The following is a 56,707-nucleotide window of genomic DNA, read 5'->3' as shown; positions in this document are numbered from 1 at the left end:
GTAATTAACAGCAGCAAGGCATTACCAATATACAGCCCCCACACATCGGTGATGGTCATGTTTGAGTGGAAATATGCCTTGGTGTTGGTGTTTGCTGAATTGCTGGTTTTTAGTATCACATTGCTATAAACGTAATTGCGTAACCGCACTCGCGCATAAGCTTGTAAATACGAGCCGGTGATCATGAGCAGCGTATAAAGCGTAATGCTGGTGAACCCAATCAACCAAAAAATATCAAGATTATTCGGAGGCATTGCGTTATTCATCGCGAATAAGCCTCCGATAATCATAGTGCCAAGCATAAAGATCAATAACGCAATGATCCCCACCAATACACTAATGACCAACACTTTCAAGTAAATCACGTAGACGTCACCGGCGGCGAGAAATGATTGAAATGTCGCTTGACCATAACGGTGTTGGTCTAATCGGTAACGGTTATACAACGTCTGCCAATAGGGAAAGAACAGTGTGGTACTCAAGTATGCACTGCTGGTCAGTAGCAATAACCTCACTAACATCTCTTGTAATGCGTTTAACTGTGTTATTTCAGGTGTGACTAGAAACGCCGAGTCGCTGTTCCAATCCGGCATACTGCCAGTCAACATAACGTTTAACACCGTAACGCCCAACACCGCTAAAGCGGGTAACAGCAACAGCAGCCAATACGCTCCGCCGAGATCGCCGTCAAACTTAAAGCGTATATTGCGGTAGCTGCTGACACCGGCATTAAATTGCAAACTGCGCCACATTGCCCACGGTAATACCACCACGCCTATTATCAGTATGATGTACATGCCTGCTGGAAAAAACTGCGCTGACAGTAAATAAATACCCAGCATCAGGAGAACGAGGATGCGCCCCGGCAAAATTTGCAGTGGGGTGGCGTGATACTCGAAGTTTGCCCCATCCAGCCAAGTGTTTCCGTAAAAATAGCGTTTGGTGCGTACCGTGGCCCACGCCGAGTAAATCCCTAGCGTGAGAATGGTGAGGAGCGTATTAACGATCCAAATTTTGAAATATTCACCGCTAGAGCCGGTAAACGTAAAGCTGAGTTTGTTTTCCATCGTGGACATTCGCGCTGCACTCCTGAACATTAATGACGTTTCTGATGCCAAGAGGTACGTCGATAGCGCGGCAAGCGGGTTAAGCCGATGGATAAATTTGATGATACTTTAGTGAAATAAGCCACATTGAAGGGCATCGAATATAAACTAGGGCGTATTAGACACAAACCTTACAAGTTGGAGTATTGGCATGGCAACACTTAAGGATAGGCTGTTTCTTCCCCTGCAAGGCGGTGGGGTATCCATTTTAGGAATGTTGACGGCCTATCTGCACTGGGAGTGGTTTCTCTATAACCCAGTGGATGCTGCGTTAGGCATCGGTGTGCTGTTGGTGACCACAGGGTTGTTTTGGTTGTATGCCCATTCACGTGAGGAAGAAGATCCCGTCAAGCGTGCCAAGTTACGGCACTGGTTGGCATTGGCGGGGCTGGTGTTGGGAATGGCATGGTTGTTTTATTTGTTGTTGATGCCCACGCGTTTCCCCAATGCATTTGAGCCACGCACCACGGTTAGACTGGTGGGGTCGTCGACTTTGGGGGAATATTTGATCCCGCAATATTTACAAGCGTTATTGGCGCGGAATAATCCGGTGCGCGTTACCACTTCGGTGACGGCTATTGGTACGTCTGGCGGGGAAAGTATCCAGATTGATGCTGATTTTACCGGCGTACCCTTGGAAAATCGCCCTGACCCAGTATTCAAAGAATTGGATGCGGTGCGCTTTATTGTGGATGCGGTCGGTTCCGGCAAAGGCCGTGAGGCATGGGAAACCGGGTATGCCGATATTGCGATGATTTCCGGTAGCCATGAATTACAGGGGCTGAACGGGCAACTCAAGCCGCCGCGTGTGGTTAAAATCGGGCGAGATGCGCTGACGATCATCGTGAACCGCAGCAATCCGCTGAGTGCTTTGCCCTACAACGATTTGCAGAATATTTTCAACGGGCAGGCAGCGGCGCAATGGCATGTATTTACCCGCGAAAAATCGGGGACTACCCAAGATTTAAGCAGCTATTTGCAATTGTCGAAGGGTATTCAAGGCAGCAAAGTGGCATCCAATGTGGAAATGATTAATGCCGTTGCCCGCGATCCACAAGCGATTGGGTATGCGAGTGTTTCCTTTTTAAGTCGCAACCCCAATGTGAAAGCGATTGGAATTGAGCGTGCGGGGCAGGCTTATGCTGCGCCTTCACGTGACAGTATTTTGCAAGGATTAACCGACCCGGAAACTGTGCGTTCTGTTTACTTGTACGGTTCGAGCACGGTGGGGGCTGATGCCTCTTTGAATAACCGGATTGCGAATTTCTTATTGGACAGCATTGAAGCCAGCGAATGGCAAGATTTTGTGACCGCAACGGGCTTCTTGGCTACGTCGGATAATTGCCCGGTTAATCAGGTTTGCGGGCGAGTGATTGCGAAAAATTTTCAAGGGATTGCGCCCACTTATCAGCAGTATCAGAGCAAGACACCAGCGTATAATATTCCGTTTGCTTCAGGGGGCGACGCGCCTGATGACGTTCAGTTAGCGGCATTGGATGCATGGGTGCAGCGGTTGTCAGCGGAAGAGCGCGGCAAAGGGCTAATCGTATTTGGGCACAGTGATCGTTCTGGTAATGCCTTGTATAACCGAGGCTTGTCCATTGCGCGGGCAGAATGGGTGCAGCGCTTGCTGGAAGATAAATACCAGATGAAAGTTCAGTATATCGCAGGCTTAGGGTCTGAATACCCGCAGCCACAGGGCGAAAGTCGGCGGGTAGAGGTCTTTTTGCAGCCTTGAGACGTGAGAAAATGTTTTTCATTTTATCACGTCAAGCTTTGAGCGATGCCATGTCAATCACGAAGCGGTATTTCACCTCGCTCTTCAACATGCGCTCGTAAGCTGCATTGATTTCTTGAATCTGAATGACTTCGATGTCGGACGTAATGCCGTGTTCGCCGCAGAAATCCAGCATTTCCTGCGTTTCGGCAATGCCACCGATGAGTGAACCCGCCACGGATTTACGCCCCAATACCAGCGGCGCCGAATTCAGGAAAGGTTCTAGCGGCCCCAGATAGCCGACCAAAACCAAGGTGCCGCTGATCGCCAGCGTCGGCACATACGGGTTAATGTCGTGGATATACGGCACAGTGTCGATGATCAAATCAAAACGTCCGGTGACCGCTGCCATCTGGCTGTCATCCGTGGAAAGCACGATGTTATCCGCTCCCAAACGGCGGGCGTCTTGCTCCTTGTCCGCTGAACGGGTGAACAACGTGACTTCAGCCCCTAATGCTTTGGCGAGTTTTAAGCCCATGTGACCCAGACCGCCCAAGCCGATAACCGCTACTTTGCTGCCTTTACCAACGTTCCAGTGGCGCAGTGGCGAGTAAGTGGTAATGCCCGCACACAGTAACGGTGCCGCACCTGCCAAATCCAAACCATCCGGCACTTTGAGCACGAACTTGTCGGAAACGACGATCTTTTCCGAATAGCCGCCGTAAGTGGGCGTGTGATCGTGCCGGTCAATACTGTTATAGGTCAGCGTTGGGAATTCCGCGCAATACTGTTCCAGCCCGTGATGGCAAGGTTCGCAATGCTGACAGGAATCGACCATGCAACCGACCCCCACCGAGTCGCCCGCTTGGAAGCGGGTGACAGATGAGCCGACACTGAGGACGCGCCCAATGATTTCGTGACCAGGCACCACGGGGTAAACGCTGTTCGCCCAGTCATTACGGGCTTGATGCAAATCGGAGTGACAGACCCCGCAAAACAGGATTTCGATCACCACATCGTCAGCACGCGGTTCGCGCCGTTCCAACTGATACGGGGCTAAGTTGTCGTGAGCGGACTGGGCGGCGTAAGCAAGAATAGGTGTGTTCATTTATTAATTCCTAATTTAGGTTCAATGCGTTTTGTACTGGAGTTGGGCTAATTGCTGGCGGCTGGCTGGTAATAAATGACCGTCGCATCCGAATAATTCGGCACATCGTCGTAAGTGAATACCGCATAATACTTAGCCACATCTTTGCTACCAAACGTATCGAAGGTGTAATTATCTGCCCCGCCATACAGTTTATCGCCATCGTGCGGCGAACGCGGTTCACGGAATACGTTGCGAATAATCCGCACCCCGCGAAAATCATCGTGCAAGGGGTTATCCCAGAGCAATTTCAATTGCCCATTTTCCTCCACAACGCGCAAGTTGGTAACTTTGGGGACAGGCTGGCGGCGTTTCTGCAAATATTGAATCACCAATTGCGGTGCTTTGCTTTTGTCTTTGGTGTGCCATTCGACCAAGTTTTCCTGTTTGAGCGGGCGTGAGGTGGTGGGGCGTATCCAGAAATACACTTTCTCACGGCGTTTGCGGGCTTCGTTGAGGTGCAACAAGCTGAAGGTGGCAAACTTGAGCAGGCAGGTTTGTTCCGCCGCTAAGGTACGGGTGCTAATGTCGTAATCAATGCGTTCCAATTCGGTGAATTGGCAGCGGTCAGTCGCATCAGTGGGAAGCCCTGCGGCGGGTGGTTGAATCAGTTCAATGTGCAGGCGCACATTCTCGCTGGCGTTGGCTTCTTGCACCGTGAGTTCTAACCAAGCATGGGTAATGACGGTGTGGTCGTAATTCGGCAATGACGATAAGTTGAGTTCAAAATACCCCAGTAGGGCTTGTTCACCCGCGCGGTAGCCGCACAGTAAACGGTTTTCTAAGTGTTCGGTGGTATGCGTGGGGGCGCTGGTGAAAATGTTTTCAGGGTAAATGCGGACTTGTTGCGGCTCCAGCGTGTAGGTGATTTCCATTTTGGGGCGGTATTGGATGCCAGAACCGAACTGCCCGTAGCCGATGTCCCATTGCATCATTTGTGAACGTCGCCCAATGCGCAGGTCAGTCGGCCCTTCCATGCGCAGCAATAATTGCCCTTCGCGGATTTGGCTGGTCAAGACTTTGCATTCGTATTCGCTTAAATACCAGTCGATCCAAATGCCTTGCGTCAAGTGTTCCGCGTCCACGGGTCGCCCCACGTAAGTGAGAATGTCCAAATCGCGCACGCTGGCGTAGTCGTAAAGGGTATCCACTTCTTCGGGCATACAGGCGATGCCGACGTTCCATTGTCCGTAACGTTCAATGGTGGTGGATACGCGATCCATCGGGTAGATCGACAGTTTGACCGCTGTAATAATGGCATTGCTGGGCAAGGTATCCAGCGCAAACGTGATGACGGAATAGCAAATGCCTTTGGTTTCATCAATGCCGCTAAACAACGAGTTCACGCCAAAATGGGCGCGGTTTTTATCCGAATGTTCGGCAACGTAACCCGTGGTATTTTTCAGGCAAAAATACGTGCGTTGGAACTCGTGATCACTCAACAACGTTTGCAATTGAATACGCGGTGGAAACGGCGAGCGCAATTTGCTTGCCCGATCCACGGCTCTGACGTTGTAGTAGTAATCGGTGGCACTGCGCACGGTATTGTCCACATAGCTGGTGGTGTGGGTGCGCCCGATCAGGGTATTGTCGTTGCAATGCTGTTTGTCTTTGAAAGCACGGTAGACTTCAAAATACGTGCCTTCACTGGTGGCATAATCCCACGTCAAGCTGACCGAGGCCGCAGACACTTGCGCAATTTGGAAGTTGCGGATGCGTTCGTGCAGCGGGTTGCTGGGAGCGTAATTGGGTGCGGTTTGCATGGCGCGTAGCAATGCCGGAAACTGTTCGCGCAAATGTTCCTGCATATCATCCAAATAATCGGAGATATTGCGTGACCCGACCTCGACCACCGCCGACAAAATCCCGCGCGAATAACAGTATTCACGCGCACTGCCACCGACCAATTTGGCGGGCGGTTTGCCTTGATGGATGCCGTAGGAGCGATTGCTCACTTTGTGGATTTCATACGCCATATTCGCGCACAGATTGTTGAGATCGGTGGTTTCCCAACTGTCTTCGTGCAAGAAATTGTGCGCCGGAAAAAACACATTGCCCTGCGAGTGGTAATCCAAATACAGGGTAATATTGGTATGGGAATCAATGAACGCTTTGAGGATACGGGTTTCTGGCTCACTGAGTGGTTCAGGCCCGGAATACACATTGGAGGTGCAATCCTCTACCTTCCTGAAGCCATGCGGAAAATTACGGTTGAGATCCACCCCAAAACTGCCGTCGTCATTCACACGTTTGTTTTTGCGCCAAAACGAAAAGTGGTTGCGCGAAAATTCCAAGCCATCGGGGTTCATGCAGGGAATCATGTACAGCGTGGCGCGTTGCAGCGCGTATTGGATCGTGGGGTCGTAGTCCACATTATCGAGGATGTGTTGCAAAAAACCGATTGCCAATTCATGCCCAACCCATTCACGGGCGTGCATACTGCCGGTGTAGAGCAGTGCTGGGCGTTGGTCGGCGGCGGCTAGATTGTCGCTGATGGTCAGGGCGATCAAGTCGCGCCCCTCCCAGGTCTTACCGAGCGTCTCCAGCTTGACTAACTGCGGATGAGCGCTGGCACACGCCGCAAAAAAATCCAGAGAACACTGGTAAGAATGGTAAAGGTTTTTCACAAGCTCTCATGCAGTCATTTAGGTTTTGAGATAAGGGGACAATTTATTCAGCAATTTTTGCCCGATTCCGGGGACACGCAACAGGTCATCGCAGGAAGAGAATAGTCCATGCACTTGACGGTCTGCAATGATTTTACGCGCACGTTTCTCGCCTAAATTGTCGATGGTTTGCAATTCTTCCAGCGTGGCTAGGTTGATATTGACTGCGGAGTCATCGCTGGGGGGGATTTCTGGCTGCTCAGGGACTTGATCGAGGACTTCATCAGGCACTTCTTCCAGTGCTGGCTCAGATATTTCTTCTGGCATTTCTTCGGGTATTTCATCAAGCACTGCTGCCGATGGCGCAGCAAGAGGGATAACGACGGTGATTTCCTCGAACACGGGCGCAGCGGGAGCGTTTTCCAGTGGGGGCAGAGTGCGGGGAAGTGGTGTTACGGTGCTAACGGGGCGGGGGGTATAAATACCCTCTTCCGCACTGCATTCACCCATACCAGTATCCAAATAGCTCTCACCCAAAAAGGCTGGGATTGAAGTTGCAACTTCCGCAACAACAGCGGCGTTAGCACGGGATAATTCCACCACTGCAACGCTGCTAGGGAGGTCGTTGGTTGTTGTCAAGCGTAGCGGTTGCTGGCTATAAGTGGCATTGGGTACGGTTTGTAGCGTACCCGTGCGCTCCATCGGGAGCGCGTATTGCTCATAGCCTTCGCGTTCCCACATCTCACCGTCCGCTGATGGGTTGTCGCTATCACCGAATTCCAGATGGCGCAACCGCCGTAAAATACGCGCATCCACTTTGCCCAATGCTTCCCAGTGATACAGCGGGATGACGGGTTGCGCAAAGCGTTCTGGGCAGAAATCCCACATCAGGTATTGTCCAATCCAATCGCGAATGTAAGGGAACGCTGCAAACGCGGTGGCGCATTCGAGAATGAAATACTCACCATTACTTTCCGCGATGTCACATGCCCAGTATTCCGCTTCGGCGGCACGGCTGGCGGCGACCGCTAAATCCAAGGCAACCTGCGGCACACCGCTGTAACTCATGTGACCGCCTTGACTGGTATTGGTAATCCATTGCCCTTCACCTGCCACGCGCCAAAACGCACAAACCGGCTGATGTCCAATCAACATCACCCGAATATCCGCCGTCAGCGGGATACAATCCTGAATATACATCGGCAAGTAACGCTTGCTACGAAACAACGCGATAGCTTCCGCTGCACTATCCACTTTGTGGACAAAGTAACCCCCGTAATTGGATGCCCCGTAACTGCGCTTGATAATTTTGGGGTAAACACAATCCGCTAAATACGCATAACCCTGCGCTTCATCGTAAAAAATCTCGGTATGCGGCACAGGCAAGTCATGCTGATGGCAAAACAAGGTCACATTTTCTTTGGATTTATTCGCAAATTGTGACTTGAGGGATGGCACAAAACGCACCTCCGGCAACGCCGCCTCAATCGCGCAAAACGTCTCGTAAGCGGTCGCCGGAATATTGCCAATCAGCACGTCAATGCCCTGCGCCCGCACTTGCTGAATGAAATCTTCCTTGGGGCTGTCCCAGTGATAGGTGACTATATCAATCGGTTCAGGCCAGCCTTTAAAATTGGATTGATCGAAGAAGCGCCAAACGTGTTGTAAGTAAATTAAGCCCAGCTTAGGCAGTTTGGTCATGCAAGCAGCTCTCCATCCAGTTTTTGGTCGATCAAAGCGACGATTAAATCCAGCTTCCGCTCATTGAAATCCAGCCCCATTTGCTCTTGTTCTGGTGTGGCAAAGGCGGGAATTCCATTAATTTCCAACACCACGTATTGTTCGTGTTCACGGTCGTAAATCAGGTCAACACCCGCAATATCCAGCCCCGCGACACGCGCAGCATAGCAAGCAAGGTCTATCACCGTATCGTTGGCTTCGCGCATAAACACCGTGCCGCCATTGGTCACATTGGTGCGCCATTCGCCAGCCGGAGCACGCCGCCCGTAGCAGCCGACAAATTGCCCATCCACCACATCAATGCGAAAATCGGTACCGTCATAGTCCACAAAGCGTTCCACGTAAATCGCTGGGTATTTGGCATCGCCACGTAACTGGCTAATCAGCGTATCCAAGGCTTCAGGGGTTTCCACCTTGACCAGACCACGCCCGCCCCAGCCATCCACGGGTTTATACACCAGCTTACCGCCCCAAAGGTGCAATACTTCGTGTAAAACCTCAGCATTTTCCAGTGGTGTCACGTAGAAATCGGTCACAGGCACGCTGCAATCATTCAACAATGCCTGCGTCATGAATTTGTCTTCGCTGAGCGTAAACGCCGCATAGTTATTGATAATCGGCAAGTAACCATCGAGTACGCTGTACATATACACTTGCTGCGCACTTTGCTGACCCGCGTTGTAGGTGAAAAATAGCGCGAGTTCCTGCATATTGGTGCCGTTGCAAAAAATGCCGTCGCGGTTAGCCGTGGCATGGCGCAAGTCCAACCCGGTCACGGTCTGGTAATCGTGTTGGCGCAATTTAGTGACCAATTTTTCCTGTAATGCAGCGCCGCCGCCATTCTGGTACATCCAGATGCCGACCATCCTGTTGTCCATGGTTATCTCCCTGTTTGCTTGGTGTTTAGTAAAGCCGTCCGTGCTGTTGGTGATAAGCCAAGGCACGGGCGCACAATTCAATGCGTTCATCGAAGCTGGTTTTGAGGGCGCGTTCGTCGAGAGTGTGGTCGCCGTCACCGAAAGGGCCGAAACCATCCAGTGTGGCGACACCTGCGGCGGCAACGAGGTTGGCGTCACTGACCCCACCGCGTGACTCGCTGGGTAAGGGTTTGCCGTGTAAGCGTTGCAGGGTTGCCAACAACTGTTGCTGGGTGTCATTCGGTGCCATCACATCACGCTGGAGACCGCCGCTGAGCATGGCTTCGGTGCCGTCTACCGTGGCGTGCTGCACAATAGCGTCAAGTTCCATCAGCAAGCGGTCGCGTTCATCCGGCGTGCGGTAGCGCATTTCAATCAGCAGCGACGCTTCTGGGGAAATGGTATTCGCCCCGATACCGCCGCTGATTTTGCCCACATTGACGGTGGTGCCGAGGCTGATATTGGTCAATGCGGTCAGTGCAATCAGCTTGTGAGCGGCTTCGAGGTTGGCATTGACACCCTCGCTGTAACGCAGCCCCGCATGAGCAGCCTTGCCTTTAATATCAATGCGGAATGTGCCGATGCCTTTACGCCCAACCACCACTTCCATGTTCGCGCCCGCCGCTTCAAACACCAGGCAAGCATGGTAGCGGGAGGCCAGTTCGGTGGTGAGGGCGCGCGAATCATCGCTGCCGGTTTCTTCGTCGGATACCAGCAGGAAATCGACATCGCGTAACGCGCCTTGGGCACTGATACGGCGTAAGGCTTCTAACGCAACCACCAAGCCGCCTTTCATGTCGCAAACGCCGGGGCCGTAGACCCAGGTGTCATCGGCGTGAAAGGTTTCAAAGCGACCCGGTGCGAAGACGGTATCGGCATGACCCAGTAGCAACAGTTTTTGACCGCCACCATCGGGAGTACAGTAATGGACGTGATCACCGATTTGTTGGCGCGGGTAGTGTTCGGCTTCAAAGCCCAGTGCCTCCAGCCATTCGGTGAAAAGGTCGCTGACTTGATCAACCCCGGTTTTGTTAAACGTATGGGAATTGATGCTGACCAGTTGCTGGAGAGGGTGCATCCAAGTGGTCGTTTGTGCGGCTTGATAACTCATGAAATGCCAACCTTTGTGCGTGAAGGGGGATAACAATGAGGTATAAGCTTAGGGACTTGATTAAATGATTGTATGAATTGTTGATGACGGTGTTTTCACGCTACCGAAGCAGAGGCATTGCTTCGGTAGCGCGAGGCGAACTACGGTTTTGCGACCCCTTTACTGCGGTCAGAGTAGGGCGAAAAGCTGGCACTGTTAAAGGCACGGATTTGATAACGGTATTCCGTTCCTGCCTGCAAGCCCGTGTCCGTAAAGGTCAGCACATTGGCACCCACCGAGGCGATTTCTGCAAAGCTGATACAACTAGTCCCGGTACACCGTTCGATCTTGAAGCCGGTTTCGGTCGTGTTGGTGTCTTTCCAATTCAACCGGATTTGCTTGCCTGCTAAAACGGTTGTGCTCAAGCCAGTGGGTTTGGTCAGGGCTTTCGCGGTTGTTTGCGCGTTCACAATGGCGGTGTAATTGGAGTACAGCGTACCGCTGAATGCCCGTACCCGATAACGGTAAACCGTACCGGCAGTCAGCCCCGTGTTGTTGAATGCCACCACGTTAGCGCCAGTGGATTTGATCATGGCGAAATTGGTACACGTTGCACCGGCACAGCGTTCGATCTTGAATCCCGCTTCGTTGCTGCTGTTGTCTTGCCACTTCAAATTGATTTGGGTGCCGGAAATCACCGTGGTCGTCAAATTACTCGGTGCCGTCAGTGCATTCGATGGCGGCGGCGGTGGGGGAGGTGGCGGTGTACTGTCGCAGGTACCCGCAACGCGGACAGGCTGAAACGCTTCGCGGAAACGGTAAAACTTCAAACCCTTGCCGTGAGCGTAGCGGATGATTTCTAACAAATCGGCTTTGGGAATACCCAATAAACCTTTGCCGAGGTCGGCGCCCGTTAAGATGCGATGCCCGTACAACGTAATGACTTCATCATTATTACTGGCACGATCCAAGGCGGCTTTAATTTCCGCCACGCTGTTGTCATAGCCGAAGTCGATGCCATCGCCAATCAAGTGCGGGCGGCTCGCGCCTAGTTTGTGGTAAATAGCGTCGGTGCTTTGCAGGGGTTTTGAGCGATCTTCCAGTGTGCCGCGTAAATACAGCAGGCTGTTCTTATCCTTGATGGTGTTGTCATACACGTTCAAGCCACTGCCATAAGGGTAAGAATAACTGGTGGGTGTGAATGAAACGTCTGAATTATTATCAAATGCTGAATTTGTCGTGGGATCGCCTCCCGCCATATTGCTTAGCGTTGGCTCTACTTCATCCGCGTAATATTGTGCGGCTTTGTCACAAGCCAAGGCGTAAGGTGCTTGTCCAGCATCGAGGTGATTAACACTGTGTGAAGCAATTTCATGGCCTGCATTTTCAAGTTGTTTGAGTTTGACATAATGGCTGTCGCTCCCCATTTTCCCTTGGTTGAAACCTTTGATGTTGCTGCCCCAATGGGCGACGAAAAAGGTGGCGTGTAAATCAATCCCATTGAGTTCGGGTGGTCGAGTGGCTGGGTTCACAAAAAAATCATGCCATTGGTCAACAAACCAATCGTCAAAGGTAAGTACCACCCCGCCTGCGAATAATTGAGCAGGCATAAGGGTCAACAACACTAACAAACCCGCAAGTCTGTTTAAAAAACGCCGCATATCATGTCTCCGTCTTGCAACAGCCCTTGTGTATCCCCAGAGATTTAAACGAAGTCACGATAATCATTAGGCATATTTTTAATAAAAGGCACGTGACTGCTGATAAATTAAATCAACCTCATGAACGTAGTTCAGCTTGTTGATAAATTCAAGGCGATGGCTAAAAGTTGATTACCTTGGCGCGTGTTCCGCTTCACATTAACCTAGCTGTAATTGTTATTCTGGAAACGGCGTGTCAACATCTTTGGCTATCCAAACCAACTGTTAGCGGTGAATACCATGGGCATGACTTACTGGCTGAATGTGCGCGACGGCGACATGATCGAAAGCGAAGAAAACGACTTGTCGATTACTTGTAAACTGACGGATACGCTGGACAAAGTTTGTCTGGAGCTTGGCGTGCAAGCCGTCAGCGAATTTGTTGACGGCACCGAAATGAATCTGGAATACGAAGATGAATTTGACGTGCCTGACGATGATGACGAACTTTATGCAGAAGGCACGCGCCCTTACCCGCTGGACGAAATGCGCTGGTGCACGGCTAACAGCGGGCTTGAAACCTTTCGCGCTTTGCAAACCCGCTTGAGCGAAGCGTCTGCAAGCTTTGAGCTTGATTCCGACGATGGCGATATGTTGGCGGCGGAATTGGATGAAATCATTGAGTTACTGGAAGAAGCCGCCGCTCAAGGCCGCAGCTTCCATCTGGAAATGTTGGGATAAGACAGCGTGGCTATTGGCTGCGCTTTGCGAATGTTGCATCCCATTGGCTGACTTCTTTGGAGCGGTCTTTGTGGATGCTGTATTGCTCCAGAATGTCAGCATGTTCACTCGCCGCGAGTTGGCGGTCAATCGCGACTTCATAACCGGCGTAATCTTCCAAAATCACAAACGGGTCGGTGGTGGCGCGTAAGCGTTGATAGAATTCTTCAAAAGTATTGAAACGTTCACCGTTGAGTTTTTCGACACCCAGTGATGGCAGGTCATGAAAACCTAAATTGCCGGACGCTGCCAGCACTTGGGTGACGCTGACATCATCGACTTTCTGTTTGTCCTTGCGCTCGTCGTAGTCTTCACGGGTTTGGCAGGCGTCATAAGTTTCCGTGGCGACAAACACAAAGCCGCCGTAAATCACGTAGCGTGGTTCTTTGTCGTAGGTGTAAGTGCTTTTGTCAGCTTTATCCAGCAGCACTTGAACCTGTTGCGGTTTGCCTTCGCGCACAATGTCAAGGTCAAGCGTGTCGCCGATTTGGTGCAAATCGAGGTAATGCCGGAAATTGATGGTTTTACGCGCGGTCAATGCCGCCATGCCGTCATCGTCGATCTTTTTGCCGTCAATGTGGGTAATGACATCGTTTTCTTTCAAGACTTTTTCGGCAGCAGTGTTGGCGCACACTTTGCTGATTAAGACGCCACTTTGATCGTCTTTGAGTTGGTATTTTTGCTTCAGGCTGGGGCTGAGCAGGTTTTGTGTTTCCACTGAAAACGCGGGGAAACCGTCGTATTTGCCGTCAGCGATGTCAGCTAAAAAGCGGTTGATCATCACGGTGGGAATAATGTAGCCGATGTTCTCCGCGCTTTCATCAGACTTTTGCATCACCATGCCCGCCACTTTGTCGTTAATAATCGCCGGGCCGCCGCTGTTACCGGGGTTAATGGCGGCGTCAATTTGAATGGTTTGGTAAGCGAGGCCGCTGTGTACATACGGCATGTATTCGATGCGTGACACAATGCCGCGTGTGGTGCTGAGTGTGTCACCGCCAATCGGGAAGCCATGCACCATGATTTCTTGGTGAATGTCGGGCAGTTCGCCCAAGGCGAGCGGCTTGCTTTTGGCAAAAAAGCTTTCGTCTTTGACTTTGAGCACGGCAATGTCCATTTCGTGTGACACGAATTCGACGGTGGCTTGGTAGCGTTTGGGGGTGCCATCGCGTTGGATTTCAACGAAAATGTGATCAGCCACCACGTGCGCATTGGTCAGAATGCGGTTATCGGCAATGATAAAACCAGAGCCGCTAGACGCTAGGCTGTCGGCATTCCAAGGTGAGTAGCTGGTTTGCGATTTGCTGGTCACGTAAATTTTAAGGATGGAATTTTCCAGCGTGTCCTTAGCAACGGCTTCATCCGCCAACGTAGGCAGGGGAAGCAGCAGCAATAAGCAGGTTAGCCAGTAAAAACGGGTCAGGCGGAGGGTGCGAAACAATGTTGGCATAGGTGTGGCTCAAGCAGGCAAATAAACATTATACAATTGTAGTGTAAAATCGACATCAATGGCGATTTTACATGCCAAAATAAACGATTTTGGGGCTTGCTATCAGACTTCGCACGGGTCATTCTTGATTTATTACCCCTGTTAGGACAAAACAATGACTCCACACGCTATGAACGAAGCCGAAGCGCTGTTAGTAAAAGCCTTAGCGGGCGAATTGGAGGGCGATACTTTTATTCAGCAATTGCTGGAAGTCACGCTCTTTATGCCGATTTACGAAAAGCACCAGATTGGCGGTTTGCAGCCGACGAGCGGCGATCAAGCCGTGCCGTTGACCTTGGATGATGATGCGGGCAATAAAGTATTGATTCTATTCACTAGCCCAGAGCGTGCTAAAACGTTTGTACGCGATTTTCCCGGTTACGGCGGCGGTTTGCTGGCAGAATTCAAGTGGATTATTGAAAAAGTCGGGGTGGGTTACGGCATTGCGATCAACCCCGACCATGAGGAACTGGGGATTGATCTGGAAGTAGGGATGTTGCAAAACCTACACTAAATATTGCGACCAGTCGTGATAGTCCGTGCCGAATACGAAGAAATGCGGGTTCAGCAGGGATTCTTTGGTGTTGTAACGCATGGGCTGCATGTCGGTGCGGGTGAAATGCCCACCGGCTTCTTCCACAATAATTTGTGCAGCGGCGGTGTCCCATTCTGAGGTTAAGCCGAGGCGCGGGTAAATATCGGCTGTGCCTTCGGCAACCAAACACGCTTTGAGGATGCTGCCCAGCACGGCGTAGTCGTGTTCGCCAATGCGTGCGAGGAATTGCGGCATGATTGGGTCACGGTGCGATTTGCTGCCCATGACTTTGAGCGGCTTGCCAGTGGCGCGGGTGCTGATCGGGAAAGTTTCCCCGTTGACTTGCTTGAATGCGCCGCCGCCTTGGTGGGCAAACCACGTTTCGTTCAGCGCGGGGGCGTGAACGACGCCGAGGATCGGCTGGTTGTTGTGTACCAGTGCAATCAGGGTACTGAATTCACCGTTGCGTTTGACGAATTCGCGCGTGCCATCTAGCGGGTCAACCAGCCAGTAGGTTTGCCATTGGCTACGTTCGCTGAAGGGCAGGCTGGCAGATTCTTCGGAAAGTACCGGGTATTGCGGGGTGAGTGCAGTCAAGGCATCGACAATGTGATGGTGTGAGGCCATATCTGCCGCCGTCAGTGGGGAATCGTCGGCTTTGTGTTCCACCGCGAAGTCTGGCGAATTATAGACCGCCATGATTTTGTCGCCTGCTTCTTGAGCAATGCGCACGGTGGCGTGGAGGAGGTTAGGCAAGTCCATGAGAATCTCTGTTGATGTGTTTTGCGTTCCGAGGCTATCATGTTCAGACAGTTTTAAGCAAAAGTTGTCATGTTAAAAGTTGCGTCATTTTTCGCGGGCATCGGTGGTTTTGATCTTGGCATGGAACGCGCCGGAATGCAGGTGGTGGTTCAGTGCGAAGTGAATACCTTTTGCCAGCAAGTGTTAAAAAAGCATTGGCCGGATGTGCCACTATTCAGCGATATTAATCAGATGACGGCTGACGATATTCCGGCAGATACCGAAGTATGGTGCGGCGGTTTCCCTTGTCAGGATTTATCGCTGGCCAATCAAGGCAAACGTAAAGGATTAGAAGGTGAACGCAGTGGATTATTCTTTCAATATGCAGCACTCATTGCCGCTCGCAAACCCCGTTGGGTCATTATCGAAAACGTCCCCGGTCTGCTTAACAGCCATGAAGGCAAAGATTTCCGGGTTCTCCTCGAAAAGCTGGATGAACTCGGGTACGGCGTTTCGTGGCGAGTATTCGATGCAAAATATTTTGGAACACCCCAACGCCGTCGCCGTGTCTACCTTGTCGCAAGTCTTGGCAACCTCCGCTCCGCTGAAGTACTTTTTGAACGAGGGCCACTTGCAATCGCTGCTCGTGCGGGCATCGGTCAGAAAGAAACCGTTGCCGGAGAATTTGGAAACAGCGATCAGGAAACAGATTGCTACGCTATCCAGCACGCGGGTATTGGCAGAAAACCCAGCGCAGGCCCCCAAGCCAAAGGCTACCGCAACGATGGCGAATCCTACACCCTCGATAGCCGGGGAAGTGCCGATGCTGTCTGTCAGGCGCTTGATGCCTTCGGAGTGCGAGACACTTCAGGGATTTCCAGCGGGGTGGACAGCAATAGATACCGTGCCGTAGGCAACGCGGTGTGTGTGCATGTGGTTGAATGGATCGGACGGCGCTTGCTGGCGGTGGATGCCGACTGGCAAGCCTCACTCCAAGGTGATGTAGGGTTCAGCAAACAGGCTATTGCAGGGTGAGCCTTGGTTGGTGATGGCTTGCACAAACGAGCTGTAGTTGGTGAAAAGTGAGCGTTCCACGTCAATTTTTAAAGCTAAAGAATGTGGGGCGCAGTCGAGGCGTTGGGTTTCGCTGGGGTCTTCGATGAAGGTCAGTAATGCGAGTGTCCAATTGCTTTGGCGCAAATCCCTGAATTGTATGGTTTCGCGTAGGCGTGGCATCAGGTAACGCTCAATCATTGAGCCAATGCAGAATACCATTTTACCGCCCGTCATCATGGCGACATTGCCTTTGACTAAAAACTGTTCTTGCTGTCTACGCCATGCGTTGGTCACGAGTGGGGCGGTTTTTTTGACGGGTTGAGTCAGTATTTCAATAGTCGGTGAGGGCAGTTTTTCCCACTGGTCAATGTGACGGGTTAACTCGCCGGTTGCGGTCGTTTCCCCGCCACCCTGCATTTCCAAAATGACTGGACGATCCGGCGCGGTAAGTGTGGTGGTGTTAGGATTGCGTCGCCACATGACGTAATCCGCTGAGTAGCTGCTGTCTTCGGTGACGGGGATAGCCGTTTCGCGTTTAACCAATATGTCTGGTCTGATGATGTCCGGTGTGAAAATAGTTTGAGCGACTGAGTGCAGGATGGTCTTTTGGTGTTCGTTTAACGGCTGGTCTTTGGGGGAAGTCGCGCACAGGCGATGCGAGCAAACAATCCAGAGTTCACGAGTGTCGGCATCCCAAACAGAGCAAACGGGTTTGTTGCCGCGTGCTGCTTTGTCGCAGTGGGCATTCCTGAACGGGCAAGGAATTTTTGCGCGTGAGCTAACGTTAACGGGGATGATGGGTAAACCCGTGTCGGTTCTGACACCCAGATATTCTGCAACAATAACGGTCATAGCCCTTTCCGTGAGGTTATTTTATTCGACTAATTATTGCACTAACGTTGGTGTTTTCCTAGCCAATCCTGCGCCAAATACAGCGCGAGCAAGCTGCGCCCTTCGGTGAAATCATCCTGCAACAGCAAGTCGGCAGCGTCGGACAATTTCCACGGCACAACTTCCAGCGGCTCAGGTTCGTCGCCTTCGGCATGTTGTGGGTAGAGGTCGCGGGCAAGAATCAGGTGGGTGTTGTGTTGCATATAGCTGGGGGAGAGGCTGACGCGCCGCAATACGTGCAACTCACGTGCGCCGTAGCCGACTTCTTCCATGATTTCGCGGTTGGCAGCGTCGAGGACATCTTCGCCGCGTTCCACTTTGCCTTTGGGGAAGCCGAGTTCGTAGCGTCCCGTTCCGGCAGAATATTCGCGGATCAGCAGCAGGGTGTCGTCATCCAGCAGCGGTACGATGAGCACTGCGCCACTGCCACGGTTGGCAAGGCGCTCGTAGGTGCGGCGTTCACCGTTGCTGAATTCCAAGTGGAGTTCTTCCACATGGAACAAGCGGCTGCTGGTGACGGGGTGGATGGCGTGTATCGTGGGTGGTTTTTGCATCCCGCGATTCTAACCTACCACGCCTGACTTATCACCTTGTCGCCGTGCAGGTAATGGATGAATTCGCCGATCATCACCGAACGGTCATTTGGCCATTGGTAGCTGGAGTAGCTGTACGGGTCGGCGGCTGATGCCGTTTCGCTGACGATGGGCGCAAGTGCTTGCATCGTGCCGGTTTGGGTGTTGATGTTGAGGCGGTACAGCTCATCCTGTGTCCAGCGGTAATCTTCGCGCTCATGCAGACTGACAGGCAGGGCGACTTGCAAATTGTTGCCTTGTTGCAAGCTGGTGAAAGCATGGTGCGTTTGCGAAACCGCTGTATCCGTTCCGGTTTTGCCGATAATGATTTTCTGCTTTTCGTAAGGATGACTGGGATCGGTGAGGTCAATCAACGACAATTTTACCCCGCCATCTTTGCCAATGCCGAGCAGGTAATTGTCACCGATGGGGTGGAGGTAATCCGAAAAGCCGTCAATTTCCAGTTCACTAATAATGTAGGGATCAGCCGGTTTGCTTAAATCTAAGACATACAACGGATCGGTGCGGCGGAATGTGACCAAATACGCTTTGTCGCCCAAAAAACGGGTGGCGTAGATTTGTTCACCCGGTTTGCCTAAAGGCGCGGGATGGGTGGCGTTAGGCAGTTTGGCGAGAATATCCAGCGATTGCGTCGCGGTATTTTCTTGCATGGTGTAGAGCCGGGCGGGGGAAGCACTGTTAGATAACTCATCGCCGGTATAGGTCAGCAGGCGCAGCACGCCGTTGTGTTCGCTCAGGCGGAACGGTTTTAAATCTTGTTGCCAGCCGAGATGCCCATCCACACGCCCAGAACCACGGTAGTTAATGCCACCCGCCAGTGAGAATTTGTGCAGATCGGTGGTAATGGTTGGCGGGTAATAAGCAATGCTGGTACTAACCGCTGCATCGTTACCGTTTCCCGTGGTGACAGGTGCATTGTCGGGGTAGTTGTAACTGGTGGTTGCCAGATAAATCGCATCGGTGGAGGCGTACAACGTTTCGGTATCACCCGCGAAACACTTGCCTTGCGGGGTCGGTGTGGCGCTGTTCATGTCAATCGCCAATAGGCTGACGATGCTGGTTTGGTAGCTTTTCTTGTCGGTGTATTGCGTCATGAAGCAATCATCGCCGCTGAAAATTTCGTTTTTGTTGCCGCCATTGAGTTGGTAATCGGGCAGGAAATCGGCAAGCGTGGCGTTGTTGATGAGCGTGCGGTTAGCGGCGGCTTCCGCTTCGGTGGTCGGGTATTGCACCAAATTGGGCAGTGTGGGGCTGTGGCGGGTGGCGACGTACAACGTCGAACCTATGCGGCGGCTGCTAATGACTTGCCCCTCCACCGTGAGTTTGGCGGTTTGGCTGGGACTTTCAGGGTTGGTAACGTCTAACAGGTAAAGCTGGGTTTGTTGGTTTTGCCAGTAGCTGGGAATAAACCAACGATCCCAAATACTGTACATTTGCTGTTCTTCGGCGAGAGCCACCAGTTTTGCACCATCAAGGTACAGACCACTCAAGCGGGTATTGGTGTCATTCCCCACTGGTAGGTCTTTCACCAGCGTGTTACTGGCGTCATTTGCTTTGAAAATGCGCACATTGGGTTGGTCGGTTGCGGTGGTGTAGAGGTATGTGCCGTCGGTTTTGATGCGGTCGGCTTCGTCGACATTGGTTTCTTGGGTGTTGGTGCTGGAAACGCTTTTGCCGGTGTCGGCAACGGCGGCTGGTGCGCTTGTTGTCGTTGCCATGACGGGCATAATGCACACGTCACCTTTGCACGGGTATATTTCAGGGCGCACCGTGCCGTAGATTTCGAGCATTTGTTGTTTGATCAACGTTTCGAGTTCGGTGTTGTTAGCCGCTTGTTTCAACGCCGGTTTATTGGCGCTGGTGCTGGGTGTGGTCGTATTTGTACTCGTGCTGGTGTTGGTGTTGTTCGTGCTGACGGCAGTGCTAGAACTGCCCCCGCCACACGCGCTGAGTAGTAACGCGATGGCAATGCTCAAAGCAAACTGATGCAGATTTTTCATAATGCCCTCCGGTATGATGCGATTTTTAGTGGTAGGTGGAAGCCCATAAAATGAATTATAGCGCAATCAATTTAGACTGGCATGAGATTAACACCGTGTTTTTAGACATGGATGGCACGTTGTTGGATTTGCATTTCGACAACCATTTTTGGTTGGAACATTTGCCGGTGCGTTTAGCCGAACAGCGCGGTGCTACGCCGGATGAAATTCGTGCTTATTTGCACGCGCGTTACACCGAAATGGAAGGCACCTTGGATTGGTATTGCCTTGATTTTTGGCAGAATCATCTGGGCACAGACGTGGTGGCGCTGAAACACGAAATCGCAGATCGAATTGCGATTCGGGCGCACGTTGAACGCTTTCTCGAATCGCTGCATGAACGCGGGAAACGGGTAGTATTACTCACCAATGCGCACCAAAAAAGTGTGAGCTTGAAATTTGGCTATGTGGCATTGGCGCACTATTTTGATCACATTATTACGTCGCATTCCTTGGGTTTGCCGAAAGAGCATCCCGATTTTTGGCAAAAATTGAGTACGGTGGAAGTGTTTGATCCGGCACATTCCTTATTCATTGATGACAATTTGCACGTATTACGCGCGGCACAAGCGCACGGGGTGAAGTATTTGCTGGCAATCCATCAGCCGGATTCGCAGCAGCCGCCAAAAGATACCGCTGAATTTACGGCGGTGGCGTGTTACACGCAGTTGCTGGGCACTTAACATCATTTTTCCTGACACGGGCAATCCGTCGGTTGTTTGGCGGCATACTTGGTTTCGTACCACCAAAATCCCAGCCTTATCAACGCCATCAGGGTTAATAACCCCAGGAGCCACAGCCATAAGTGCGGCAAAAATTCCAAAAAGAGCAAAACAAATACCAGCAACACCGCCAAGGGTGCGGGGTCACAGCCAAACAAGCGTCCGCGTTTCGCAGGCTGTTGATCGTGCTGGCAACAAGGCGGTTTGGCGGGTGTCATTTCGTCATCCCTACGTACAAGGTGGCTAACTTTTCCGGTAATCGACTGACTTGATCCAAAATCAGGTAATGCTTGTGTCCGAAAATCCGCGACACATAATCATCGGCATAGGGGTCAAGCGTGAGGCAAAACGTTTGGATACCCTGACGTGCCAAAGCTTCCACCGCTTTTTTGGTGTCTTGGCGTAAGTATTGCGGGTCACGCACGTCGTTATCGGCGGGTTCACCATCGGTGAGCAGCAAAATCAGCTTTTTCTGGCTGGAACGCCGTGCCAGCAACGATCCGGCATGGCGCAACGCTGCTCCCATGCGGGTGGACAGTTGCCCACTCATTGCCGCCAGCCGTCCTTTTACGGTGTCGTTATACGGCGCGTCAAAGTCCTTGAAGCGGTAATATTCCACGTCATGCCGCCCGTTGGAATCGAAGCCGTGGATGGCAAACGGGTCGCCGATTTTCACCAAGGCTTCTGCCAACAACGCGGTGGCCTCGCGTGCCATATCCAGTACGGTTTTGCCTTCGGGGGAATCGCGCACCGGATCGTTAGTCGATTCGGACAAATCCACCAGCAATAACACCGATAAGTCACGGATTTGCAAACGGGTACGGATATTGATACGCGGGTCGGGCTGCTTGCCACGGCGGATGTCGACCATGGCTTGCACTGCGGCATTCAAATCCAACGTATCGCCGTCTTCAACACGCCGTTGGCGGATTAAACCTTGTGGCTGGATGGATTCGATTAAATGCTTAATGCGTTTCACCAGCGGTTTGTGGGCTTCAATTGCTGCCTCCACTAGCGCGGGGTCGCCGGTTTTGGGGCGTTTTTCCAGTAATGTTACCCAGTTGGGGCGTTCTAACTGGCTTTGGTAATCCCATTCGGGGTAATGAATCGGCGAGGAGACCGGCGCTTTGCCTTCTTTGGCATTGAGGGTAGTACCGTCGTCTTCGTAAAATTCGGTGGGCAATACCCAAATTTCTTGCGCATCGTCTCCCGCGTATTCCACATCCAGCCCCATCACCATTTCCATGACGCTGACGTATTTGCGCACTTGCATCGCCTGCCCCGGTAACAGGATGTGATCGGCGTTGGTCTCTGGGGCCTGCCACAAATAGCGGTTATCATCGCGGTAAGGGTTATTGAGAGCATCCTGACGCGCTTGGTAATGCCAGCCGAGGCTTTCGGCTTGGCGGGCGAGTTCCAAACCGATGCCTTGCGCCATGCGAGGCGATTCCAGTTGTGCTTGTGCATTCGCAAATAAAGCGCTGGCGGCTTCTACTAACGGGTGATCATCACCGTTGTAGTGGTCATCCAACAACGCCCGTGCCATGCGCCCCAACACACTCGCGATGCTATTGTCTTGCGTGACGGTGGGCAGTAAATTTTTCCACAAACCCAGCAAACCGGGGAATTGGCGAATCGCCAGTGCTTCGACCCGTGCATCTTCCACCAGCCCGATCAAGGCTTGTTGCAAGGGGGTAAAGCTGTCTGCTTGCGGGTCATAATGTGAGTACACCTGATGGGCGGCGGCGTGCGCGGCAGCGGCGCGATACACATCCATGCCATTGGCTTTCTCGCCGTTGGTTTGAATGAAATCGTCAAAAGCATCCGGCAAATGGATAAACCCGGCTTCGATATACGGGCGATACCCTTCGCGGGTTTCAAAATCACCGGAAGTGGGGCGCAGGAAAAAATCCCGCCCCCACAAGGCGCGTAAATACATAATCAAGCGGCGCTGCACATCGACAAACAAGACCCCGCGCTGTTCTTTTTTGAGTACGGTCAGCGCGGTATCATTTTCCAGCCCAAAATACGCGGTTTGTCCGCTGAAATCGTTACGATACGCCGATACTCCCCACATTGCCCACCGCCGTAAGCCGCCCAAGGTGAGGTGCGTCAGCAATACATCGAGTTTGTCCAGCAAGGGGCGTAAGGCACGCGGTGCTTGTGCCAGCAAATGATTCAGCAGGCTGAGGTAGCCGTTGAACAGTTCCAGTTCCCCTAAACGGGTAGCGGCAGTGGGCGCAGTGGCAAACAGCAATGCCAAGGTGCTGGCACTGGTTTTGGAATACATTTGAATGGCGGCAGACAGCAATTCCGCCACCGCTTGTTCGCCGAGTTCTTTGGCAACCATCGGTGCCGCTTCGAGGAAAGACTCCACCAAATCGGTGCCACGCCCCAGCGATTTTAAGCCTGCTGCCCCGCGCAAATAGGTATCCAGACCACGCGGAGAAAACACCCGGACAGCGTCGTGCCAGTTAGCTTCCAGCACCCCATTGGCGCTTGCACCCAAATCATCCAGAATGTCTTGATAATCGCTGAGTTGTATCGCCATCGGTGTTCTCCTCGTTGCTAGGTGGGGCTTATGTCACCCCTCAGTGGCTGGTCAGTGCATCGGCATCGGCGGCAAAACGGTATTCGGTTTCCCCCAACGTATCCGCGTCGGCGGCAATGCTGACAGTTACCTGATGGCGGGTAAAATTCAGATCGGGGTAATAGCCGGTGCGCTCCGACAATGCCGCCAGATCATCCAAAAACTGGCGGGTTTGGGCGTAATCGGTGAAATCGTAACGGCGATTCATCGCGGCGGGGCGTTGTTGGATGCGCCAAGCGCTGCTGGGTTGTGTGGTCATGCTGCTGCTCCTGGATTGAACCCCCTCTTGGCAGAGGGGGAAACGGGGGATTTACTCCGATTTAGGCAAAATGGTTTCCACTTCCGAATGGACACGGGCAATAATGTGTGCCGCCACTAAGCCATCACCGACACGTTCACAAGCATCCGCTCCGGCACGCACAGCGGCATTCACCGCCCCGGTTTCACCACGCACCAGTACGGTGACATAACCGCCGCCAACAAATTGGCGACCAATCAGTTTGACTTCTGCGGCTTTGGTCATGGCATCGGCGGCTTCGATAGCCGGAACCAGACCGCGTGTTTCAATCATGCCAAGGGCAATGCCGGTGACTTGTGCCATGTTTATTCTCCTCATAAAGTCCTAAAAATGAATGGCGCTAACCATTAACCAATCACTGCGTTATCCACGGGTTGACCGGGTTTGGGCAAAATGCTTTCCACCTCAGAGTGAACGCGGGCAATAATGTGTGCTGCCACCAAACCGTCACCGACGCGCTCACAAGCGTCAGCACCGGCACGCACAGCGGCATTCACCGCGCCGGTTTCACCGCGTACCAGTACCGTGACGTAACCTCCCCCCACAAACTGGCGACCCACCAAGCGGACTTCTGCCGCCTTGGTCATCGCGTCAGCCGCTTCAATCGCCGGTACTAAACCGCGTGTTTCAATCATGCCCAAGGCAATACCTGTTACTTCAGCCATAGCTATGCTCCTTAGTCAGTGTTTATTCCCAATAATCAATAATTCCGGCGATGGTCAGATCGGTGAGTATCTTGGGGTCACGCAAGGCATAACGCGCTGCTGAACCACTCACCGTAAAAACCCATGCACCGGGTGGTGCGCCCACCGGGTCACACGCCACGTTCAACCCGCCCTTGCTGTCAACCAATACCCGCAAGGGCAAATCCTGCAAATCGGGTACGCGCCGCGTGGCAACCAATTTCGACTGTACCCGCATGATTTCCATGTCACGCTGCTCCCTTGCCAGTGTCATCCGCTTCGGCACGCCAGCGGTCGATAATGCCGACAATCGTCAGGTCGGATGGATACTCCTTACTGCCTGCGGCTTCCCGCGCGGCGGAAGACCCCACGCAAATCACCCAATCACCGGGCATACAGCCAATCGCATCCACCGCGACTTGACGTGCGCCCCCTGCTTTTTCCTGTACCACCAGCAAGGCTTTGTGCCCCAGTTCGGCTAAGCGGTTGGTGGAAACCAGTGTCTTTTCAACCCGCATGATTTTCATACCGCCGCCTCCACGACTTCGATGGGGCTGCCGGTGGGGAGGTCTTGCACCGACAATTGGCACAGCAACAACCCCTTTGCCACCAGATCGGGGTAACGCTGGCGAATAGCCGCTGCTACCCGGTGCGCTTTCACCACCGTGCGTTCGCGAGCACCCGGCACCTTGGCATCGTAGCGGTAGTGAATTGCCACCGGCACAGGCAAACCGTGTTGCACATTCAAGCCCTTGAAGATCTTGAGTCCGACATCCATATCCGCGACGCCTTCTTCCAGCGTGTGCAAGTGCGCGTAATACGCCACATTGCGGATTTGTACTTCCTCGAAACCGTCACCCACGTTGATGTAGCGTTCCGCGTGACCAATGTCGGCGTATTGCCCAGCGTGTAAATCCACCACGTAGTCGATTTGCGACAAATTATTTATCAGCAAATTGGCAATCAAGCGGCGCATACCTTCGTGGGGTTCGCCTTTGCCTTCGCCCCAGCCGTGTTTATGCACGGCGGTATCAATCGCGTCATACACCGCTAAGCGGGCAGCATCGGCTGACAAATGCAGCGTGGCGCGGTACAGCGCGGTGTTATCCACAAACCGCTGTGGGGATAATTGCCCGCTGCCATCGGGAATGTGTACCCGAATCGCATCGGTGTCGGTATCGACCCCAATCAGCAAAATATCTGTGCTGGCACCACAACAGAACGAATTCTCAATGGCTTGGCGGAACTGGTTTAGGCGATCCAGTGCCGCTGCCACAGCTTGATGATCGTTACTGCCGTGGGCAGCACATCCCTCATGGCAGGGGGAGCTTGAACTGGTGTGGTAAACCGCAATTTTCAGGTAACGTGTCCCGGCATCTGCCCTGGTCGGTACACCTTCCCGAAAGCGGCGCAACTCGGTGGCTACCCAGTGACGCACATCGGTTTCCACATCAAATAACGCACCGGCATACGCCTTGCGTCGGGTAAACGAAGTCAGCGGCAGGCGCAAAATGTAGCGCATCAACCCTTTAAGGCGACCATCCGCACAGGGGCTGATGTCCACCGCGTGAAACCCACCATCGAGGAAGAAATTGCGGGTGTCTTGCACCGCTTCTACCTGCTGGCGTAAATCATTGGCAAATTGTTCAGTCGCCAGTTGCAATGCCTGAAACGTGCAATAGGCATACAAGGCTTTGATGTCTACCCCGCTGACCCAAGCGCTATTCAGGATGCGCTCTGGTAAACGATACCCCAGTTGTTGCAATGCTACCGCTTGCGCTTGTTCAGCAAAGTCTGTGCCGCAGGGCAAACCGGCAAGGGTTTGCAAGGCCGGGGTAATGGCGTCGAAACGCCCTTTAACCGTTTCTTCGCAATGCGCCAGCCGTGCATTGGTGTGCTGGTCTGCCAGTGGGTGGCGGTGGCTATCAACCGAACGATCAACTGCTACTAGCGAACGCGATAAGCGTGACACGCTGGCGCTTTCCGTTGTGGCGGTACTGCCAACCACTTCCTGTTGCCGTACCGCCCGCTTTGGAGAGGAAACGGCAGTAACACGCTGGCGAGCGTTGCGTAAAGCTTGTTGGGCTTGACGGCTATTCATCGTTTAGCTCCCTTTAGCCTCTTGCCCCGCCGGAGACGGTAATCAGCGCACCTTTGCCACTGTTACCGCTGCTGCCGGTCACTTTGGCAAGCGGTGGGGCTTCGGGGCGTTCCAATGCTTTATTGGCGTGGGCATTGACCATTGCCATGCTGCGGGGTGTGCCGCGCAGGGTGGGGTTGCGTCCGTTTGCCCATTGCCCTTCCGTGCCGGTCATGCGTCCGCTGCGTCCCCAATCGTCGCCGGTAATGCGCGTCCCGCCGTCACGCCCATCGCCGGTAATGCGCGACACTGGGCTAGAGACTTCCCCGGCATCGACTGTCGGCGGTGTCGGTGGAGCCGGTTCTGGCATAGTGGCTGGGTGTTGGTAACGGAATTCCGGTGTACCAGAAACCAAGCGGGCAGCCATATTGCCGGGGCCGGTAATGCGGCGTAAGCCATCATCCGCGTTGCCAGTAATTCGCCGTGTCACCGCCGGTGCTGGTGTGGGGGCGCTGAACGTCTGGTTGGCGCTTGGGCTAGTCATTTGCGCTTGTTTTAGCGCAGCGACAGCGGCATCCGCACAGCCGTGACACATGACCGGCGGGGGAGGCAACATGCCCCGCACTTGTGCAACCGCCACTTTTACCTGATGTTCAGCCGCGCATTCATCACAGCAGAAGCCGTTTGCGTCATGCGGGTGCGCGTGTTCGTGCAACGCTGGCATCGGTTCTGGCTCGGGTACAATGATCGGCTCCGGTGCGGCTTGTAGGGCATGGCGCATGGCTAATGCTCGCATGGGGTAAGCCTTCGGTGCGGCATTGCGTTGGGCAACTTTGCTGTCACCGTATTGCGAACCTGTGACTTTTCCGGTGGTCGTGGCTTCATTGCCGGTGACTTTTTCGGTGCGGTTCACCAGATTGCCGGTAATGCGTTGCCCATTGCGGCTGCTGTCTTCGCCGACTTTGGCAGAACGTGCGGGCGCTTGCGTCTTGCAAATGGATTTGAATTGCTCACTGGAAACGTATTCGGTACCCGTTACCGGGCGGCAACTGCCGTGTTCATCGCCGGTGACATTGATGGCACGTCCTACTTCGGTACCCGTAACAGAACGCCCAGCAATCGTATGCGTTAGCGCCACTTTTTGCGGGCCGTTGATGGTCATGCGGGATGCGCCCGCATCAGCGTACTGTGACCCCGTAATGCTAAGGCTTGCGCCTGATTGATTGCCGGTAACGGGTTGCAAGCGTGCTTCGTCCACCCCCGTGACGGTGATCTTTTTGCGTTCTGTGGTGCCAGCCACGACTTTGGGGGCGCGGGTGGTCAAGCCTTTGTTCTCACAGAAATCCGCGAATTGTTCCAAGCCCAAGTATTCGGTGCCGGTGACAGGGCGGCAACTGCCCTGCTCGTCTCCCGTGACGCGTTGGGAACGCCCCATTTCTGTGCCGGAAACCGCTAAGCCGCCACTGGTGACAGTGACCCCTACTTTGGGTTTGTTTGGTTCGGGGCGCGTGCCGCACAGGGTGTCGAAATGATCCGTGCCGAGGTATTCCGTCCCCGTCACTGCCCGACACGCGCCGCTTTCGCCCCCCGTGATGGCGGCTTGGCTGACATGGCTTACTGGTGTGCCGGTCACGGTGCTGCCCGATAAAGTAGCATCGATTTCGACTTTGGGGGGGACACGCGCAGGGCGGATACGTCCGCTGGGGCGCGGGGCTTCAACCACGTCGCCCCGTCCATTTCGCGCCATGACATTGCGCCGTTGGCGGGCAGCATCGCGCCCTTGCAAACCTTGATTGCTGCGTGGATTGCGCCCGCTAGGGCGGCTGGCAGTACCGGGTTTGCGGGGCGCGGCAGCTTTGCCTTGGGAGGCCAGTTGCTGGCGGCGATTGCGGCACAAGGCGCGTACATTGTTGCTGCTTGCGCCCAAGGCTTGGGAGTCGGTTTCAACCAAATCACACAAGGCATCCAGCGTTTCTTCGGTCACGGTATCGTTACCAAACAAGCGGGTCAGGCTGTCTGTTAGCGCGGTACTGCTTGGGTAAGCGGTACTCGCTGGGGTAACGGGCAGCGCGGGTTTCGGGCGTTGCGCTCGTGGTGCGGTAGCACTGCGCTGGGAAGCGGCTCGCCGTCGGGCGGCGGCAGCGTCGCGGGCTTTTGCTGCGCTGGTTGCAAGTTGTGCAGGCATGGTATCTCCCTCCCTTAATGACGTTTAGCCGCGATGAACCACAAAGGCCGTGCCTTGGCTTTGGGTGTAATTGTCGTAACCGATCAGGCGGATGTGATGGTGCGGATATTCACGGTGGCACGCTTCGATTTCTGCCAAAATCCGGTCAACGCTTTGCTCACCGAACATCGGTAACTTCCACATGAACCAGTAATAAGCGGCAGATCGCGCGGGTTCAACGTGTTCAATCGCTGGATTCCAGCCTTGCGCCACAATGTATTGAATTTGTTGGCGCGTCTGCTCGGCGGTCAAGGTCGGCAGGTAAGAAAACGTCTCGTATTTGACGTGTTGTTTGTAGTCTTGCGAATCAGGCATGGTGACAACTCCTAAGTAGTACGGTGCTTAGCGGTTCTGAACATCGAGCTTGTCGACGGTATCGAACTCGAACTTGATTTCTTTCCAGGTTTCCATGGCAATTTTGAGTTCAGGGCTGGACTTGGCAGCATTCACCAGAATTTCTTTGCCTTGCTTTTCCAAATCAACACCCCGGTTACGCGCTTCGACACAGGCTTCGAGTGCTACCCGGTTAGCGGCAGCACCGGCGGCATTGCCCCACGGATGCCCTAACGTACCGCCACCGAATTGCAGCACGGAATCGTCACCAAAGATGTTCACCAGCGCAGGCATGTGCCATACGTGAATACCGCCAGAGGCCACCGCCAATACGCCCGGCATGGAACCCCAGTCTTGGTCAAAGAAAATGCCGCGTGAACGGTCTTCCGGTATATACGATTCGCGCAGCAAGTCGATCCAGCCCAGGGTGGCAGCGCGGTCGCCTTCCAATTTACCCACGACCGTACCCGTGTGCAGGTGATCGCCACCGGAGAGACGCAAGGCTTTTGCCAATACACGGAAGTGGATGCCGTGATGCGGGTTGCGGTCGAGTACGGCGTGCATCGCCCGGTGAACATGCAATAACATGCCGTTCTTACGGCACCAACGTGCCAGCCCGGTATTGGCAGTAAAACCACCCGTGAGGAAGTCGTGCATAATAATCGGCGTGCCGAGTTCTTTGGCGAAAGCGGCGCGTTCATACATTTCTTCGGGGGAAGGGGCGGTGACATTCAGGTAATGACCTTTGCGTTCGCCGCTTTGGGCTTCGGCGGTTTCAATCGCATCCTGTACGAACAGGAAACGGTCACGCCAGCGCATAAACGGTTGCGAATTGATGTTTTCGTCGTCTTTGGTGAAGTCCAAACCGCCGCGTAAACATTCGTATACCGCCCGACCGTAGTTTTTTGCCGATAACCCCAGTTTTGGTTTAATGGTGCACCCCAACATTGGGCGACCGTATTTATTCATGCGGTCACGTTCGACCTGAATACCGCTGGGTGGGCCATTACAGGTTTTGACGTAATGCAGTGAAAAGCGCACATCTTCCAGACGCAATGCCCGGATTGCCTTGAAGCCGAAGACGTTCCCCACCAAGGAGGTGAAGACGTTGACGACCGAACCTTCCTCAAATAAATCAATCGGGTAGGCAATGAAAGCGTAGAAACAGGCGTCATCACCGGGGACGTCTTCAATCGCGTAAGCACGTCCACGGTAGTAATCCATATCGGTCAACAAGTCCGTCCACACGGTTGTCCAAGTGCCGGTGGAAGATTCAGCCGCTACCGCAGCGGCGGCTTCTTCACGATCAACGCCCGGTTGCGGGGTGATTTTAAAGCACGCCAGAATGTCGGAATCCAGCGGGATGTAATCCGGTTGCCAATAGGTTTGCCGGTACTCTTTGACCCCGGCCTCGTATTTCTTTGCCATCATCTTCTCCTTGCAGAAGTCGCGTTAGGGAATCTTGCTCTGGCAGTCAGCTACGCCAGATGTGAGCGACTATAAGCAAGCAAAATGATGAACTGAAGTTAATTATAAATATAATTTGCATAAACAATAGTAAATATAAATGCTGTGCATAAACCCTAGTAAATTGTTTTTAAGGGTTTTCCCTAAGTTAGGTTAATGATTGCCACACGCAAACTAGGTTAATTGTCAGCGCTAAAAACATTTACTAGAGTTAATTCCAACGTGTTTGCGGGATATTTTGTATGAATTTACGCCACATTACTTTGCATCAATTGCGCTTGTTTCACAGTGTGGGTAAGCATTTGTCATTCACCCGTGCTGCCGAAGAATTACACCTCACGCAACCGGCTGTTTCCATCCAAATCAAACGCTTAGAGGACAGCGTGGGAATGCCTTTGATGGAACACATGGGTAAGCGCGTGTTTATGACCGACGCCGGGCGTGAATTGTTTGAAGCCTGCCGTGACGTACTGGAACGCTTGCGGGTGCTGAATGAAGACATGATCGGCATGGAAGAGGGCGTGAAAGGCCCGTTGAATGTCTCCGCGATCACCACGGCTAAGTACTTTATGCCGCATTTGTTGGGGGTGTTTTTACGGGATTACCCTAGAGTGGAGCCACGCCTGACAATTACCAATCAAGCCAAAATCATCCGCCGCCTAGAAGACAATCTCGATGATTTGGTGATTATGGGAACCATGCCCGATAGCTTGACGATCGCATTAGAGGCTGAATATTTCCTCGATAACCCCCTAGTGGTGGTCGCGCCACCCGATCACCCCTTGGTTGGGCGGCGCAATATTACGCTGGAACGCATTGCCCAAGAACGTTTTATTTCGCGGGAACAGGGGTCTGGCACTCGCGCCGCTCGGATCAAACTGTTTGCGGATCACGGGGTAGAGGTCAACACCTACATGGAACTCGGCAGTGGCGAGGCGATTAAACAGGCGGTTATGGCGGGCTTGGGCATTTCCGTGCTGTCCACCCACAATTTGCGCTTGGAATTGGATGCAGGGTTGCTGGCGGTGTTGGACGTGCAACACTTCCCGCTCATGCGCCAATGGTACGCGGTGCACTTGAAAGGCAAAAAACTTTCCAACACCTCCAAGCGTTTCTTAGACTTTTTGCTGCAAGACGGGGCGCGAATCTGGCATGACATTAATGCCAACCGTTTGGCTTTGCCGCACCGCCCTGAATTGCCGCTGGTTTCCTCCCCTTATTCACCGGCTATCGCGGTAGTCAACTGAGAAAACCCCTATGAATGCTGTTAGTTTGCGTGTTTATTCCTTCATTGATTCGCTGCAACCGCAGCTTGCTTCGTATTTGGCCACCTCTTCGCAGGGCTTTTTGCCGATTCCCGGCGATGCGTGTTTGTGGATTGAGGTTGCACCGGGCATGGCGGTACACCGTTTGAGTGACATTGCCCTCAAAGCGACCAATGTGCGCTTGGGTCAACAAGTGGTGGAACGCGCTTTCGGCTCCATGGAAGTTCACTACCGCAACCAAAGTGAAGTCACCGCTGCCGGTGAAGCCGTCTTGCGTGAAATCAATGCCAAGGTCGAAAACCGCATGGCTTGCCGGATTGCCTGGCAAGAAATTATCCGTGCGATTACGCCTGACCATGCGACCCTGATTAACCGCCAATTGCGGCATGGCTCGATGTTATTGCCCGGCAAAAGCATGTTCATTTTTGAAACCGAACCGGCGGGTTACATTGTGTACGCCGCCAACGAAGCCGAAAAAGCGGCGCATGTCACGTTGGTTGATGTCAAAGCCTACGGTGCATTTGGGCGCTTGATTATGATGGGCAGCGAGGCAGAAACCGCGCAAGCACTACAAGCGGCGCAACAAGCGATTGCTACGCTTAATACCCGTGCCACTGGCACGCAAATCGGTTGAGAGGAGCCGCTCGATGTACAATGTTCGGGACAATGTGCAAGCCAGTTTGGGGCATTTTCGCATGGAAAATTACTGGTTTCGTTACAGTAATTTCGTGCCGCGTTTGTTTAACTGGTGTGTGGAACTGGGGTTTGAGCCGGGAAAAATCATGCCCTCACGGGCGTTTTGTTCGGATGAGAGCCAAGGCTACCCGGTGATTTTGCTGGCAAAACATTTTGGGATATTTCCGTTCAATCACGGGCAAGTGGGCGGGATTATGGCGTGTGACCGGCATGGCCCGCACGCGCATCACGGTAAAGATTTGGTGATTGTGCATTCCAGCCACGTCGGTTATGACCCCGAAGCCATGACCTTTGGTTCTTATCGGCGCATCCAGACGGCGAATCACCGCTGCTCCAGTAACTGTGGCAAAATCCACGCCACGTTGGAGTGGTATTTGCGCGAATACGAGTTTGCTTGCCAAAACATTTTCGTGGATATGCGGGCGGATCATTGCCGCTTGACCTTGGACAACCAATATTTGTCGCGTAGCCGGGAACGCAGTTTGGTGTTGCATCTGGAAAAAATGGTGGAACACCAGCATGACGGTGAAATGTTACCGATTGCCATGCAAAGCACGTCGCGCACGTTCATGGCGACCGACGCTTTTTTTCAGCACATGCGCTGGTTTTTCAACGAAGGCACGGGCAAGCAGCCGCTGGGCGATGCCTTATTGCCGGAATATTTCACCTACCACACCAGTTTGCGGGAAGACACCGACGGGTCGCGCCAATTGGAGCAAAACCTAATCGGCGCAATGCCTTGGATTGTGATGTCTGCTGAGCCAATGCTGACGGCAGCGCAAGCCAATACGCAAGCCGAATTCGACCGTGCTTACCGCAGCATTTCACAAGATAGTGCGTATCGGGGGCGTAATTTGCTCTACATTGCAGGCTTACATGTGGATATTTCACCGTCGCCGGAACAGGCGTTTGTGTTAACCAAGTTCATTCCCTGGGCGGCGTATGTGCAATTGAAAAACGGTGAGCGCTATGTGCTGGAACAAGAGGCGCTGTTTACGCGTTTGCAGGCGTGTAGCGCGGATAACCCGCAGCAATTGGGCTTGGATGCGGCGATTCAGATGATGGAAGACGAGGCAGAGATTTACTTGCATTTGCCGTATTAATGTTCTGATTTGATCGAATAAACCGAACATGACATTAGACATAATCAACTATGCAAGTCAGCAGCATCTGCCTATACTGCGCTCGATCTAATCAATTTTATAGATTGTTAAAGATTCGTTAAATTATTTTTTATCAAATGGAGATTGCTTATGTACCCGAATAAAGAAGGTCAACGTATCCCTAGCGTTACATTCCGCACGCGTCAAAACCACGAATGGGTGGATGTACAAAGTGATGACCTGTTCGCAGGCAAAACCGTCATCGTATTCTCACTGCCGGGCGCATTTACCCCGACGTGTTCGTCTACACACGTGCCGCGTTACAACCAACTGGCGGATACGTTCAAGCAACACGGTGTGGATGAAATTATCTGCATGTCCGTGAACGACACGTTCGTGATGAACGAGTGGAAAGTTGACCAGAAAGCCGACAACATCACCTTTATTCCAGACGGCAACGGCGACTTCACCGACGGCATGGGCTTGTTGGTTGATAAAAATGACCTCGGTTTCGGCAAGCGTTCATGGCGCTATTCCATGCTGGTCAAAGACGGCCTGGTGGAAAAAATGTTTATCGAACCCAACCAACCGGGCGACCCGTTTGAAGTATCCGATGCGGATACCATGTTGGCTTACATTGCACCGGGCGTAAAAGCACCGTTGGATGTGACCTTGTTTACTCGCCCTGGCTGCCCATTCTGCGCTAAAGCCAAAGGCATGTTGCGTGACGCTGGCATTGATTTCGACGAAATGGTCTTGAATCAAGATTATACTAACCGCAGCCTGCGTGCTGTCGCGGGTGTTGACGCCGTTCCGCAAGTGTTCATCAACGGTGCGTTGATCGGCGGTTCGGATAAGCTCGAAGCGTGGTTGCAAGCAAAATAATCAGGAGCAAAGCATGAGCCAACATTACGATTTAATCGCCATCGGCGCGGGCAGCGGTGGTTTGTCAGTGGTCGAAAAGGCTGCGAAACATGGCGCGAAGTGCGCGGTCGTGGAAGTCAATGACGACCTCGGCGGTACGTGCGTCAATCGGGGCTGTGTCCCCAAAAAAGTGATGTGGTTTGCCGCGAACTTGGCTCATGCCCAGCACGATGCACAGGATTACGGTTTCGCGACGGTTCCCGGCAAGCTCGATTGGGGCAAGTTGGTGAACAAGCGCGACAATATGATTGGTGGTATCAACGATTGGTACATGGATAGTTTTTTGTCCGAAGCGGGCATCGACCTGATCAATGGTCAGGCGCGTTTCACCGCCGCCAATACGCTAGAAGTGAACGGCGAAACGTATACTGCTGATCACATTGTGATTTGCACGGGGGGGCGCCCCATCGTGCCAACCGATATTCCCGGCGCGGAATTCGGTATTAATTCTGACGGTTTTTTTGAGTTGGCTGAACAGCCCGAAAAAGTCGCGGTTGTCGGCGGCGGTTACATTGCACTGGAGTTGGCGGGCGTGTTGAATGCCCTCGGTTCAGAAACGCACATGTTGCACCAAGGTTTTCCCGTGCTGATCGGTTTCGATAGCCTGATGCAGAAAACCTTGCGTGGGCAGATGGAAGCCGACGGCATTGTGTTCAACGACACGGCGAAAATTGCCAGCGTCGAAAAGCAGGCTGACGGCAAACTGACCGTGAATTACACCGACGGCAGCACGTTGGCTGATCTGGATCAGTTGTTGTGGGCGATTGGTCGTAAGACCAATACCGACGGTATTGGTTTAGAAAACATTGGTCTGGAACTCGCGCCCGGTGGTTTCATCGACGTGAATGAGTATCAGGAAACCAGCGTTCCCGGTGTTTACGCGATTGGTGACATTATCAATAAGCGCGGCGTGCAACTGACGCCGGTAGCCATTGCTGCGGGTCGTCGCCTCGGTGATCGTTTATTTGGTGGCATGAAAGACCGTAAAGTCGATTACAGCCTGATTCCAACGGTCATGTTCACGCACCCGCCGATTGGCACGATTGGTTTGTCGGAAGAAGCGGCGCGGGAAAAATACGGCGATGCGGTGAAGGTGTACAGCACCGAATTCACCCCAATGTATTATTCTTTCGTCAAGCACAAAGCCAAGACCGCGATGAAGCTGGTTGTGGTTGGTGCGGAAGAAAAGATCGTCGGTTGCCACGCGATTGGCGTGGGTGTGGATGAAATGATGCAAGGTTTCGCGGTTGCTATCCGCATGGGTGCAACCAAGCAAGACTTTGACGACACCATCGCGATTCACCCCGTCAGCGCCGAAGAAATGGTCACGATGAAATAACGTTTGGAAGAGGGCGTATGCAATACGCCCCTACGCAGATCCCTGTAGGGGCGTATTGCATACGCCCTCTTCATCTTTGCCGAATTATTTCCGCAGCAAACTCACCCCGCCCATCACCAACGCCATCCCCGCCAAATGAAACCAGCCAAACGGTTCACCCAGCAGCCACACCGCCAGTAAAATCGTCAATACGGGACCAACCGTGCCCACAATGCTGGTTTTCGCCGCGCCAATGCGGTGAATCGCTTCACTCACCATAAAACTCGGCAATAAGGTGCTGAAGATCGCCAGCAATACCGCGTAACCCCATACCGGCAAGGGCAGTTTTCCCAAATCGGCTAACGCATGTGTCAGCAGAAATTGCACAAAGATAAACCCTGTGGACACCAACATGATGATGCTAGTGAACAATAAACTGCCCAATTTGCCAATCAAGCGCTTGCTAAACACCACGTAAAACGCAAACGTCAACGCCGCCAATGTCACTAATGTTACGCCCAGCATGGCATTATTCGTGTTCCATTTTGCTTCGTGCGCGTACAGCAATAAAATGCCACCGTAAGTTAGCACCAACGCACTCACAATTTGCCAAGTGATTTTTTCCCGCAAAAACAACCAGCCCAGCAAGGTGGTCATGATCGGGTAGGTATACAGCGTTAAGCGTTCGAGTTGCGCGGAAATGTATTGCAAGCCTTCCATGTCCAGCCAAGAGGCGAGGTAATAGCCCATGAAGCCCAAACCCGTGAGCATCAGCAATTCCGGTGGAAGCGGTTTGACCACAGCCGGTTTGCGTAACAGCCACAGCAGCATTCCGGCGTAAAACGGCAGCGCAATCAACATGCGCAAGGTAAGCAAAGTGGTGGTATCCACCCCGTATGCGTAAGCCAATTTGATGAAAATCGACTTGAGCGCAAACAAGGCGGTGCCGCCAATCGCCAGCGTTAAACCGAATTGCGTGGTGTTTTTTTGCATCATCCACTCCAAAGCCAAAAATAATCCATGCACGGCGCATGGAGCTGGCTAAAATACCCCAATCGCGTTACTGACAGGAATTTTATGTTGTGGCTAAAACCAACGTTTGCGGGTGTGTGCTGGTGCTTGATGGCTGGTTTCACCACGGTGGCACGCGCTGAAACCCCCGCTTGGCACACAGTGGCTTACCAAGTGCCAGCCGAAGCCTCCAGCGCCCAATTAGCGCATAAACATTACGATTTGTTTGAATTTTTTCTGAGCAATGCGCTGCATGGCGCGGGCAAAACTACCTTCCTCCAAGTGAGCGAACAGGTGCGCAATAAAATTCAATGGCGTGACGCTAACGGCAAGAATGACTATTTGGATGCGTTTATTCGCTCGTATCCGTTCGTGAAAAACGTCGATTTACAAGGAATGCCGGATAGCATTTTGCTGATTGCGTATCTGGAATCGCAGTGGCATGGCAAAAAAGGTAAAAAATCCGCCGATTACGGCTATTGGCAATTGACCCCGGAAGTCTTGAAAGAAATTCAGACGCTGGATTATGTCAGCGATGCCATCAAAACCACGGGGATCAATAAATTACGCGCGGATGCCACTTTGAGCACCCAAGCGGCACAAGCGCATTTGCACCGTTACCATTTCTACTTTGCGGATGTGGCAGGCTTTGCGGAAAGCGATGCGTGGTTATTGACGTTTACTGCGTATAACTGGGGGGCGGGCAATGTCAAACGCTTATTAGCAGACATGGAACGGCGCGGCATCGCGTTGAATTTCGCCAATTTTTACCATGAACTTTATGCGCAACACCTTCAGCAGCCGGGCGATCGATCGCTGAAAGCGGCGGTGGAATACGTGCCAAGTTTGTGGAATATCGCGCAACTGCTTAAAGATGCGCATTAAGCCGTGTACAGTAAAAATGGTTCACGGGCGGCTTCCCAAGCCTGTTCGTCGGGCTGGGTAAGCGCATCCAAATCCGCTGGGGTGGCTTGTGGGTCATCCACCCATTCGCGCAGCAAGGTGGAGCCGTTGATCACGTCAATTGCCAGTTTGCCGAATTCGTATTCGTAAGGGAAATCCCGCCACAGCGGATAATCGGGGTACAACTGACGGATGGCTTTGAACGCCAACGCTTGCACGCGCCAAGGGCGGAACGCGCTGTGGTCGTAATGCGGCGCTTCTACGTGGATTTGCACCCCCGCACACAGTTTGCCCGCGTGTTTGTGGAAGGTGGGTTCAAACCAACATTCACGCAAGCGACAGCCGTGCAGCCAGTGCGGGGCAAGGGTTTGCATGGTGTGGATAATGGCGCGGGCGTCAAGGTCGGGTGCGCCGAACAGTTCCAGCGGGCGGGTCGTGCCGCGCCCTTCCGAGAGGGTAGTGCCTTCCAGCATCACCGTTCCGGCGTAGCAACGTGCCATGAATAGATTGGGGGCGTTGGGGCTGGGGTTGATCCATTCGCGTCCACCCAATGGCCAGCCGTAGCCGGGGGCAAGATTGGGTTGCCAGCCTTCCATGCCGATTACGCGGTATTCGAGATTGAGCTTGAGTTCGCGGATAAACCATAAACCCAACTCGCCCATCGTCAAGCCGTGACGCATCGGCATTGCGCCTGCGCCAACGAAACTTTCCCAGCCCGTGCGCAAGGTTAAGCCTTCGACAGGGCGACCGGCAGGGTTGGGGCGGTCGAGTACCCACACGCTTTTGCCGTGTTGTTCGGCAGCTTCCAGCACATAGCGCAGGGTGGTGATGAAGGTGTAAATACGGCAACCCAAGTCTTGCAAATCCACCAGCAAGACGTCGAAGGTGTCGAGCATCGCGGGAGTAGGGCGGCGCACTTCCCCGTACAGGCTGAAAATCGGAATGCCGTGTTGCGGGTCGATGACATCGGGCGATTCCATCATATTGTCTTGTTTGTCGCCTTTAATGCCGTGTTGCGGGCCGAAAGCGGCGCTGAGGTGAATATCCGGCAACGCGGCGAGTGCATCCAGCGAATGGGTCAAGTCGGCGGTGACGGAGGCAGGGTGTGCGAGCAGGGCAACCCGTTTGCTGTGCAAGGGAGCACGCAGACTGGCATCGTTTAGAAAGCGGTCAAGACCAAATTGCATGTACAAATCCGTCATTATGGTGGAAGTCCGGGCGTGTGGCGGGATGCTGCAATGCCCAGTAGGACTTTTCGCCGCTGGTGGTTTCCAGCACCGCCGTTATCCCCAGTTGCCACGGCTGTTGGGTGCTATTGTCGGGTAAATCAGCGCTGGCAAGCAAGGCTTCCAACACGAATTCATTGCCACGTACTGCGGTACTGATCACGGGCGGCTGTTGCGCTTGCCATGCCAGCCGTTCCCGATAAGCACTGAATGCATACGCTGCCCATTGGCTCGAAGGCGAAAAGTTGAACTCATGATAACGGTTTTCACCCAACACGCGAATGAATGTTTCAAAGCAGGTGTGTTCCCACAAGCCATCGGTGGCGGTCGGGGCTTGCGGGCGGGGAATGTTGAGTGCGGCGAGTGTGCCGCTGAGGGTGTAGCGCAGGTGCAAGCCGCCATCAGTGCGTGTTACCTGCACCTGCAAGGCATCGACCGCAGGGCAGGGGGTGCTGGGGTGGCAATGCAGGCTTAGCACGGTGGGTAACTCAGGCGAATGCAAGCACGCCGCCTTTGTCCTGATGCATTTTTAGGAAACGTGCGGTGATCATGTCCATCGTCGCAATGTGTTGTTGTAACCAAGCGGGCAATTCGGTTTCGAGATAATGGCGCAATGCGGGCAGGTCGCGGCTGGCTTTCCAGTGGTCGAACGCGCTGGTCATGGCGCTGAGGGCGAGGTCGTGTTCGTCTTTGTGTACCGGGTAAGGGCGGAATTCGATGATCAGCATATTGCGGTTTTCTTGCTCGAAATGCGCGGTGGTGTGCTGGAGCAGCGCGTCGATTTGTGCGTCGATGCTGGCAGTATCCGGCGTTGCTTGTGCCAGCAAGGTGTAGAGGGCGTTGAGCATGACCCGCTCTTCTTCGTGGAGTTGGGTCATGGCGGGGATTTCCTGTGGCATGAAAGCGTTGTCAGCAATGTGCATGGTGAGGTTGTTCCTGATAAAGCGATGGACGCAAAGTGTGATGTAGCGGGATGGGAATTTCAATTATCCTTGTTGGTGGGCTTGGTTTTCTAGCAACATATACAAGCGTTCTGCAATCGGCGCAAATCCAGTGTACTGCTGCTGCAAGCGTTCCAACAACGGCAAGTTTTGCTGAATCGCCTGTTCCACGGCTGCATCACTCGCCTCAATTTGTTGCGCATCAAGCAGGCAATGGTGGCGGGCAAACGTGTGCAACACCTTACGTTTAGGCCAGCGTTTCGAGCCGGTCAGGGTCAATGCCATCGTGTCGTGCGGCAAATACGGAACGGTGCTAACCAGATCAAATACCGGCGCGAGTGTGCGCGTCATCGCGGGTATTTCACCCACACGAAAGTCTTGCAGCCGTGAATAAAGTACTCCAAGGTTTTTCAGATGCGCATCGCCATTTCTGATCCTGGCATTGAGATAGGTGAGTTTGTACAGGTCATGCAAGGCTTGCGCTTGGTGTTCGGCGGAAACAAATTGGCGGATGGTATTGGCACAACTTTCCAGCGAACTGTCGTACTTCTGTTTGGTACTTTTGGCTTGCAGTACGCAAAAATCTTCAAAGCCCAAGGCTTCGCCGTTGCTGTCGATGTCAAAGCGCTGGCTGATCAGCAGTTTGGCATTGTCGCTGAGGTAACACACCGGCACGGTCAACCCTGCGTCTTTGGCAATGCTCATGCACAGGTATTCGTTGCAACCCAGATGCGGGTAATCCGCCCCCCAGCTTTTGACGATGTAATGTTCCAGCGGCAAGGTGAGATGCCCTTGCAGGTCGAGCAAGACTTTGGGTTGTACCCCAGCAACCCCGGATTGTTGGGCGTAACGTTGCAATAATTCACTGAACAGGTTGGCATCGGGGTTGTTCAGCAAGGTTTGCAGGGTTAAGGGCTGGTCAGTGGGATGGTGCAAGGGCTGGTCTGCCAGTGCGTAAGCCATGCGCCCAATTTGATGTGTGCCGAGAATGGTGAGCAAGCGTCAGGTCGTCGCTGCCGTATTGCTTGGCGGTCATGCGCTCCAAGGCTTCGCGCAATGCGCCTTCGGGCAGGTTCATCTGGAAAATGGGGTGCAGTTGCGCGTAGCTGTAGCTTTCGTGACGTAGTGGCATGGTCAGCGACAAGGCTTCGCGGGCATCGTGGCGGTAGCTGAAAACGTGGTGTTGCTGGCTGGCACTCAAGTCGTCCGGTGAGATGGCTGGTTGCGAACCGTGTCCGGTGTAAACGTCGACTTCAGCCATGTTGTTGTGCCTTTAAATCGTCGAGCGTGGGTAAGCCGACATCTTTGGTGGTGAGGGTTTTGCCCAGTACCATTAATACGCGCTCGACTTTGCGGATGCCGAGGTCGTTGAAATCGTTGCGTTCGAGTGCGCCGATGGTGGTGCGGTCGAGGTTGCACAGGTCTGCCAGTTGTTGCTGGCTCCAGCCGCGTGCTTTGCGGGTAGTGCGGATAGTTTCACCTATGGCGGTTAGCATGATGGTTATGTTCATCAAAATGGGGATATTGGGGAGTATTGATGAATATTGGCATCATTTCAAGGGGATGAGAGAATTTAGGGTGCTGCTAATGCTCGTTCCAATTTGGCGAGAGCTTGCTTATGTTGGGCGGGTTTCATTACTGCCAGATTGTGCAATTTCCAGCGCACGGCGGGCAGGTTTGCTGCATTCGGCAACGCGCATAAATCCCAGTCCGGTTTGCCTCGTTTGACAGATAGCAGGAATTCACGATCCTGCTCCGTGAGCAAGCGATGCAGGGTGGCTATCATCTGTTCACGCACTGCCAGCAGTTGCTCCAGTGCAACGGGGGTGTTGGTCATGCCGACAAATTCGGTGGCGTATACCGCCTTGATGTCGAGCCGATTGGGGGCAAGCAGTTCCGCCATCGGGCGGTTGGAGCTGATCAGGTAGATAAGGAAGGTGTCTTTCAGCGTGGGGGTAATGCCTTCGTTTGCCAGTAAGAAATGTACGTCGAACAGGTCGCGGGGATGTTGGCGGTCGAGAGCGGCGCAGAGTTTTCCGGCGTAAATATCCGTGAAATGCAGCAAATTCATGCGGGCAAACCCAAACTCAGCCTGTGCATCAGCCGCTAAAACGGTTTCACTAATCGGGTTCAACGTTCCGCGCATCACGGGTGACACTTCAATCTTGATGGAGGTATTGTTGCGCATCACCTGAAGCCGGATGCACTTATCCGTTTTGGGTAGCAAGGTTTCCGCAACTATCGTGCCAGCCAGTGATTGGCGAATGCGGGCTGCGATGCGTCGCATCGCCGCATCCAAATGGCTCAGGCTGGTTTCGCGCTCTTCTATCGGCAAATACACCAGATCAAGATCAACGGACAAGCGTGGCAAGTTGCGCAGAAACAGGTTAATCGCCGTGCCGCCTTTCAAGGCAAAACAGGTTTCTTGCGCCACATACGGTATGGTGGCGACCAACAACCTGACCTGTTCAGAAAAAATCGGATGCATCTTGTTCCTCCATCATGCGGCGGGGTACGGTTATTTGATAGGTTTTATCCAACACGCCCCCAGCAATCATCATGCGCTTGCCGCTGCCAAGGTTTACCCCTGAAGTTTCCAGACGGTTAAACCACTGGTGCTGATGGCGGGCAGCAAACCATAAAAACAGGCGTTTGGCTTTGATGCTCCCACAGGTTTGCAGCAGGGCATTGCATAAGCTAGGACGCAAGATTGTAGATGACTCGAAATATTTATCCAGCAAGGAAAAGTCCGCATCATCCCTGACTTGGGCGAGTAATTCAAATAAGGCGAGTTCGGGCGTGGCGAAAGACAATAACCAATCCCAATGCCCGAATGGCTGGGTTGTCAGGGCTTGTGGTGGCATTGGGCTAAATGTAGCCGTCCCGCACGCTTTGAACAGGGGTATGGTTTGCGCTTCCTGTAACCAAGTGGGTAATTTGTTGATGCCGTAGAGGTCGATGCTCTGGATGCCACCCAAGGGCAGGTAGTGGACAAAACCTTGTAAATCCAGTGCGGAACGCCCGCCCACATGGATGGGGTAGCCTTGTTCTTGCAAGGAATAGACGAAATGTTGCCATTTTAGCGGTGGCCCCGGTCGGCGGTATGCGCCGCGCCCAACGCTTTGCAACTTGCCGGAGCGGATGAGGTAGTCGATGTGGGAACGGGTGTAGCCTTTGCGTTGTAGCCACGGGCGATCGACGACTAGGCCGTCGGGGAGTGAAAGCTCATGGTTTACAGTATCTGTGTTTTGCATAGTTATAGTATGCAATTATTTTGGATAACAAACCACGGAGATATTCACTCCGAACCGTTACCCCCCATCCCCAGCCCTTCCCCCGCAAGGGGTGAAGGGGGCAAGAGGGTGTTATTGGTCGCAAGACAAGCCCTTTTGCGTGAGGATATTTTCAATGCTTCCGGCTTCGGGGATTTGCAAACGGCGGGCATCGGTCAGTGCCAGACACAGCAATTCCTGTACGCGGGCAGCGTTGGCGGCTGCATCCATTTGCCACAGCAGCATGGCAAGGTTGGCACGACCGACCAGCAGCGAGCGCACGTCGCCGAGCTTCTCATACACGGGTAGCGTTTCATTCAGCATGTTGCGTGCCTCGTTGAGTTGACCACGGGCTTGCAGGATGCCCGCGATCTTTCCCATCGTCACCGCTTTGGAGCGCACATCGCCCAGCTTCTCATACACGGGTAGTGTTTCATTCAACTTGTTGAGCGCCTCGTCGGGTTGACCTCGCGCTTGCAGGATGTCCGCGATCTTTCCCATCGTCACCGCTTTGGAGCGCACATCGCCCAGCTTCTCATACACGGGTAGTGTTTCATTCAACTTGTTGAGTGCTTCGTCGAGTTGACCTCGCACTTGCAGAATGTCCGCGATCTGACCCATCGTCACCGCTTTGGAGCGCACATCGCCGAGCTTCTCATAGACGGGGAGTTCTTCGGTTTGCCGGATGTTGAGCGCCTCGTCGAGTTGACCACGTGCTTGCAAGATGTCCGCGATCTGACCCATCGTCACCGCTTTGGAGCGCACATCGCCGAGCTTCTCATAGACGGGTAGCTCATGATTCTCACGGATGTTGAGCGCCTCGTCGAGTTGACCACGGGCTTGCAGGATGTCCGCGATCTTTCCCATCGTCACCGCTTTTCCGCGCACATCGCCCAGCTTCTCATAGACGGGGAGTTCTTCGGTTTGCCGGATGTTGAGCGCCTCGTCGAGTTGACCACGGGCTTGCAGGATATACGCGATCTTTCCCATCGTCACCGCTTTTCCGCGCACATCGTCCAGCTTCTCACGGATAGATATGCCATCTTGGTAAATTTGGAGAGCGTCGTCGAGTTGCCCCCGCACTAGCAGGATGTCGGCGATCTTACCCATCGTCACTGCTTTTTCGTGCACATTGCCGAACTTCTCATAGACGGGGAGTTCTTCGGTTTGCCGGATGTTGAGCGCCTCGTCGAGTTGACCACGGGCTTGCAGGATGTCCCCGATCTTACCCATCGTCACTGCTTTTTCGTGCACATCGCCGAACTTCTCATAGACGGGGAGTTCTTCGGTTTGCCGGATGTTGAGAGCGTCGTCGAGTTGCCCCCGCGCTTGCAGGATGTCAGCGATCTTACCCATCGTCACCGTTTTTCCGCGCACATCGCCGAGCTTCTCCAACAGGGGGAGAACTTGTTCCTGATAAAGTGCCAAGGCTTCGGTTGTCTTGCCTTGCTGGATCAGTAGGTCTGCGTAATTGAATAGTGTGGCAGATTTTTCACCCAGTACTGCATCGTCCAGCCCTTCATCCGTATCTGGCAACAAGGCAACGGCACGTTCAAAGTGTTCTCTTGTTTGCTCTCGTCCAAGTTTTTTTTCAACGATGGAAAGTGCCGTAAGCATCCGAAAATCTTCACCCAGCGTCAACACAAGCTGGCACAGTTCTTCAGCTTCACGGTAGCGGTTGTGAGGATGGAGCATGTTAGCAGCAAGTCGGTAGCCCACTTCTACAGCAATCGTTTGTTTCTGTCCCAGCACTGCCAGCCGCACGATTTCCAGACTCCACTCTTCCGACCTGCCGTCTTTGGTGGCGTCAAACAGGAATTGGCTGGCTTTGGCGGCGAGTGGCTGGCGTTCGCTCACATCGAGGGTGTCGGCGAGCGCACTGTCCAGCATGTTGGAGACGAAGTAGTGGTCGCCGTCGGGCGTGGGGGTGATTTCCACCAGCCCAACGCGAGCGGCGGTTTGCAGGTGTTGCGCGGTTTGTGGGTCATCGTTCAGGGCTTCAATGGCGGCAAGCTCCACAGGCAGGCGGTAGAGCGCGGCACAGGCAAGCGTCTGGCGCACGGCAGACGTTTGCGCGTCCACCAACTCGCTGATCAGCACGTCTTCGCGGAATCGCGCCTCTTCCTGTTCCAGCTTGTCGAGCAAGGCACTGACCGGCAGGCTGCGCTCTTGCAACACGCCATGCAGCCATTCCAGCAAACGCGGATTGCCCGCAGCCACCTCCACCGCCCGCAATCGCAAGGCGTTTTCCACATCCCTATCCTGCCCATTGCCCGTGGTGACAGGCAATAAGCACGGCAATTGCGCCAGCTTTTTCTTCAGGTCGGCAGCGTGCAGGGTTTGCGGATTCTCGCCATGCAAACGGCACGGGCGCGGCACGGGCACAGCAAAGCGGCTGGTGACAATCACCCGCGTATCACTCTGGCTGTCGTGGATGGCTTGCAACACGGTATGCAGCACCGCCAGACTCGCCGGAAGGTAATCCGCTTGCCCCAGCTTGCGCCGTTCCAGCGGGATGTTTTGCTCGAAATCGTCAAACACCAGCAGCAACGGTTTTGCACACAGCGGGTTGTCTTCCGGCTCGAACAGTTCGCGCAGGCGTTGTTCCAGCGTTTGCTGGGCATCGTTCAGCAGGCTTTGTGCCTTGGGCAATACCTTGCCGAGTGCCGCGACCAGCACGGTTTCATCCAGCCCGCCGTAACACACCGCCGCCTCGTGGCTGTTACGCAAACGGTCAATCAGCCGCGCCGCCATACTGCTTTTGCCCAAACCGCCCATGCCAACCAGCAGGATGCCCTCGGCATACGCCTCATCCCCCTGCCATGCCCGCAAGCACCGCAAACTGCGTTGCAACAAACGCCGCCGCCCGATGAACGCCGTCCGCGCACACACCGGCACACGCCCGCCCGCATCTAGAAACTGTTGCGGCGTATCGTGCAGACGCAGCCGCAGCTTGCCTTTCGCCACCAACGGATTCAGCGCCGAACCATCCACGTAACAGCGCAGCAAATGCCAATAGGGCGAATGGTTTTCCAGCAATGCCTGCCGTGCCAGTGCTACCGCCTCGGCAATCGCAAAGCCAGTCGCCAGCTTGTCATACAAGGCCGCAGCCGCCTGCGAAGCCGCCACATCGCCCACCGGCAATGCCCAGCCCAGCACCACCGGCACACCCGCCGTCACCACTTGTTCGCTGAACGACAACATATCGCGTTGTTGGTTGGATTCCCCAGTACGGCAACCGGACAGGAACACCACACGCGGCGCACTGTTGGCATCGCGCAAGGTCTTCGCCAGTGCTTGCGGGGTAGCGGGGGCGCACCGACCTACTTCATCTTCCAGCAAAAACACCGGCTGACCGCTGGCCTTGTCAATGTCGGCATGACCGCTGAAGTGGATCACATCCGGGCTATCGGCACGCTCCGTCAGCCGCTCTGCCAAGCCTTGCAAGGAACCGCTTTCTTCCACCTGCAAATCCAGCGGCTTGCGTGCCGTCGCTTGCAGGATACCCGATTCTTCCGCCTCGAAATCCAGCACCGGCCGCACATCCTCCGGCGAACTCGCCATGAACAACACCCCAAGCTGACGCTTTTGCGGCTGCCAGTCTTGCTTGCGTTCGGCGGGAGTCACGCGGCGCAACGGCGTAAACCACTGGAACGGATCAGCGCACAAAAACTGCGCCCCGTCGTGCAGCAATTCCCACGGCAAATGCCGCAAACCCGCTTCGCGCACATCCAGCACCAAGGTCATCGGCTGCTGCATGGCGCGTACCCGCCGCAACCAGCCATTACTGTGCCGATCGACCCAACCAAACAGGTCTTGCCCGCGTTGCTCCAGATCGGGCGCATTCACACGGTAATTTTCCGCCGCCAGCGTCAGCAACGCATCAACCTCCACCTGCTCAATCAGCGGAAACGTTAGCCACAACGCGCCATCAAATACCCGCAACTCAAAGCGCGTATCATCCTTGCGGAACAATTCCAGTGTGTAATGCTGCATGAGGAATCCTGTAGGGTGGGTGGAGCGCAAGCGATACCCACCGCGTCGTTAAGATAAATGTTCATAATTGGTGGGTATCGCATTCGCTCCACCCACCCTACACTTGTTTCAACACCGCTTTAATCGCCGTCAACGACCCACTAACCTTCACCTTTTTGCCGTCATCGGTTTCGATATTCACCTCCACTTTACGGCTTACGATGTACGTTTCCAGCACCTTCGCCAGTGCCGATAAGCCACCATCTTTGCCCAGAAATGCGGTAAGTGCACCACCTGCCGCCACGGCTGACAACGCAATCACGCCCAACGTCACGGGATCGCCGCGTGTCGCTTCCCCATTGCTTGGTGTATTGAGTTGCACATCTGCATCCAGCCCGACCCGTTGCAGGTCTTGCGCCAGTTGTGTGGATAAGTCTTGCATGAATACGGCATCGTCGCCGCGTAATGTGATAGTTGCCATGCGTTGCCCCTTAAACCCAAGAAAATGATTGCTCAAGAGTTTAGCACGACACGAAAGTTCTCTGTGTAATTCAGGTCACAATAATGACCAATTTTACGGGCTGATTAGTCTCACGCCGGTAAGGTATGTATTTTGACGAGTGGAAATAATGTTCGTGCTCATGCCACTATTCAGCGCACACCTACCCGTACTGGTGCAACCCCGCACCATTAAAGTGCTGACACTATTCACGAAAAACCCCAAAACACCGCATTATATCCCCTGTGCGCTTGCAACATTGTCGACATTTATTGATAATTCGCAAGCTTAAACGCCCGCTACCGACGGCGGGCGCATTTCCCCTCAAGAGCGTTGTTGCAGCACATGAAAATCACAAAAGGTCTGGATTTGCCCATTACGGGTAAGCCGGAACAAGCGGTTTATGCACACCCTGCCCCCCAGACGGTTGCCGTGTTGGGGCGTGACTTCCACGACTTGCGCCCTGCTTTGCAAGTTCAGGAAGGGGATCGGGTAAAACGTGGACAAGTTCTGTTCACTGACCGCAAGAGTCCGGGCGTTAATTTCACTTCACCGGGTGGCGGTGTCATCAAAGCGATCAACCGTGGGGCGAAGCGGGTGTTGAACTCGGTCGTCATTCAGTTGGATGCACAGGAAGAGGCCGTCAGTTTCCCCGCTTATTCCCGTGAACAATTGTCGACACTGGATGCCGATACCATCCGCCAGCAATTGCTGGATTCCGGGCAGTGGATTGCGTTCCGTACCCGGCCTTACAGCAAAGTCCCTAAAGCGGACAGCATTCCCACCGCTATTTTCGTGACCGCGATTGATACCTACGCGATGGCAGCCGACCCCTTGATCGTGATTAACGAACAGGCCGAAGCGTTTCGCAGTGGCTTGCAAGTGATTGCCAAACTCGCGCCACAAGTGTTTGTTAATCATGCGGAAGGGGCGACGATACCGCGTGTTGAAGCCAACCATATCCGTTACAACGGTTGGTCGGGGCCGCATCCGGCGGGTTTACCCGGTACGCACATCCATTTCCTTGATCCCGTCAGCGAACACAAAACCGTGTGGCACATCGGCTATCAGGATGTGATTGCGATTGGCAAGCTTTTCACCACCGGCACGCTGTACGTGGAACGCATTATTTCGCTGGCAGGCCCGACCGTATTAAAGCCGCGCTTGCTGCGTACCCGTTTGGGCGCAAGCACCGACGACATTGTGGAAGGGCAACTCGATTGCCAGCAATGCCGCGTGATTGCCGGTTCGTTGCTGGCGGGGTTCCGCGCAGCGGGTTGGAGTGCGTATCTGGGGCGTTACACCGTGCAAGTGGCGGTGATTGCCGAAGGGCAGCCGCGTTTGTTCCTGCATTGGTTGAACCCGTTACTCAAGCAGTTTTCCATCCTCAATGTGTTTTTGCGCCCGGATGTGCGGCACGCCAGTTTTGCGATGACGACCACGCAACACGGCAGTCACCGCGCAATGGTGCCGATTGGCAATTACGAAGAGGTCATGCCGCTGGATATTTTGCCGACGCAATTGCTGCGCTCCTTGCTAGTACGCGACACGGTAATGGCGCAACAACTCGGCGCGTTGGAACTCGATGAAGATGACCTCGCCCTGTGTACTTTCGTGTGTCACAGCAAATACGAATACGGCCCCGCGTTACGCGACTGCCTGCGAATGCTGGAAAAGGGGGAATAAGCGATGACGGATAAATTACGCCGCCTGCTCGACAAGGTTGAGCCGAAATTTACTAAAGGCGGTAAATACCACAAGTATTACGGCCTGTTTGAAATGGTCGATACGCTGCTGTACAGCCCACCGAACCGCACCATTGGCGCACCGCATGTGCGCGACGCGCTCGATCTGAAGCGGGTGATGGGCTATGTGTGGCTGGCAACCTTTCCCGTGATGTTCATGGCGTGTTTCAACACCGGCTATCAGGCGAATCTGGCGATGCAAGGCATGGGGCTGGAACACGCGGAAGGCTGGCGCGGCACGCTCATGGACATGATTGGCTACGACCCGAAAAGCTTTTTCGATAACTTTTTCCACGGCTTGCTGTATTTCCTGCCCGTGTATATGACCACGTTTATCGTGGGCGGAATTGCGGAAGTGGTGTTCGCGCTGGTGCGTGGGCATGAAGTCAACGAAGGTTTCTTTGTCACCTCCATATTGTATTCACTGGTAATGCCGCCGGATATTCCGTTGTGGATGGTGGGCTTGGGCATTTTGTTCGGGGTGATTATTGGCAAGGAAGTGTTTGGCGGTACGGGTAAAAACTTTATCAACCCGGCACTGGCGGGGCGAGCGTTCCTGTTCTTTGCGTACCCCGCGTTCATGTCCGGCGATGCGGTGTGGGTAGCGGTTGACGGTTATTCCGGCGCAACCACGTTGTCTGCGGCAGCGGCAGGTGGAATGCAGGCGGTAACGGTGAGCTGGTGGGATGCCTTTATCGGGCTGGAACCCGGTTCTTTGGGTGAAACTTCCACGTTGGCAATCCTGATTGGCGGGGCGTTTTTGCTGTTCACTAAGATTGCGAGTTGGCGGATTGTGTCGGGCGTGATGTTCGGCATGGTCATGATGACGATTCTGCTGAATACCATCGGTAGCGATACCAACCCAATGTTTGCCATGCCTTGGTATTGGCATTTGGTCACGGGTGGCTTTGCGTTCGGGATGATCTTTATGGCAACTGATCCGGTAACAGCGGCGCATACCGACACCGGGCGTTGGTGGTATGGCGTGCTGATTGGGGTGATGGTCATCCTGATTCGGGTGGTGAATCCGGCGTTCCCCGAAGGCATGATGCTGGCGATTTTGTTTGCGAATATGTTCGCGCCGCTGATGGATTACGGGGTGATGAAAGCCAACATCAAACGCCGCCTGAAGCGTCAAGCAGCCAATGCGGGGGTTAAATCATGAAACTCGTGCGTCAATTTTTAGACTTACCCAATGACAGCAAGACCAAAACCTTCGCGGTGGCGTTATTGCTGTGTTTGGTGTGTTCGGTAGCGGTATCCGCCGCCGCAGTCGCCCTAAAGCCAGTGCAAGAAGCTAACAAATTGTTGGATAAAAAGCGCAATATTCTGCAAATCGCCGGGCTGGATCAACCCGGTCAATCGGTGGAAGAAGCCTTTCAACAAATCGAAGCCAAAGTGGTGGATTTGCAAACCGGCGACTACGTATCCGGCATTGACCCCGACACCTTCGATGCCCGCGCTGCTTCGGTTGACCCCAAGCAAAACGTCGTGTTGACCAAAGAGCAAGACATTGCCTCGATCAAACGCCGCGCCAAATACGCCACGGTGTATCTGGTGAAAGACCCGCAAGGCAAGGTGGAAAAGCTGATTTTGCCTATATACGGCTACGGCTTGTGGTCAACGCTGTACGGCTTTATCGCCCTGCAAGCCGATGCCAACACCGTGGTCGGCATGGGTTTTTACGAACACGCGGAAACCCCCGGTTTGGGCGGCGAAGTCGATAACCCTGCCTGGAAAGACCTGTGGAAAAACAAGCAAGTGTTCAACGCCAATGGTGACGTTGCCTTGCGTGTGATGAAGGGTGCAGCCCCCGCTGGCGACCCGAAAGCGGTGCATGAAATTGATGCGCTATCCGGTGCGACCTTAACCAGCCGTGGGGTGGATAACCTGATTCACTTCTGGATGGGTGAAAACGGTTTCACGCCTTACCTGCAAAAATTCCGTCAAGGAGGTGGCGCATGAGCAGTGCAGCCCACAAGGTGATTACCAGCCCGTTGGTGGCGAATAATCCGATTACATTGCAAATTTTGGGAATCTGCTCGGCATTAGCCGTCACCAGTTCCTTGAAAACCGCGCTGCTGATGGCAGCGGCATTGACCACGGTGACAGCGTTTTCCAATGCGTCGATCAGTGCGATTCGCCACCACATTCCCGGTAGCATCCGCATTATTGTGCAAATGACCATTATCGCTTCGCTGGTGATTGTGGTGGATCAGTTGATGAAGGCGTATGCGTTTAGCACGGCGAAACAATTGTCGGTATTCGTTGGCTTGATCATTACCAACTGCATCGTCATGGGGCGGGCAGAGGCTTACGCCATGCAAAATCCGGTGGGGATGAGTTTCCTCGACGGTTTGGGCAATGGTTTGGGGTATAGCTTGATATTGATTGTGGTGGCGATCATCCGTGAATTGTCGGGATCGGGTTCGTTGCTGGGTTATGAAATTTTTGCCCTGACCAAAAACGGCGGGTGGTATGAGCCGAACGGCTTGATGCTATTGCCGCCGAGTGCCTTTTTCATTATCGGGATGCTGATTTGGGTGATACGCACCCGATACCCGGAACAGTGCGAAGTCCACGACTTTAAGATTCACGAGAAACACGGCTTGGGGAATCGCTGATATGGAAGCGTTATTGAGTCTTTTCATTAAATCGGTGTTCATTGAAAACATGGCGCTGACCTTCTTTTTGGGGATGTGCACGTTCATTGCCATTTCCAAAAAGATCGAAACGGCGGTCGGTCTGGGAATTGCGGTGGTGATTGTGCAGGCGATTACGGTGCCTGCTAACAATTTGATCCTGAATGTGTTTTTGAAAGACAGTGCCTTATTGCAAGGCGTGGATCTGCGCTTTCTGGGCTTGATCAGTTACATCGCGATCATTGCGGCGATTGTGCAAGTGCTGGAAATGGTGCTGGATAAATACGTGCCATCGCTGTATCAGGCGTTGGGGGTGTTTTTGCCATTGATTACGGTGAATTGCGCGATTCTGGGCGGCACGCTGTTCATGGTGGAGCGCGATTATACCTTTGTGGAAAGCGTGGTCTACGGTTTCGGCAGCGGTTTTAGCTGGATGCTGGCCATTGTGGTGCTGGCGGGGGTACGCGAACGCCTCAAATACAGCGATGTTCCCGCCGGTTTGCAAGGGCTGGGGATTATTTTTATTACGGTCGGGCTGATGTCGTTGGGCTTTATGTCCTTCTCCGGCATTCAGTTGTAGGAGTGAGGCAATGACAACCGTTTTATTGGGGGTAGCGCTGTTTACCCTGATGATTATTGGCTTGGTGTACGGCATTTTGTTTGCGCGTTCCAAACTGGTGGCGACTGGCGATATTCGCATTCTGGTGAATGGTGAAAAAGAACTGATCGTGAAACCCGGCACGAAATTGCTGGGTGCATTGGCGGAAAAAGGCTTGTTCGTGTCGTCTGCCTGTGGCGGCGGCGGTACGTGTGCGCAATGCCGCGTGAAAGTGCTGGAAGGCGGCGGTACGTTACTGCCCACCGAAGAAGGTCACATTAACCGTCGTCAAGCAGCCGAAGGCGAACGTTTAGCCTGCCAAGTTGCCGTCAAGCAAGACATGAAAATCGAAGTGCCTGAAGAAGTCTTCGGCGTGAAAAAGTGGGAATGCACAGTGCGTTCCAACGAGAATAAAGCCACGTTTATCAAAGAGTTGGTGGTGGAACTGCCGAAGGGCGAAAAGATCGACTTCCGTGCCGGGGGTTATATTCAGATCGAATGCCCGCCGCACGCTATCAAGTACCGCGATTTCGACATTCAACCCGAATACCGGGGCGATTGGGATAAATACAAGCTGTGGGACATTGAGTCGCATGTGGATGAGCCGGTATTGCGTGCCTATTCGATGGCAAGTTACCCCGAAGAAGATGACATTGTGATGCTGAATGTGCGCATTGCGACCCCGCCACCGGGCAAAAATGACATTCCGGCGGGCAAAATGTCGTCGTTCATTTTCAACCTGAAACCGGGTGACAAAGTGGTGGTGTCGGGGCCTTTCGGTGAGTTTTTTGCGCGTGATACCGATAATGAAATGGTGTTTATCGGCGGTGGTGCGGGCATGGCACCGATGCGTTCGCACATCTATGATCAATTGCGCCGTTTAAAAAGCAAGCGCAAAATGTCATTTTGGTACGGGGCAAGAAGTTTGCGGGAAGCGTTTTACGTGGATGAATTTGACACGTTAGCGGCTGAAAACCCTAACTTTACTTGGCACATGGGTTTATCCGAACCGCAGCCGGAAGACAATTGGACGGGGTATGTCGGGTTTATTCACGATGTTTTGTATAAAAATTATTTGAATGATCATCCCGCACCAGAAGAGTGCGAATATTATTTGTGTGGGCCGCCGATGATGAATGCCGCAGTGGTAAGAATGTTATTGGATATTGGGGTAGAACGAGAAAATATTCTGCTGGATGATTTTGGTGGTTAGCGCTATTTCAATTCAAGTGATTGATTTTTAACGTAAAGAGCGGGGTGGACATCCACCCCGAACCGCTAGGAGGAAATGGGTTAGTTGCCTAACCCAAAGTAATAGTAGCGTAAAATTCGTGAGGGGGAAATGTTTTTGCAATGCAGCATGATAATATTCTGAATTACTAAGATTAACGGTAAATCCTGATGAAAATTTTTCTATTAACGTTTCTTATTTTTGGGTTAGCAATTATTGGGTTAGCTTTGGGTTGGATTTTGAATCAGCGTAGCTTAAAAGGCAGTTGCGGCGGCTTGGCGGCGATTCCTGGCATGGAAAAAAGTGACTGTTCCTGTTCTAATCCTTGTGAGAAACGCAAACAAAAAATGGCACAAGCACAACACGAAGCCGTTTTAAAACGGCAGGATAGTTTAAAATCTTGAAAGCTGGAGGAGTGGATTATGGCGGATGTTCCATTGGCGGTGCGTCATTATATGTCAAACCGTCTCGCAACCCTGCATGAGCGCCAGGATGTTCGCGAAGCGGTGAAAGTGTTTACGGAGCGCAACCTGTTTGGCGGCGCGGTGTTGGACAATGTGGGCAATCTGGTCGGTATTTTGTCGGTCACTGACTGCATTGATGCGGCGTTGCGCTCTGGCTACCATTCCGGCTGGCGCGGCACGGTGGGTGATAAAATGTCGCGGGATGTGCGCACCGTGGATGCCGAAGACAGCATTCTCGATGTGGCAAAAATGTTCATGGATGACCACTACCGCCGTTACCCCGTGCTGGATGACAACCGTGTCATTGGGGTGATTACGCGCTTGGATGTGCTGAAAGCCTTGCGCACCGTTGGTGATTCCGGCTTTCCGGTGTAAGCATAAGCAATCAGGCGGCTGGGGTTTTGCGCACTAACAGCCATGCCACCAAGCCGCCTGCGACCCCACCAAGCAAATGCCCATCCCACGATACACCCGCTTGCCAAGGCGAAATCCCGGTGAGCAAGGTGGTGCCATAAGTGAAAGCCACAAACACACTGACGAGTAGTGGCACAACACGCCGCTCCAATGCGCCGGAGACGATTAAAAATACTGCCAGCCCAAACACCAGCCCGCTTGCGCCAATGTGCAGCGAATGCCCACGCCCAAACAGCCACAGCAACACCCCGCCCATGACCGCCACCAGCGCCACAGTAGCGCGTGAATCGGTGCGCGAACCCGCCAGTAACGTCAGCAATACCGCCAGCGGCACAGTGTTATTCAGCAAATGCGTGAAGTTGGAATGCAGAAACGGCATGGTCACAATGCCGATCAAACCACCAAAATCACGCGGAATCAGCCCCAAGCGTTCCAGTGGCAGGATGCGATCCAACAGAAATACGCCCCACATGGTGGCGAGAAACAATAAAACTAGCGGTAATTCTTCGCGGATACGGTGGATGTGGTTTTTCATTCAGGCTCTTTTTTGGTTTGCAAACAGGTTTCTAGCACTTGACGGTGGTGTGCAGTGCCGAGCGCGTTCATGGTTTCAATATTGCGCTCAGGAATCGCATCGACATCAGGATAACTGTCCACGGCTTGCGCCAAGCTGTCTTCGCGGATTAAGTGCAGCATTGGCCAGGGTGAACGGTTGGTGAAGTTTTCCGCGTCATTCGGGCGCGTGCCGTCAAACTGGTAGTCGGGGTGGAAACTCGCGACTTGGAATTCACCTTCAAAGCCGCCGTCTTCCAAGAGCGCATCGACCGTATCGAGGAAGTCGTTGTATTCCATGAAATCTTCCAGCGTGCCGGGGTGAATCAGTAGCGTGGTTTCGACTTCGCTCGCGGGCGTGGCGCGGAGTTGTTCGAGTTCATACTGCAAATCTTCCAGCAAAAATTCGGGGCGGGCGGAATCGGTGACAACAAAGCGGATTTGCCCGCTTTTGAACGGCTTGTGTGCGAAGGGGCAGAGGTTGTGTTTGAGGACAACGTTTTCCAGCCAGCAACGGGTTTGGGCGATGTAGGTAGCGTTGGAATGTTTCATGGCTTAGGCTTCCAAAATGTCGAGGATTTCCAGTTCAAAGGTGATGTTATGCCCAGCCAGCGGATGGTTGAAATCGACGACCACGCTATCAACACTGATGTCGCGCACTTTGCCGGGGATTTCTTGCCCTGACGGTAGCGCAAAGCTGATGATTTGCCCGACGTTTAGCTGCCAGTCGGCGGGGAATTCATCGCGTGCCAAGGTTTGAATGGCATCCGGGTCAGGATAGCCGAAGGCTTGATCCGCCATAATAATCAAGCGGATGGGTTCGCCTTGGGGCAAACCGATCAGGGCACTTTCCAGATTGGGGTGAATGTCACCTTTTCCCAGTTGCAAAATGTCGCCAGCCGGGTCTGCGCTGGCTTCCACCTTATGCCCCTCGGCGAGGAATAACTGGTAACGCCAGCGAATGCGGCTATTGGCTTGAACGGTATGACTCATGGTGATCGCTTGTGGCTGGAGAAAACCGTGAGGATACCAGAGTGTTCAAGCCAGTGGCATCAGGTGGCGTACATTCAGGTAACAAGCGGGGCGTGGCTCGACACGGGGGTAAACGTGCAACCAGTAATTTTCACCTTGTTGCACCATGCTGCCTTGTGGCGATACCAATGCAACTTGTTGTTGATCACGCAGGTGGAGGACAGCGGGCGAGGTTGCATCGGGTAAGCGATAACAGGGGACGGCCTCCGTGTCGGTGTGTACGGCGTACAAGGTGGCGATCACGCGGCTGGCGGGTGCTGATGGGTGGGTTTTTTGCCCGCATCCCATTAATGCGGCAGCGATGAACAAGCATCCATAGTAACAATAGTGATTCATATCCCGGCTATTCCTTTATGCGCGGTGTTTCCGGCCTCAACTTACTGACAATTAAACGCATGAACGCTTGAAACGG

Annotated in this window: 57 protein-coding genes (1 of these 57 running past the window's edge); 19 read left to right on the top strand and 38 right to left on the bottom strand. The window is 53.5% G+C overall.

Annotated features, from left to right (window positions below; translation table 11 throughout):
• Positions 1–1,076, bottom strand: partial view of a DUF898 domain-containing protein gene (locus L3K52_00890; GenBank protein UOG92306.1) — the 5' portion only. Its footprint begins 190 nt before the window's first position; the window shows 1,076 of its 1,266 coding nt (coding positions 1–1,076); the start codon lies at positions 1,074–1,076; its stop codon lies off the left edge, out of view.
• 181 nt (positions 1,077–1,257) lie between these two features.
• Here L3K52_00890 and L3K52_00885 point away from each other — a divergent pair, with 181 nt between their 5' ends.
• Positions 1,258–2,844 (top strand): substrate-binding domain-containing protein, encoded by a 1,587-nt coding sequence (locus L3K52_00885; protein ID UOG92305.1) that lies wholly within the window; start codon positions 1,258–1,260, stop codon positions 2,842–2,844.
• A 31-nt stretch (positions 2,845–2,875) separates the two neighbouring features.
• On the opposite strand, the gene L3K52_00880 is transcribed toward L3K52_00885, so the two are convergent.
• The 6 genes from L3K52_00880 to L3K52_00855 form a co-directional block, all read right to left on the bottom strand.
• On the bottom strand, positions 2,876–3,931 hold the full coding sequence (locus L3K52_00880) for an NAD(P)-dependent alcohol dehydrogenase (protein UOG92304.1): 1,056 nt from the start codon (positions 3,929–3,931) through the stop codon (positions 2,876–2,878).
• Positions 3,932–3,978: 47 nt separating this feature from the next.
• On the bottom strand, positions 3,979–6,597 hold the full coding sequence (locus L3K52_00875) for a peptidase (GenBank protein ID UOG92303.1): 2,619 nt from the start codon (positions 6,595–6,597) through the stop codon (positions 3,979–3,981).
• 18 nt (positions 6,598–6,615) lie between these two features.
• The gene (locus tag L3K52_00870) at positions 6,616–8,277 is read right to left on the bottom strand and encodes a helix-hairpin-helix domain-containing protein (protein ID UOG92302.1); all 1,662 of its coding nucleotides are present in this window, start codon (positions 8,275–8,277) and stop codon (positions 6,616–6,618) included.
• Positions 8,274–9,194, bottom strand: a complete 921-nt coding sequence (locus L3K52_00865) for an ATP-grasp domain-containing protein (GenBank protein UOG92301.1) — start codon at positions 9,192–9,194, stop codon at positions 8,274–8,276. The genes L3K52_00870 and L3K52_00865 overlap by 4 nt, the downstream gene beginning before the upstream one ends.
• Positions 9,195–9,219: 25 nt before the next feature.
• On the bottom strand, positions 9,220–10,344 hold the full coding sequence (locus L3K52_00860; GenBank protein ID UOG92300.1) for a M20 family metallopeptidase: 1,125 nt from the start codon (positions 10,342–10,344) through the stop codon (positions 9,220–9,222).
• Positions 10,345–10,484: 140 nt separating this feature from the next.
• Positions 10,485–11,984, bottom strand: coding sequence for a hypothetical protein (locus tag L3K52_00855; GenBank protein UOG92299.1), 1,500 nt, complete (start codon positions 11,982–11,984; stop codon positions 10,485–10,487).
• Positions 11,985–12,263: 279 nt separating this feature from the next.
• Here L3K52_00855 and L3K52_00850 point away from each other — a divergent pair, with 279 nt between their 5' ends.
• On the top strand, positions 12,264–12,704 hold the full coding sequence (locus L3K52_00850) for a hypothetical protein (protein ID UOG92298.1): 441 nt from the start codon (positions 12,264–12,266) through the stop codon (positions 12,702–12,704).
• A gap of 10 nt (positions 12,705–12,714) precedes the next feature.
• Here the strand turns inward: L3K52_00850 and L3K52_00845 are convergent, their stop codons facing one another.
• A complete protein-coding gene (locus L3K52_00845; protein UOG92297.1) occupies positions 12,715–14,193 on the bottom strand; it encodes a trypsin-like peptidase domain-containing protein in 1,479 nt (492 codons plus the stop codon).
• 154 nt (positions 14,194–14,347) lie between these two features.
• Here L3K52_00845 and L3K52_00840 point away from each other — a divergent pair, with 154 nt between their 5' ends.
• Positions 14,348–14,746, top strand: a complete 399-nt coding sequence (locus L3K52_00840) for an SseB family protein (protein UOG92296.1) — start codon at positions 14,348–14,350, stop codon at positions 14,744–14,746.
• Here the strand turns inward: L3K52_00840 and cysQ are convergent.
• Positions 14,738–15,529 (bottom strand): 3'(2'),5'-bisphosphate nucleotidase CysQ, encoded by a 792-nt coding sequence (gene cysQ / locus L3K52_00835; GenBank protein ID UOG92295.1) that lies wholly within the window; start codon positions 15,527–15,529, stop codon positions 14,738–14,740. The genes L3K52_00840 and cysQ overlap by 9 nt on opposite strands.
• Positions 15,530–15,598: 69 nt before the next feature.
• On the opposite strand from cysQ, the gene dcm reads away from it, so the two are divergent.
• Complete coding sequence (dcm, locus tag L3K52_00830) at positions 15,599–16,543, top strand: DNA (cytosine-5-)-methyltransferase (protein UOG92294.1); 945 nt, start codon at positions 15,599–15,601, stop codon at positions 16,541–16,543.
• On the opposite strand, the gene L3K52_00825 is transcribed toward dcm, so the two are convergent.
• From L3K52_00825 to L3K52_00815, 3 genes are read right to left on the bottom strand one after another with little or no spacing between them, the layout of a single operon-like run.
• Positions 16,496–17,416 (bottom strand): hypothetical protein, encoded by a 921-nt coding sequence (locus L3K52_00825; protein UOG92293.1) that lies wholly within the window; start codon positions 17,414–17,416, stop codon positions 16,496–16,498. The genes dcm and L3K52_00825 overlap by 48 nt on opposite strands.
• Positions 17,417–17,457: 41 nt before the next feature.
• Entirely contained in the window at positions 17,458–18,009 is a 552-nt protein-coding gene (gene nudE, locus L3K52_00820) for an ADP compounds hydrolase NudE (GenBank protein UOG92292.1), read from the bottom strand.
• Positions 18,010–18,023: 14 nt separating this feature from the next.
• On the bottom strand, positions 18,024–20,048 hold the full coding sequence (locus tag L3K52_00815; protein UOG92291.1) for a beta-propeller domain-containing protein: 2,025 nt from the start codon (positions 20,046–20,048) through the stop codon (positions 18,024–18,026).
• Between the two features lie 50 nt (positions 20,049–20,098).
• Between L3K52_00815 and yrfG the strand changes: the two genes are divergently transcribed.
• Positions 20,099–20,770: a GMP/IMP nucleotidase gene (gene yrfG / locus L3K52_00810; protein ID UOG92290.1), complete on the top strand. Its 672-nt coding sequence runs from the start codon at positions 20,099–20,101 to the stop codon at positions 20,768–20,770.
• A gap of 2 nt (positions 20,771–20,772) precedes the next feature.
• On the opposite strand, the gene L3K52_00805 is transcribed toward yrfG, so the two are convergent.
• The 11 genes from L3K52_00805 to L3K52_00755 are packed head-to-tail and all read right to left on the bottom strand — an operon-like array spanning position 20,773 to position 30,445.
• Positions 20,773–21,027 (bottom strand): hypothetical protein, encoded by a 255-nt coding sequence (locus L3K52_00805; GenBank protein UOG92289.1) that lies wholly within the window; start codon positions 21,025–21,027, stop codon positions 20,773–20,775.
• Positions 21,024–23,360: a VWA domain-containing protein gene (locus L3K52_00800; protein UOG92288.1), complete on the bottom strand. Its 2,337-nt coding sequence runs from the start codon at positions 23,358–23,360 to the stop codon at positions 21,024–21,026. Before L3K52_00800 ends, L3K52_00805 begins: the two co-directional genes overlap by 4 nt.
• Positions 23,361–23,400: 40 nt before the next feature.
• Positions 23,401–23,658, bottom strand: a complete 258-nt coding sequence (locus L3K52_00795; GenBank protein ID UOG92287.1) for a 4a-hydroxytetrahydrobiopterin dehydratase — start codon at positions 23,656–23,658, stop codon at positions 23,401–23,403.
• 51 nt (positions 23,659–23,709) lie between these two features.
• Positions 23,710–24,000 carry a BMC domain-containing protein gene (locus L3K52_00790; GenBank protein ID UOG92286.1) on the bottom strand — a complete coding sequence of 97 codons (291 nt, stop codon included), beginning with the start codon at positions 23,998–24,000 and terminating at the stop codon, positions 23,710–23,712.
• 44 nt (positions 24,001–24,044) lie between these two features.
• Positions 24,045–24,362: a BMC domain-containing protein gene (locus L3K52_00785; GenBank protein ID UOG92285.1), complete on the bottom strand. Its 318-nt coding sequence runs from the start codon at positions 24,360–24,362 to the stop codon at positions 24,045–24,047.
• A 22-nt stretch (positions 24,363–24,384) separates the two neighbouring features.
• Positions 24,385–24,627, bottom strand: coding sequence for a carboxysome peptide B (locus L3K52_00780; protein UOG92284.1), 243 nt, complete (start codon positions 24,625–24,627; stop codon positions 24,385–24,387).
• A 1-nt stretch (position 24,628) separates the two neighbouring features.
• Positions 24,629–24,907 (bottom strand): carboxysome peptide A, encoded by a 279-nt coding sequence (locus L3K52_00775; protein UOG92283.1) that lies wholly within the window; start codon positions 24,905–24,907, stop codon positions 24,629–24,631.
• Positions 24,904–26,481 (bottom strand): carboxysome shell carbonic anhydrase, encoded by a 1,578-nt coding sequence (locus L3K52_00770; protein ID UOG92282.1) that lies wholly within the window; start codon positions 26,479–26,481, stop codon positions 24,904–24,906. The genes L3K52_00775 and L3K52_00770 overlap by 4 nt, the downstream gene beginning before the upstream one ends.
• A gap of 13 nt (positions 26,482–26,494) precedes the next feature.
• Entirely contained in the window at positions 26,495–28,645 is a 2,151-nt protein-coding gene (locus tag L3K52_00765) for a CsoS2 family carboxysome shell protein (GenBank protein ID UOG92281.1), read from the bottom strand.
• Positions 28,646–28,669: 24 nt separating this feature from the next.
• The gene (locus L3K52_00760; GenBank protein ID UOG92280.1) at positions 28,670–28,999 is read right to left on the bottom strand and encodes a ribulose bisphosphate carboxylase small subunit; all 330 of its coding nucleotides are present in this window, start codon (positions 28,997–28,999) and stop codon (positions 28,670–28,672) included.
• Between the two features lie 27 nt (positions 29,000–29,026).
• Positions 29,027–30,445 carry a form I ribulose bisphosphate carboxylase large subunit gene (locus L3K52_00755; GenBank protein ID UOG92279.1) on the bottom strand — a complete coding sequence of 473 codons (1,419 nt, stop codon included), beginning with the start codon at positions 30,443–30,445 and terminating at the stop codon, positions 29,027–29,029.
• A 281-nt stretch (positions 30,446–30,726) separates the two neighbouring features.
• On the opposite strand from L3K52_00755, the gene L3K52_00750 reads away from it, so the two are divergent.
• The 5 genes from L3K52_00750 to gorA all read left to right on the top strand — a co-directional run bounded on the left by L3K52_00750 (position 30,727) and on the right by gorA (position 35,811).
• Complete coding sequence (locus tag L3K52_00750) at positions 30,727–31,731, top strand: LysR substrate-binding domain-containing protein (GenBank protein UOG92278.1); 1,005 nt, start codon at positions 30,727–30,729, stop codon at positions 31,729–31,731.
• Between the two features lie 10 nt (positions 31,732–31,741).
• On the top strand, positions 31,742–32,383 hold the full coding sequence (locus L3K52_00745; protein UOG92277.1) for a hypothetical protein: 642 nt from the start codon (positions 31,742–31,744) through the stop codon (positions 32,381–32,383).
• A 13-nt stretch (positions 32,384–32,396) separates the two neighbouring features.
• The gene (locus tag L3K52_00740; GenBank protein ID UOG92276.1) at positions 32,397–33,548 is read left to right on the top strand and encodes a hypothetical protein; all 1,152 of its coding nucleotides are present in this window, start codon (positions 32,397–32,399) and stop codon (positions 33,546–33,548) included.
• A gap of 150 nt (positions 33,549–33,698) precedes the next feature.
• Positions 33,699–34,433 (top strand): glutathione peroxidase, encoded by a 735-nt coding sequence (locus L3K52_00735; protein UOG92275.1) that lies wholly within the window; start codon positions 33,699–33,701, stop codon positions 34,431–34,433.
• 13 nt (positions 34,434–34,446) lie between these two features.
• The gene (gorA, locus tag L3K52_00730) at positions 34,447–35,811 is read left to right on the top strand and encodes a glutathione-disulfide reductase (protein ID UOG92274.1); all 1,365 of its coding nucleotides are present in this window, start codon (positions 34,447–34,449) and stop codon (positions 35,809–35,811) included.
• Between the two features lie 84 nt (positions 35,812–35,895).
• Here the strand turns inward: gorA and L3K52_00725 are convergent, their stop codons facing one another.
• Positions 35,896–36,786 carry a DMT family transporter gene (locus L3K52_00725; protein UOG92273.1) on the bottom strand — a complete coding sequence of 297 codons (891 nt, stop codon included), beginning with the start codon at positions 36,784–36,786 and terminating at the stop codon, positions 35,896–35,898.
• 81 nt (positions 36,787–36,867) lie between these two features.
• On the opposite strand from L3K52_00725, the gene L3K52_00720 reads away from it, so the two are divergent.
• Entirely contained in the window at positions 36,868–37,686 is an 819-nt protein-coding gene (locus tag L3K52_00720; GenBank protein UOG92272.1) for a transglycosylase SLT domain-containing protein, read from the top strand.
• On the opposite strand, the gene L3K52_00715 is transcribed toward L3K52_00720, so the two are convergent.
• The 10 genes from L3K52_00715 to L3K52_00670 form a co-directional block, all read right to left on the bottom strand.
• A complete protein-coding gene (locus L3K52_00715) occupies positions 37,683–38,891 on the bottom strand; it encodes a DUF1343 domain-containing protein (protein ID UOG92271.1) in 1,209 nt (402 codons plus the stop codon). The genes L3K52_00720 and L3K52_00715 overlap by 4 nt on opposite strands.
• Positions 38,875–39,432 carry a DOMON-like domain-containing protein gene (locus L3K52_00710; protein UOG92270.1) on the bottom strand — a complete coding sequence of 186 codons (558 nt, stop codon included), beginning with the start codon at positions 39,430–39,432 and terminating at the stop codon, positions 38,875–38,877. Before L3K52_00710 ends, L3K52_00715 begins: the two co-directional genes overlap by 17 nt.
• Complete coding sequence (locus tag L3K52_00705) at positions 39,419–39,853, bottom strand: hemerythrin family protein (protein UOG92269.1); 435 nt, start codon at positions 39,851–39,853, stop codon at positions 39,419–39,421. Before L3K52_00705 ends, L3K52_00710 begins: the two co-directional genes overlap by 14 nt.
• 63 nt (positions 39,854–39,916) lie before the next feature.
• Positions 39,917–40,870, bottom strand: a complete 954-nt coding sequence (locus tag L3K52_00700; protein ID UOG92268.1) for a HipA domain-containing protein — start codon at positions 40,868–40,870, stop codon at positions 39,917–39,919.
• Entirely contained in the window at positions 40,791–41,132 is a 342-nt protein-coding gene (locus L3K52_00695; protein ID UOG92267.1) for a HipA N-terminal domain-containing protein, read from the bottom strand. Before L3K52_00695 ends, L3K52_00700 begins: the two co-directional genes overlap by 80 nt.
• A complete protein-coding gene (locus L3K52_00690) occupies positions 41,125–41,367 on the bottom strand; it encodes a helix-turn-helix domain-containing protein (protein ID UOG92266.1) in 243 nt (80 codons plus the stop codon). Before L3K52_00690 ends, L3K52_00695 begins: the two co-directional genes overlap by 8 nt.
• Positions 41,368–41,444: 77 nt before the next feature.
• Positions 41,445–42,359: a nucleotidyl transferase AbiEii/AbiGii toxin family protein gene (locus L3K52_00685; GenBank protein ID UOG92265.1), complete on the bottom strand. Its 915-nt coding sequence runs from the start codon at positions 42,357–42,359 to the stop codon at positions 41,445–41,447.
• Positions 42,340–43,125, bottom strand: coding sequence for a type IV toxin-antitoxin system AbiEi family antitoxin (locus tag L3K52_00680; GenBank protein ID UOG92264.1), 786 nt, complete (start codon positions 43,123–43,125; stop codon positions 42,340–42,342). The genes L3K52_00685 and L3K52_00680 overlap by 20 nt, the downstream gene beginning before the upstream one ends.
• A gap of 111 nt (positions 43,126–43,236) precedes the next feature.
• Positions 43,237–47,139: a tetratricopeptide repeat protein gene (locus L3K52_00675; GenBank protein UOG92263.1), complete on the bottom strand. Its 3,903-nt coding sequence runs from the start codon at positions 47,137–47,139 to the stop codon at positions 43,237–43,239.
• Positions 47,140–47,236: 97 nt separating this feature from the next.
• Entirely contained in the window at positions 47,237–47,599 is a 363-nt protein-coding gene (locus L3K52_00670; protein ID UOG92262.1) for a hypothetical protein, read from the bottom strand.
• A 363-nt stretch (positions 47,600–47,962) separates the two neighbouring features.
• On the opposite strand from L3K52_00670, the gene L3K52_00665 reads away from it, so the two are divergent.
• The 8 genes from L3K52_00665 (at position 47,963) to L3K52_00630 (ending at position 54,672) form a co-directional block, all read left to right on the top strand.
• Entirely contained in the window at positions 47,963–49,303 is a 1,341-nt protein-coding gene (locus L3K52_00665) for a Na(+)-translocating NADH-quinone reductase subunit A (protein UOG92261.1), read from the top strand.
• A 3-nt stretch (positions 49,304–49,306) separates the two neighbouring features.
• Positions 49,307–50,527 (top strand): NADH:ubiquinone reductase (Na(+)-transporting) subunit B, encoded by a 1,221-nt coding sequence (locus L3K52_00660; GenBank protein ID UOG92260.1) that lies wholly within the window; start codon positions 49,307–49,309, stop codon positions 50,525–50,527.
• On the top strand, positions 50,524–51,327 hold the full coding sequence (locus tag L3K52_00655) for a Na(+)-translocating NADH-quinone reductase subunit C (protein ID UOG92259.1): 804 nt from the start codon (positions 50,524–50,526) through the stop codon (positions 51,325–51,327). The genes L3K52_00660 and L3K52_00655 overlap by 4 nt, the downstream gene beginning before the upstream one ends.
• Positions 51,324–51,986, top strand: a complete 663-nt coding sequence (locus tag L3K52_00650; GenBank protein ID UOG92258.1) for an NADH:ubiquinone reductase (Na(+)-transporting) subunit D — start codon at positions 51,324–51,326, stop codon at positions 51,984–51,986. The genes L3K52_00655 and L3K52_00650 overlap by 4 nt, the downstream gene beginning before the upstream one ends.
• Before the next feature lies 1 nt (position 51,987).
• Entirely contained in the window at positions 51,988–52,584 is a 597-nt protein-coding gene (nqrE, locus tag L3K52_00645) for an NADH:ubiquinone reductase (Na(+)-transporting) subunit E (protein UOG92257.1), read from the top strand.
• Positions 52,585–52,594: 10 nt separating this feature from the next.
• The gene (nqrF, locus tag L3K52_00640) at positions 52,595–53,815 is read left to right on the top strand and encodes an NADH:ubiquinone reductase (Na(+)-transporting) subunit F (GenBank protein ID UOG92256.1); all 1,221 of its coding nucleotides are present in this window, start codon (positions 52,595–52,597) and stop codon (positions 53,813–53,815) included.
• Between the two features lie 188 nt (positions 53,816–54,003).
• Positions 54,004–54,237: a (Na+)-NQR maturation NqrM gene (gene nqrM / locus L3K52_00635; GenBank protein UOG92255.1), complete on the top strand. Its 234-nt coding sequence runs from the start codon at positions 54,004–54,006 to the stop codon at positions 54,235–54,237.
• A gap of 18 nt (positions 54,238–54,255) precedes the next feature.
• Positions 54,256–54,672, top strand: coding sequence for a CBS domain-containing protein (locus L3K52_00630; GenBank protein ID UOG92254.1), 417 nt, complete (start codon positions 54,256–54,258; stop codon positions 54,670–54,672).
• Positions 54,673–54,682: 10 nt separating this feature from the next.
• Here the strand turns inward: L3K52_00630 and L3K52_00625 are convergent, their stop codons facing one another.
• From L3K52_00625 to L3K52_00610, 4 genes are read right to left on the bottom strand one after another with little or no spacing between them, the layout of a single operon-like run.
• Positions 54,683–55,246, bottom strand: a complete 564-nt coding sequence (locus tag L3K52_00625) for a rhomboid family intramembrane serine protease (GenBank protein UOG92253.1) — start codon at positions 55,244–55,246, stop codon at positions 54,683–54,685.
• On the bottom strand, positions 55,243–55,815 hold the full coding sequence (locus L3K52_00620) for a DUF1415 domain-containing protein (protein ID UOG92252.1): 573 nt from the start codon (positions 55,813–55,815) through the stop codon (positions 55,243–55,245). Before L3K52_00620 ends, L3K52_00625 begins: the two co-directional genes overlap by 4 nt.
• Positions 55,816–55,818: 3 nt before the next feature.
• On the bottom strand, positions 55,819–56,256 hold the full coding sequence (locus L3K52_00615; GenBank protein ID UOG92251.1) for an FKBP-type peptidyl-prolyl cis-trans isomerase: 438 nt from the start codon (positions 56,254–56,256) through the stop codon (positions 55,819–55,821).
• Positions 56,257–56,301: 45 nt separating this feature from the next.
• Positions 56,302–56,631: a hypothetical protein gene (locus L3K52_00610; protein UOG92250.1), complete on the bottom strand. Its 330-nt coding sequence runs from the start codon at positions 56,629–56,631 to the stop codon at positions 56,302–56,304.
• Between the last annotated feature and the right edge of the window lie 76 nt (positions 56,632–56,707).

It is taken from the genome of Candidatus Thiothrix sulfatifontis (genome assembly GCA_022828425.1).
In the GTDB taxonomy this organism is placed as follows: Bacteria; Pseudomonadota; Gammaproteobacteria; order Thiotrichales; family Thiotrichaceae; genus Thiothrix; species Thiothrix sulfatifontis.
This window is presented reverse-complemented; position numbering and strand designations above follow the sequence as displayed.

Excerpts from the sequence above, each read along its gene's own strand:
- nqrF (UOG92256.1), top strand. The coding sequence starts at position 52,595 with ATGACAACCGTTTTATTGGGGGTAGCGCTGTTTACCCTGATGATTATT.
- L3K52_00750 (UOG92278.1), top strand. The coding sequence starts at position 30,727 with ATGAATTTACGCCACATTACTTTGCATCAATTGCGCTTGTTTCACAGT.
- L3K52_00765 (UOG92281.1), bottom strand. The coding sequence starts at position 28,645 with ATGCCTGCACAACTTGCAACCAGCGCAGCAAAAGCCCGCGACGCTGCC.
- nqrE (UOG92257.1), top strand. The coding sequence starts at position 51,988 with ATGGAAGCGTTATTGAGTCTTTTCATTAAATCGGTGTTCATTGAAAAC.
- L3K52_00805 (UOG92289.1), bottom strand. The coding sequence starts at position 21,027 with ATGACACCCGCCAAACCGCCTTGTTGCCAGCACGATCAACAGCCTGCG.
- L3K52_00680 (UOG92264.1), bottom strand. The coding sequence starts at position 43,125 with ATGCAAAACACAGATACTGTAAACCATGAGCTTTCACTCCCCGACGGC.
- L3K52_00695 (UOG92267.1), bottom strand. The coding sequence starts at position 41,132 with ATGGCTGAAGTCGACGTTTACACCGGACACGGTTCGCAACCAGCCATC.
- L3K52_00650 (UOG92258.1), top strand. The coding sequence starts at position 51,324 with ATGAGCAGTGCAGCCCACAAGGTGATTACCAGCCCGTTGGTGGCGAAT.
- L3K52_00625 (UOG92253.1), bottom strand. The coding sequence starts at position 55,246 with ATGAAAAACCACATCCACCGTATCCGCGAAGAATTACCGCTAGTTTTA.
- L3K52_00740 (UOG92276.1), top strand. The coding sequence starts at position 32,397 with ATGTACAATGTTCGGGACAATGTGCAAGCCAGTTTGGGGCATTTTCGC.
- nudE (UOG92292.1), bottom strand. The coding sequence starts at position 18,009 with ATGCAAAAACCACCCACGATACACGCCATCCACCCCGTCACCAGCAGC.
- yrfG (UOG92290.1), top strand. The coding sequence starts at position 20,099 with ATGAATTATAGCGCAATCAATTTAGACTGGCATGAGATTAACACCGTG.
- L3K52_00620 (UOG92252.1), bottom strand. The coding sequence starts at position 55,815 with ATGAAACATTCCAACGCTACCTACATCGCCCAAACCCGTTGCTGGCTG.
- L3K52_00855 (UOG92299.1), bottom strand. The coding sequence starts at position 11,984 with ATGCGGCGTTTTTTAAACAGACTTGCGGGTTTGTTAGTGTTGTTGACC.
- L3K52_00665 (UOG92261.1), top strand. The coding sequence starts at position 47,963 with ATGAAAATCACAAAAGGTCTGGATTTGCCCATTACGGGTAAGCCGGAA.
- L3K52_00745 (UOG92277.1), top strand. The coding sequence starts at position 31,742 with ATGAATGCTGTTAGTTTGCGTGTTTATTCCTTCATTGATTCGCTGCAA.
- L3K52_00725 (UOG92273.1), bottom strand. The coding sequence starts at position 36,786 with ATGATGCAAAAAAACACCACGCAATTCGGTTTAACGCTGGCGATTGGC.
- gorA (UOG92274.1), top strand. The coding sequence starts at position 34,447 with ATGAGCCAACATTACGATTTAATCGCCATCGGCGCGGGCAGCGGTGGT.
- L3K52_00720 (UOG92272.1), top strand. The coding sequence starts at position 36,868 with ATGTTGTGGCTAAAACCAACGTTTGCGGGTGTGTGCTGGTGCTTGATG.
- L3K52_00885 (UOG92305.1), top strand. The coding sequence starts at position 1,258 with ATGGCAACACTTAAGGATAGGCTGTTTCTTCCCCTGCAAGGCGGTGGG.
- L3K52_00770 (UOG92282.1), bottom strand. The coding sequence starts at position 26,481 with ATGAATAGCCGTCAAGCCCAACAAGCTTTACGCAACGCTCGCCAGCGT.
- L3K52_00785 (UOG92285.1), bottom strand. The coding sequence starts at position 24,362 with ATGGCTGAAGTAACAGGTATTGCCTTGGGCATGATTGAAACACGCGGT.
- dcm (UOG92294.1), top strand. The coding sequence starts at position 15,599 with ATGTTAAAAGTTGCGTCATTTTTCGCGGGCATCGGTGGTTTTGATCTT.
- L3K52_00865 (UOG92301.1), bottom strand. The coding sequence starts at position 9,194 with ATGGACAACAGGATGGTCGGCATCTGGATGTACCAGAATGGCGGCGGC.
- L3K52_00850 (UOG92298.1), top strand. The coding sequence starts at position 12,264 with ATGGGCATGACTTACTGGCTGAATGTGCGCGACGGCGACATGATCGAA.
- L3K52_00735 (UOG92275.1), top strand. The coding sequence starts at position 33,699 with ATGTACCCGAATAAAGAAGGTCAACGTATCCCTAGCGTTACATTCCGC.
- L3K52_00800 (UOG92288.1), bottom strand. The coding sequence starts at position 23,360 with ATGGCGATACAACTCAGCGATTATCAAGACATTCTGGATGATTTGGGT.
- L3K52_00795 (UOG92287.1), bottom strand. The coding sequence starts at position 23,658 with ATGACCACACAACCCAGCAGCGCTTGGCGCATCCAACAACGCCCCGCC.
- L3K52_00870 (UOG92302.1), bottom strand. The coding sequence starts at position 8,277 with ATGACCAAACTGCCTAAGCTGGGCTTAATTTACTTACAACACGTTTGG.
- L3K52_00790 (UOG92286.1), bottom strand. The coding sequence starts at position 24,000 with ATGGCACAAGTCACCGGCATTGCCCTTGGCATGATTGAAACACGCGGT.
- L3K52_00685 (UOG92265.1), bottom strand. The coding sequence starts at position 42,359 with ATGCATCCGATTTTTTCTGAACAGGTCAGGTTGTTGGTCGCCACCATA.
- L3K52_00760 (UOG92280.1), bottom strand. The coding sequence starts at position 28,999 with ATGCCTGATTCGCAAGACTACAAACAACACGTCAAATACGAGACGTTT.
- L3K52_00825 (UOG92293.1), bottom strand. The coding sequence starts at position 17,416 with ATGACCGTTATTGTTGCAGAATATCTGGGTGTCAGAACCGACACGGGT.
- L3K52_00610 (UOG92250.1), bottom strand. The coding sequence starts at position 56,631 with ATGAATCACTATTGTTACTATGGATGCTTGTTCATCGCTGCCGCATTA.
- L3K52_00690 (UOG92266.1), bottom strand. The coding sequence starts at position 41,367 with ATGCTAACCGCCATAGGTGAAACTATCCGCACTACCCGCAAAGCACGC.
- L3K52_00705 (UOG92269.1), bottom strand. The coding sequence starts at position 39,853 with ATGCACATTGCTGACAACGCTTTCATGCCACAGGAAATCCCCGCCATG.
- L3K52_00775 (UOG92283.1), bottom strand. The coding sequence starts at position 24,907 with ATGAAAATCATGCGGGTTGAAAAGACACTGGTTTCCACCAACCGCTTA.
- L3K52_00655 (UOG92259.1), top strand. The coding sequence starts at position 50,524 with ATGAAACTCGTGCGTCAATTTTTAGACTTACCCAATGACAGCAAGACC.
- L3K52_00670 (UOG92262.1), bottom strand. The coding sequence starts at position 47,599 with ATGGCAACTATCACATTACGCGGCGACGATGCCGTATTCATGCAAGAC.
- L3K52_00660 (UOG92260.1), top strand. The coding sequence starts at position 49,307 with ATGACGGATAAATTACGCCGCCTGCTCGACAAGGTTGAGCCGAAATTT.
- L3K52_00860 (UOG92300.1), bottom strand. The coding sequence starts at position 10,344 with ATGAGTTATCAAGCCGCACAAACGACCACTTGGATGCACCCTCTCCAG.
- L3K52_00715 (UOG92271.1), bottom strand. The coding sequence starts at position 38,891 with ATGCAATTTGGTCTTGACCGCTTTCTAAACGATGCCAGTCTGCGTGCT.
- nqrM (UOG92255.1), top strand. The coding sequence starts at position 54,004 with ATGAAAATTTTTCTATTAACGTTTCTTATTTTTGGGTTAGCAATTATT.
- cysQ (UOG92295.1), bottom strand. The coding sequence starts at position 15,529 with ATGGACTTGCCTAACCTCCTCCACGCCACCGTGCGCATTGCTCAAGAA.
- L3K52_00845 (UOG92297.1), bottom strand. The coding sequence starts at position 14,193 with ATGCCAACATTGTTTCGCACCCTCCGCCTGACCCGTTTTTACTGGCTA.
- L3K52_00880 (UOG92304.1), bottom strand. The coding sequence starts at position 3,931 with ATGAACACACCTATTCTTGCTTACGCCGCCCAGTCCGCTCACGACAAC.
- L3K52_00755 (UOG92279.1), bottom strand. The coding sequence starts at position 30,445 with ATGGCAAAGAAATACGAGGCCGGGGTCAAAGAGTACCGGCAAACCTAT.
- L3K52_00615 (UOG92251.1), bottom strand. The coding sequence starts at position 56,256 with ATGAGTCATACCGTTCAAGCCAATAGCCGCATTCGCTGGCGTTACCAG.
- L3K52_00780 (UOG92284.1), bottom strand. The coding sequence starts at position 24,627 with ATGGAAATCATGCGGGTACAGTCGAAATTGGTTGCCACGCGGCGCGTA.
- L3K52_00630 (UOG92254.1), top strand. The coding sequence starts at position 54,256 with ATGGCGGATGTTCCATTGGCGGTGCGTCATTATATGTCAAACCGTCTC.
- L3K52_00675 (UOG92263.1), bottom strand. The coding sequence starts at position 47,139 with ATGCAGCATTACACACTGGAATTGTTCCGCAAGGATGATACGCGCTTT.
- L3K52_00840 (UOG92296.1), top strand. The coding sequence starts at position 14,348 with ATGACTCCACACGCTATGAACGAAGCCGAAGCGCTGTTAGTAAAAGCC.
- L3K52_00815 (UOG92291.1), bottom strand. The coding sequence starts at position 20,048 with ATGAAAAATCTGCATCAGTTTGCTTTGAGCATTGCCATCGCGTTACTA.